The sequence below is a fragment of the Rummeliibacillus pycnus genome (genome assembly GCF_050459865.1).
GTDB lineage: Bacteria > Bacillota > Bacilli > Bacillales_A > Planococcaceae > Rummeliibacillus > Rummeliibacillus pycnus_B.
Genome location: NZ_JBCMNM010000076.1, coordinates 1 through 57,671 on the forward strand (window position 1 = coordinate 1; position 57,671 = coordinate 57,671).

At 34.2% G+C, this 57,671-nt stretch carries 60 protein-coding genes and 1 pseudogene (1 of these 61 running past the window's edge); 48 read left to right on the top strand and 13 right to left on the bottom strand.

All coding sequences use genetic code 11. From position 1 onward, the window contains the following. Window positions 1-240: 240 nt before the first annotated feature. Window positions 241-522: a hypothetical protein gene (locus ABE048_RS14955; protein ID WP_430312064.1), complete on the bottom strand. Its 282-nt coding sequence runs from the start codon at window positions 520-522 to the stop codon at window positions 241-243. Window positions 523-733: 211 nt separating this feature from the next. Between ABE048_RS14955 and ABE048_RS14960 the strand changes: the two genes are divergently transcribed. The 9 genes from ABE048_RS14960 to ABE048_RS15000 all read left to right on the top strand — a co-directional run bounded on the left by ABE048_RS14960 (window position 734) and on the right by ABE048_RS15000 (window position 5,894). Next, window positions 734-964 carry a SpoIIIAC/SpoIIIAD family protein gene (locus tag ABE048_RS14960; protein WP_430312131.1) on the top strand — a complete coding sequence of 77 codons (231 nt, stop codon included), beginning with the start codon at window positions 734-736 and terminating at the stop codon, window positions 962-964. Between the two features lie 54 nt (window positions 965-1,018). Next, window positions 1,019-1,339: a hypothetical protein gene (locus tag ABE048_RS14965; protein ID WP_430312065.1), complete on the top strand. Its 321-nt coding sequence runs from the start codon at window positions 1,019-1,021 to the stop codon at window positions 1,337-1,339. Window positions 1,340-1,348: 9 nt separating this feature from the next. Next, window positions 1,349-2,266 (top strand): stage III sporulation protein AE, encoded by a 918-nt coding sequence (locus ABE048_RS14970; protein WP_430312066.1) that lies wholly within the window; start codon window positions 1,349-1,351, stop codon window positions 2,264-2,266. Beyond that, entirely contained in the window at window positions 2,266-2,412 is a 147-nt protein-coding gene (locus ABE048_RS14975) for a hypothetical protein (protein WP_430312067.1), read from the top strand. The genes ABE048_RS14970 and ABE048_RS14975 overlap by 1 nt, the downstream gene beginning before the upstream one ends. 264 nt (window positions 2,413-2,676) lie before the next feature. Continuing rightward, complete coding sequence (locus tag ABE048_RS14980; RefSeq protein ID WP_430312068.1) at window positions 2,677-2,928, top strand: hypothetical protein; 252 nt, start codon at window positions 2,677-2,679, stop codon at window positions 2,926-2,928. Next, the gene (locus ABE048_RS14985) at window positions 2,925-3,473 is read left to right on the top strand and encodes a SpoIIIAH-like family protein (protein WP_430312069.1); all 549 of its coding nucleotides are present in this window, start codon (window positions 2,925-2,927) and stop codon (window positions 3,471-3,473) included. Before ABE048_RS14980 ends, ABE048_RS14985 begins: the two co-directional genes overlap by 4 nt. 115 nt (window positions 3,474-3,588) lie before the next feature. Further along, a complete protein-coding gene (gene accB, locus ABE048_RS14990) occupies window positions 3,589-4,095 on the top strand; it encodes an acetyl-CoA carboxylase biotin carboxyl carrier protein (protein WP_430312070.1) in 507 nt (168 codons plus the stop codon). A 14-nt stretch (window positions 4,096-4,109) separates the two neighbouring features. Continuing rightward, window positions 4,110-5,465, top strand: a complete 1,356-nt coding sequence (gene accC, locus ABE048_RS14995; RefSeq protein WP_430312071.1) for an acetyl-CoA carboxylase biotin carboxylase subunit — start codon at window positions 4,110-4,112, stop codon at window positions 5,463-5,465. A gap of 21 nt (window positions 5,466-5,486) precedes the next feature. Continuing rightward, entirely contained in the window at window positions 5,487-5,894 is a 408-nt protein-coding gene (locus tag ABE048_RS15000) for an Asp23/Gls24 family envelope stress response protein (protein ID WP_430312072.1), read from the top strand. 127 nt (window positions 5,895-6,021) lie between these two features. On the opposite strand, the gene ABE048_RS15005 is transcribed toward ABE048_RS15000, so the two are convergent. Next, window positions 6,022-6,264, bottom strand: coding sequence for a hypothetical protein (locus ABE048_RS15005; protein WP_430312073.1), 243 nt, complete (start codon window positions 6,262-6,264; stop codon window positions 6,022-6,024). Window positions 6,265-6,432: 168 nt separating this feature from the next. On the opposite strand from ABE048_RS15005, the gene nusB reads away from it, so the two are divergent. From nusB to ABE048_RS15065, 12 genes are all read left to right on the top strand, one after another. Beyond that, entirely contained in the window at window positions 6,433-6,807 is a 375-nt protein-coding gene (gene nusB, locus ABE048_RS15010; RefSeq protein ID WP_430312074.1) for a transcription antitermination factor NusB, read from the top strand. A gap of 38 nt (window positions 6,808-6,845) precedes the next feature. Next, a complete protein-coding gene (gene folD, locus ABE048_RS15015) occupies window positions 6,846-7,697 on the top strand; it encodes a bifunctional methylenetetrahydrofolate dehydrogenase/methenyltetrahydrofolate cyclohydrolase FolD (protein WP_430312075.1) in 852 nt (283 codons plus the stop codon). A gap of 155 nt (window positions 7,698-7,852) precedes the next feature. Further along, on the top strand, window positions 7,853-9,208 hold the full coding sequence (gene xseA, locus ABE048_RS15020; protein ID WP_430312076.1) for an exodeoxyribonuclease VII large subunit: 1,356 nt from the start codon (window positions 7,853-7,855) through the stop codon (window positions 9,206-9,208). Between the two features lie 3 nt (window positions 9,209-9,211). Next, entirely contained in the window at window positions 9,212-9,448 is a 237-nt protein-coding gene (locus ABE048_RS15025; RefSeq protein ID WP_430312077.1) for an exodeoxyribonuclease VII small subunit, read from the top strand. A gap of 4 nt (window positions 9,449-9,452) precedes the next feature. Next, window positions 9,453-10,337: a polyprenyl synthetase family protein gene (locus ABE048_RS15030; protein WP_430312078.1), complete on the top strand. Its 885-nt coding sequence runs from the start codon at window positions 9,453-9,455 to the stop codon at window positions 10,335-10,337. A gap of 93 nt (window positions 10,338-10,430) precedes the next feature. Then, window positions 10,431-12,338 (top strand): 1-deoxy-D-xylulose-5-phosphate synthase, encoded by a 1,908-nt coding sequence (gene dxs / locus ABE048_RS15035; RefSeq protein ID WP_430312079.1) that lies wholly within the window; start codon window positions 10,431-10,433, stop codon window positions 12,336-12,338. After that, the gene (locus tag ABE048_RS15040; protein ID WP_430312080.1) at window positions 12,338-13,159 is read left to right on the top strand and encodes a TlyA family RNA methyltransferase; all 822 of its coding nucleotides are present in this window, start codon (window positions 12,338-12,340) and stop codon (window positions 13,157-13,159) included. The genes dxs and ABE048_RS15040 overlap by 1 nt, the downstream gene beginning before the upstream one ends. 101 nt (window positions 13,160-13,260) lie before the next feature. Beyond that, a complete protein-coding gene (ahrC, locus tag ABE048_RS15045; RefSeq protein WP_430312081.1) occupies window positions 13,261-13,710 on the top strand; it encodes a transcriptional regulator AhrC/ArgR in 450 nt (149 codons plus the stop codon). A 24-nt stretch (window positions 13,711-13,734) separates the two neighbouring features. Next, a complete protein-coding gene (gene recN, locus ABE048_RS15050; RefSeq protein ID WP_430312082.1) occupies window positions 13,735-15,435 on the top strand; it encodes a DNA repair protein RecN in 1,701 nt (566 codons plus the stop codon). A 145-nt stretch (window positions 15,436-15,580) separates the two neighbouring features. After that, on the top strand, window positions 15,581-16,540 hold the full coding sequence (locus tag ABE048_RS15055; protein ID WP_430312083.1) for a SpoIVB peptidase S55 domain-containing protein: 960 nt from the start codon (window positions 15,581-15,583) through the stop codon (window positions 16,538-16,540). A 283-nt stretch (window positions 16,541-16,823) separates the two neighbouring features. Beyond that, complete coding sequence (gene spo0A / locus ABE048_RS15060; RefSeq protein ID WP_430312084.1) at window positions 16,824-17,615, top strand: sporulation transcription factor Spo0A; 792 nt, start codon at window positions 16,824-16,826, stop codon at window positions 17,613-17,615. 561 nt (window positions 17,616-18,176) lie between these two features. Continuing rightward, the gene (locus ABE048_RS15065) at window positions 18,177-18,515 is read left to right on the top strand and encodes a DUF3889 domain-containing protein (RefSeq protein WP_430312085.1); all 339 of its coding nucleotides are present in this window, start codon (window positions 18,177-18,179) and stop codon (window positions 18,513-18,515) included. Between the two features lie 207 nt (window positions 18,516-18,722). Here the strand turns inward: ABE048_RS15065 and ABE048_RS15070 are convergent, their stop codons facing one another. Next, on the bottom strand, window positions 18,723-19,139 hold the full coding sequence (locus tag ABE048_RS15070; RefSeq protein WP_430312086.1) for a helix-turn-helix domain-containing protein: 417 nt from the start codon (window positions 19,137-19,139) through the stop codon (window positions 18,723-18,725). A 385-nt stretch (window positions 19,140-19,524) separates the two neighbouring features. Next, window positions 19,525-19,875 (bottom strand): hypothetical protein, encoded by a 351-nt coding sequence (locus tag ABE048_RS15075; RefSeq protein WP_430312087.1) that lies wholly within the window; start codon window positions 19,873-19,875, stop codon window positions 19,525-19,527. 249 nt (window positions 19,876-20,124) lie between these two features. Here ABE048_RS15075 and ABE048_RS15080 point away from each other — a divergent pair, with 249 nt between their 5' ends. Continuing rightward, entirely contained in the window at window positions 20,125-21,144 is a 1,020-nt protein-coding gene (locus ABE048_RS15080) for a serine hydrolase domain-containing protein (protein ID WP_430312088.1), read from the top strand. Window positions 21,145-21,382: 238 nt separating this feature from the next. On the opposite strand, the gene ABE048_RS15085 is transcribed toward ABE048_RS15080, so the two are convergent. Next, on the bottom strand, window positions 21,383-21,751 hold the full coding sequence (locus ABE048_RS15085; RefSeq protein ID WP_430312089.1) for a VOC family protein: 369 nt from the start codon (window positions 21,749-21,751) through the stop codon (window positions 21,383-21,385). Window positions 21,752-21,969: 218 nt separating this feature from the next. Here ABE048_RS15085 and ABE048_RS15090 point away from each other — a divergent pair, with 218 nt between their 5' ends. The 4 genes from ABE048_RS15090 to ABE048_RS15105 all read left to right on the top strand — a co-directional run bounded on the left by ABE048_RS15090 (window position 21,970) and on the right by ABE048_RS15105 (window position 26,147). Further along, window positions 21,970-22,446 (top strand): GyrI-like domain-containing protein, encoded by a 477-nt coding sequence (locus tag ABE048_RS15090; protein ID WP_430312090.1) that lies wholly within the window; start codon window positions 21,970-21,972, stop codon window positions 22,444-22,446. Between the two features lie 564 nt (window positions 22,447-23,010). Beyond that, window positions 23,011-23,532 (top strand): NADH-quinone oxidoreductase subunit J, encoded by a 522-nt coding sequence (locus ABE048_RS15095; RefSeq protein ID WP_430312091.1) that lies wholly within the window; start codon window positions 23,011-23,013, stop codon window positions 23,530-23,532. A gap of 325 nt (window positions 23,533-23,857) precedes the next feature. Then, complete coding sequence (locus ABE048_RS15100) at window positions 23,858-25,429, top strand: DUF342 domain-containing protein (protein WP_430312092.1); 1,572 nt, start codon at window positions 23,858-23,860, stop codon at window positions 25,427-25,429. After that, complete coding sequence (locus ABE048_RS15105; protein ID WP_430312093.1) at window positions 25,422-26,147, top strand: glycerophosphodiester phosphodiesterase; 726 nt, start codon at window positions 25,422-25,424, stop codon at window positions 26,145-26,147. Before ABE048_RS15100 ends, ABE048_RS15105 begins: the two co-directional genes overlap by 8 nt. Window positions 26,148-26,196: 49 nt before the next feature. On the opposite strand, the gene ABE048_RS15110 is transcribed toward ABE048_RS15105, so the two are convergent. Then, window positions 26,197-26,442 carry a DUF2627 domain-containing protein gene (locus ABE048_RS15110; protein ID WP_430312094.1) on the bottom strand — a complete coding sequence of 82 codons (246 nt, stop codon included), beginning with the start codon at window positions 26,440-26,442 and terminating at the stop codon, window positions 26,197-26,199. A 132-nt stretch (window positions 26,443-26,574) separates the two neighbouring features. On the opposite strand from ABE048_RS15110, the gene ABE048_RS15115 reads away from it, so the two are divergent. The 11 genes from ABE048_RS15115 (at window position 26,575) to dacB (ABE048_RS15165) (ending at window position 42,753) form a co-directional block, all read left to right on the top strand. Continuing rightward, window positions 26,575-28,626: a sigma 54-interacting transcriptional regulator gene (locus tag ABE048_RS15115; protein ID WP_430312095.1), complete on the top strand. Its 2,052-nt coding sequence runs from the start codon at window positions 26,575-26,577 to the stop codon at window positions 28,624-28,626. 187 nt (window positions 28,627-28,813) lie between these two features. Then, complete coding sequence (locus tag ABE048_RS15120) at window positions 28,814-29,908, top strand: Leu/Phe/Val dehydrogenase (protein ID WP_430312096.1); 1,095 nt, start codon at window positions 28,814-28,816, stop codon at window positions 29,906-29,908. A 183-nt stretch (window positions 29,909-30,091) separates the two neighbouring features. Next, entirely contained in the window at window positions 30,092-31,519 is a 1,428-nt protein-coding gene (gene lpdA / locus ABE048_RS15125) for a dihydrolipoyl dehydrogenase (protein WP_430312097.1), read from the top strand. 14 nt (window positions 31,520-31,533) lie between these two features. Beyond that, window positions 31,534-32,538, top strand: coding sequence for a thiamine pyrophosphate-dependent dehydrogenase E1 component subunit alpha (locus ABE048_RS15130; protein WP_430312098.1), 1,005 nt, complete (start codon window positions 31,534-31,536; stop codon window positions 32,536-32,538). 2 nt (window positions 32,539-32,540) lie between these two features. Then, a complete protein-coding gene (locus ABE048_RS15135; protein ID WP_430312099.1) occupies window positions 32,541-33,524 on the top strand; it encodes an alpha-ketoacid dehydrogenase subunit beta in 984 nt (327 codons plus the stop codon). Between the two features lie 63 nt (window positions 33,525-33,587). Beyond that, window positions 33,588-34,865 carry a dihydrolipoamide acetyltransferase family protein gene (locus tag ABE048_RS15140; protein ID WP_430312100.1) on the top strand — a complete coding sequence of 426 codons (1,278 nt, stop codon included), beginning with the start codon at window positions 33,588-33,590 and terminating at the stop codon, window positions 34,863-34,865. Window positions 34,866-34,983: 118 nt separating this feature from the next. Beyond that, a complete protein-coding gene (locus ABE048_RS15145) occupies window positions 34,984-36,645 on the top strand; it encodes a methylmalonyl-CoA mutase family protein (protein ID WP_430312101.1) in 1,662 nt (553 codons plus the stop codon). Then, window positions 36,642-38,789 (top strand): methylmalonyl-CoA mutase, encoded by a 2,148-nt coding sequence (gene scpA, locus ABE048_RS15150; protein ID WP_430312102.1) that lies wholly within the window; start codon window positions 36,642-36,644, stop codon window positions 38,787-38,789. The genes ABE048_RS15145 and scpA overlap by 4 nt, the downstream gene beginning before the upstream one ends. Further along, window positions 38,789-39,868 (top strand): methylmalonyl Co-A mutase-associated GTPase MeaB, encoded by a 1,080-nt coding sequence (gene meaB / locus ABE048_RS15155; protein ID WP_430312103.1) that lies wholly within the window; start codon window positions 38,789-38,791, stop codon window positions 39,866-39,868. Before scpA ends, meaB begins: the two co-directional genes overlap by 1 nt. Window positions 39,869-40,351: 483 nt before the next feature. Beyond that, window positions 40,352-40,849, top strand: a complete 498-nt coding sequence (locus ABE048_RS15160; RefSeq protein WP_430312104.1) for a DinB family protein — start codon at window positions 40,352-40,354, stop codon at window positions 40,847-40,849. Between the two features lie 449 nt (window positions 40,850-41,298). After that, entirely contained in the window at window positions 41,299-42,753 is a 1,455-nt protein-coding gene (dacB, locus tag ABE048_RS15165) for a D-alanyl-D-alanine carboxypeptidase/D-alanyl-D-alanine endopeptidase (RefSeq protein WP_430312105.1), read from the top strand. Window positions 42,754-43,054: 301 nt separating this feature from the next. Here the strand turns inward: dacB (ABE048_RS15165) and pssA are convergent, their stop codons facing one another. Together pssA and ABE048_RS15175 are read right to left on the bottom strand one after the other, a co-directional pair. After that, entirely contained in the window at window positions 43,055-43,546 is a 492-nt protein-coding gene (gene pssA / locus ABE048_RS15170) for a CDP-diacylglycerol--serine O-phosphatidyltransferase (RefSeq protein ID WP_430312106.1), read from the bottom strand. A gap of 680 nt (window positions 43,547-44,226) precedes the next feature. Then, window positions 44,227-44,310, bottom strand: a pseudogene (locus tag ABE048_RS15175) (IS3 family transposase); the annotation flags it as partial. A gap of 176 nt (window positions 44,311-44,486) precedes the next feature. Between ABE048_RS15175 and ABE048_RS15180 the strand changes: the two are divergent. The 4 genes from ABE048_RS15180 (at window position 44,487) to ABE048_RS15195 (ending at window position 47,703) form a co-directional block, all read left to right on the top strand. After that, window positions 44,487-45,461 carry a DUF2268 domain-containing putative Zn-dependent protease gene (locus ABE048_RS15180; protein WP_430312107.1) on the top strand — a complete coding sequence of 325 codons (975 nt, stop codon included), beginning with the start codon at window positions 44,487-44,489 and terminating at the stop codon, window positions 45,459-45,461. Window positions 45,462-45,524: 63 nt separating this feature from the next. Then, window positions 45,525-46,061 carry a hypothetical protein gene (locus tag ABE048_RS15185; RefSeq protein ID WP_430312108.1) on the top strand — a complete coding sequence of 179 codons (537 nt, stop codon included), beginning with the start codon at window positions 45,525-45,527 and terminating at the stop codon, window positions 46,059-46,061. 304 nt (window positions 46,062-46,365) lie between these two features. Further along, a complete protein-coding gene (locus tag ABE048_RS15190; protein ID WP_430312109.1) occupies window positions 46,366-46,812 on the top strand; it encodes a hypothetical protein in 447 nt (148 codons plus the stop codon). Window positions 46,813-47,091: 279 nt separating this feature from the next. Next, the gene (locus ABE048_RS15195; RefSeq protein ID WP_430312110.1) at window positions 47,092-47,703 is read left to right on the top strand and encodes a hypothetical protein; all 612 of its coding nucleotides are present in this window, start codon (window positions 47,092-47,094) and stop codon (window positions 47,701-47,703) included. A gap of 369 nt (window positions 47,704-48,072) precedes the next feature. Here the strand turns inward: ABE048_RS15195 and ABE048_RS15200 are convergent, their stop codons facing one another. Then, window positions 48,073-48,843: an NRDE family protein gene (locus tag ABE048_RS15200; RefSeq protein WP_430312111.1), complete on the bottom strand. Its 771-nt coding sequence runs from the start codon at window positions 48,841-48,843 to the stop codon at window positions 48,073-48,075. Between the two features lie 200 nt (window positions 48,844-49,043). On the opposite strand from ABE048_RS15200, the gene ABE048_RS15205 reads away from it, so the two are divergent. Continuing rightward, window positions 49,044-49,478 carry a DUF1801 domain-containing protein gene (locus tag ABE048_RS15205; protein WP_430312112.1) on the top strand — a complete coding sequence of 145 codons (435 nt, stop codon included), beginning with the start codon at window positions 49,044-49,046 and terminating at the stop codon, window positions 49,476-49,478. A gap of 109 nt (window positions 49,479-49,587) precedes the next feature. After that, on the top strand, window positions 49,588-51,045 hold the full coding sequence (dacB, locus tag ABE048_RS15210) for a D-alanyl-D-alanine carboxypeptidase/D-alanyl-D-alanine endopeptidase (protein ID WP_430312113.1): 1,458 nt from the start codon (window positions 49,588-49,590) through the stop codon (window positions 51,043-51,045). A 63-nt stretch (window positions 51,046-51,108) separates the two neighbouring features. On the opposite strand, the gene ABE048_RS15215 is transcribed toward dacB (ABE048_RS15210), so the two are convergent. Further along, complete coding sequence (locus tag ABE048_RS15215; protein ID WP_430312114.1) at window positions 51,109-51,591, bottom strand: hypothetical protein; 483 nt, start codon at window positions 51,589-51,591, stop codon at window positions 51,109-51,111. Window positions 51,592-51,984: 393 nt separating this feature from the next. On the opposite strand from ABE048_RS15215, the gene ABE048_RS15220 reads away from it, so the two are divergent. The 3 genes from ABE048_RS15220 (at window position 51,985) to ABE048_RS15230 (ending at window position 53,772) form a co-directional block, all read left to right on the top strand. Continuing rightward, window positions 51,985-52,176: a hypothetical protein gene (locus ABE048_RS15220; protein WP_430312115.1), complete on the top strand. Its 192-nt coding sequence runs from the start codon at window positions 51,985-51,987 to the stop codon at window positions 52,174-52,176. 101 nt (window positions 52,177-52,277) lie between these two features. After that, the gene (locus ABE048_RS15225) at window positions 52,278-52,718 is read left to right on the top strand and encodes a BrxA/BrxB family bacilliredoxin (RefSeq protein ID WP_430312116.1); all 441 of its coding nucleotides are present in this window, start codon (window positions 52,278-52,280) and stop codon (window positions 52,716-52,718) included. A gap of 58 nt (window positions 52,719-52,776) precedes the next feature. Further along, window positions 52,777-53,772 (top strand): aromatic acid exporter family protein, encoded by a 996-nt coding sequence (locus ABE048_RS15230; RefSeq protein WP_430312117.1) that lies wholly within the window; start codon window positions 52,777-52,779, stop codon window positions 53,770-53,772. Window positions 53,773-54,441: 669 nt separating this feature from the next. Here the strand turns inward: ABE048_RS15230 and ABE048_RS15235 are convergent. The 3 genes from ABE048_RS15235 to ABE048_RS15245 form a co-directional block, all read right to left on the bottom strand. Next, window positions 54,442-54,756, bottom strand: a complete 315-nt coding sequence (locus tag ABE048_RS15235) for an excalibur calcium-binding domain-containing protein (protein ID WP_430312118.1) — start codon at window positions 54,754-54,756, stop codon at window positions 54,442-54,444. A 307-nt stretch (window positions 54,757-55,063) separates the two neighbouring features. Then, on the bottom strand, window positions 55,064-55,198 hold the full coding sequence (locus ABE048_RS15240) for a tyrosine-type recombinase/integrase (RefSeq protein ID WP_430312119.1): 135 nt from the start codon (window positions 55,196-55,198) through the stop codon (window positions 55,064-55,066). A gap of 84 nt (window positions 55,199-55,282) precedes the next feature. Next, window positions 55,283-55,735, bottom strand: a complete 453-nt coding sequence (locus ABE048_RS15245; RefSeq protein ID WP_430312120.1) for a hypothetical protein — start codon at window positions 55,733-55,735, stop codon at window positions 55,283-55,285. A gap of 1,470 nt (window positions 55,736-57,205) precedes the next feature. Between ABE048_RS15245 and ABE048_RS15250 the strand changes: the two genes are divergently transcribed. Together ABE048_RS15250 and ABE048_RS15255 are read left to right on the top strand one after the other, a co-directional pair. Next, window positions 57,206-57,604: a hypothetical protein gene (locus ABE048_RS15250; protein WP_430312121.1), complete on the top strand. Its 399-nt coding sequence runs from the start codon at window positions 57,206-57,208 to the stop codon at window positions 57,602-57,604. 14 nt (window positions 57,605-57,618) lie between these two features. Next, window positions 57,619-57,671, top strand: partial view of a helix-turn-helix transcriptional regulator gene (locus ABE048_RS15255; RefSeq protein ID WP_430312122.1) — the 5' portion only. Its footprint extends 151 nt past the window's final position; 53 of the gene's 204 nt are visible here — the first part of the coding sequence; the start codon lies at window positions 57,619-57,621; its stop codon lies beyond the right edge, outside the window.

Below are 57,671 nucleotides of genomic sequence, written 5' to 3' on the forward strand. Positions count from 1 at the left end.
GTGACGAGGAGATTGAAGCCAAGCCCGTGGAAAGCGCCGTCTGTAGCGGAACATGCAAATCTGAATATTGAAAAGTTAATGTGTTAAATATTTGTATTTAACAAAAAATGGATATGCAAAATTGGTTCATTTCATTAGTATTTCTTTTAAACCTTTGGCATCTTCTTTATTTAAAGTTCCCATTTTTGGTTCATTATGATCAATAAAGGTTGCAGAATTATCTTCATTAAACCAAATATATTATTCCTTCGATATTTTCTTATTATCAAAATCAATAGTTAAAGTTATAATGATATCTTCTTTTCTAGACATACTCGGCATTGCATTTTCCCATGAAATCTTTTCAAAATAACGTTTTAATGATTCCAATGTTTCCGTATTATTAATAACCACAACTTCTTTATCACTTTCATCTTTTTGAATATCAACCCTGGTAATTTCCCCTTGTAGTTCATGATTCTCTACTGTGCATCCTATTAATTGAGAAAAAAATAGTATGCAAATAAACAGTTTCAATTTCAATTTTCTCACTCCTTTCATTTTTTCTCATTAATTGGCGATCAGAAGCAATATATTCAATAGACTTTTTTATATTTAAACGTCTAAAAGGGGTAATCCTTCATGTTGTTGTCTCTATTGTATTCTAAGAAATAGCCCAAAAAACAAAATACAAAGAAGTCTTTTAAACAATTAGACACTTCTCTTTTTGCATATTTTTTTGTGCCATACATAAATTGAAGAGAAAGGAGGGACGACTTCGGAACTTCAAGATTTGCTTCGTATTGCTGGGATTGGACTTGTCTTAGGATTATTGCATATTTTCTTTGAACAAACAGGAAGAAAAGAGTTCTCCTTTTTCCTGAACTTCATTGCATATCTCTATATAACCATTGAATTGCTGCGATTTATGCGTCTCTTCTTTGATGAGATTATTACATTTTTCCAATGGCTGATGACGTCATAGATGATGTTCCTATTCTTTATATTGTTATCGCTTCTGCTTTTGGTAGGGATACAAATGACGTCTCCAGCGTTACATCGATTATTCACAATTGTGTTTTTTTTCATATTAAGTAGTTATTTAATGATGCGAGTAGTACTACCGTTTTGGCAAAGATTGAGGACGTTCTATTTATTTGATTTGCCTTATTTGCCATTAATATTAGGGAGTTCATTGCTCTACTTATGTTCCATTATTGTTTCAGATTTACTTGAAGAGAATGATTACGGGAGCATTGCTTTTATTAGTCATCTTGCAATCAAAATTTGGATTGTCACTCTTTGGTTGGACAAGTTAGGCGAACTGTTAAAGCAATGGGATAAGCTATTAGTACCATAGGAGGTTGTGATGATCGAACAACTGACTACTTTCTTTTTAGAACCATTCAAAGAACAAATTCTTGCACTACGTTCTTTTTTTCTATATGGATTTTTATTTCTTTGTATCAATTGGCTGATTCCTACGATGAAAGAGTGGACAAGGTTTTTCTTTTTAATTGTCGTAATCATGGTCACCATTCGTCCAGTATTTGATGCATTTGATCAAATGAAAAGTATTACAGATCAATTAATGCATATCTATGTTGTTCTGTCACCGTTATTAACTTCATCATTACTTCTTGGTTCGGGACTATTTTCTGTATTAGCGATTAGTCCCGTTTTTTTATTGTTTTTACAAACCATTTTAGTAGTTGTATCAAAATTTCTTATTCCTATGTTAATAGCTACTTTTGTATTTGATTTTATTACCAGAATGTTGCCTGAGATTTCCTTTGCCAAAATGGCTGATTTTTTGCGTATGTCGGTACTGAGTATTGTTTCAGCATCAGTTGTTATTTATGCGATGTTACTTGCAGCAAATGGGGTAATTATAGGGACTATTTCTGGCGATATATCTGAGCCCGTTAAGAGATTAATACAACAGAATATCCCGATTATTGGCTCGCTAGTTACTGAATCTCTTATGACTTTCAAAAAATATTCTTCAACTGCATTGGTCACTACGAGCACGGGCTTATTGATTAGTGTTTGGAGCGTTACGATCTTACCTACATTAAATATTTTAATATTAGGTTTAAGTTATCGTTTTCTAGCGGCAGTATTAGAACCTTTTACGGATAGTAAAGTGAATGGATTAATTGAAGATATTAGTAAAACTCTCTTTATACTCTGTGCAGTTTCATTTTTAATAGCATTCGCTTATTTCTTTACCATCATGATGGTGGTATTAATGATACAAATGCAGATAGGAAAAGGAGGGGCTTAGTGACAAGCTTTTTATTTGGCTTGTTAGCTTATAGTATTATCGGGAAAATATTACTTTTGATTATTCCAAAAGATTATGAAGAAGAATCTACTCAGCTATTAAAAATGTTTCTAGCACTTTATTGTATTAACTATTTCTTTTTATAGCTTGTTTTGCATATTGAATACAATCGGTTCATAAGATGAACTAGTTGTTAATGTATTGAAGGAGGAGATGTTCTTGGAAAAGCACTACACTTTAAAAAAACGCAGTATCTTATCGCAGGAATCATCATTGTACTACTTTTAGTCAGTGGTTATTGGAGCCTATCAAAAGGACCAAAAGATGATGCAAAAATTTCCACTAACAATACAGAACAGTATCAGGAACTAACATCTATTCTGAGTTCAATTGAAGGCGTAGGAAAAGTGATGATCTATTTCTATTACGATCAGACAACTCCAGAAACGAAGTCTAATGAATCATCACTTAGCCAATATTTTAGCTGGCAACAAAGCGCTGAGAGCAAACAACAAAAAGTGACGGGAGTTTTAGTCGTGGCAGAAGGAGCTGATTCAATAACCGTAAAAAATGATCTCGTTACAGTATTATCAAGTGTGCTAGAAATACCAACCCATCGTATTGTAGTACGACCAATGGAAAAAAAGGAGGATTCACATTGAAAGTAAAAAAGAAAGCAGTATGGTTTTTAACATTACTAAGTTTAGCTGCGGTTATTTCAGTATATTATTTATCTAATCCTGTCACACCATTTAATGGACTAGCAATTTTTAGTGACAATGCACTAAAAGATACGAAAATTAGTGATATTGCTAGTAAAACAGGTAAAACAACACCAGTAACTACAGAAAGTCATCTATTTGAAGAAATGCGTATGGAACTACAAAATCAACGTAGTCAATTAAAAGATACATTAACTAAAAAAATTGCCTCTTCACAATATACTGCAGAAGAAAAAAATGAAGCATTCAACCAAATTGATGCCATTACAAAAAATGAATCAAACGAAGCAATGTTAGAAATGTTAATCAAAACTTTAGGATATCCAGATGCATTTGTACGAGCTGAGGACGAACGAATTCGTGTTACAGTACAGGCGAATGAATTATCAAAAGCAAAGGTAAATGAGATCGTTTATATGGTGAAAAAAGAGCTAGATAACTCTGGACAAATTGTTGTTGATTTTCAATCTGAAACAATTAACTGAATTTTGAGCGAATTTTCTTGAATAATGTTTATTTATAAATAAGTGTTTAAAAAATATATTAAACGAGATAAAATAGAAAATGTATTATACTACACACAAGTAAGGGGAGTAATGTATGTTAAAAATTCAAGAAATTCGCGAAATTATTAAGCTAGTAGATTCATCTTCAATAGATGAATTCGTTTATGAAGTAGATGACACTAAAGTTAAACTTAAAAAGAATGGTGCTACTACAATTGTAACTGATGCACCAGCGCAAGTTGTTAAAGCGGTTACAACACCAGTAGCACCTATTATTGAAGCACCTAAAGCACCAGCAGCACCTGTTGCAGAGAAACCAGCTGCTCCAGCACCAAAAGTAGAAGTTGCAAATGATGCATCTGTACACAAAATTGTTTCTCCTATGGTTGGTACTTTCTATCAAGCACCAAATCCTGAATCTCCAGCATTCGTTCAAGTAGGAGACAAAGTGGGCGAAGAATCAATCGTTTGTATCGTTGAAGCGATGAAATTATTCAATGAAATTGAAGCAGAAGTAAAAGGTGAAATTGTAGAAGTTTTAGTTAAAGACGGCGAATTAGTGGAATACGGTCAACCTTTATTCCTAGTGAAAGAAAACTAAGGGAGGCCGCTTAAATGAAAAAAGTATTAATTGCTAACCGTGGAGAAATCGCGGTACGCATTATTCGTGCATGTAAAGAATTGGATATTCAATCTGTTGCTGTATATTCAGAAGCAGATCGTGAAGCACTTCATGTTCAACTTGCAGACGAAGCATATTGTATCGGTTCTAAATTTTCTAGTGATAGTTATTTGAAAATTGATCGAATACTTACAGTTGCTGAAAAAACAGGTTGTGATGGTATTCACCCTGGATACGGCTTCCTTGCAGAGAACGCTAGCTTTGCAGAGGCTTGTGAAGATGCTGGCATTACTTTTATCGGACCAACTTCTGACGCGATTAAAATTATGGGTATTAAAGATATCGCAAAAGACACAATGATCGAAGCGGGCGTTCCAACAGTTCCAGGTTCTAAAGGCCTTGTAGCAGATGAGCATGAAGCTGTTGAAGTAGCAAAAGGAATCGGATACCCAGTTATTATTAAAGCTACTGCAGGGGGTGGCGGTAAAGGGATCCGTGTTGCTCGTGATGAAGCAGATTTAATCAAAGGCGTTCAAATTACTCAAAAAGAAGCAGCAGCGGCTTTTGGTAACCCAGGCGTATACTTAGAAAAATTCATAGAAGATTTCCGTCACTGTGAAATTCAAGTGTTAGCAGATAGCTATGGTCATACAATTCATTTGGGAGAACGTGACTGTACAGTACAACGTCGTATGCAAAAACTAGTAGAAGAAGCTCCATCTCCTGCACTATCTGAAGAACGACGTACAGAAATGGGTGATGCAGCTGTTAAAGCAGCTATCGCATGTGGCTATCGTGGTGCAGGTACTGTTGAGTTTATCTACGATTATAAAGAAGATAAATTCTACTTCATGGAAATGAATACTCGTATCCAAGTAGAACACCCAGTAACTGAAGAAATCACTGGTATTGACCTAGTTCGCGAACAGTTGAAAATTGCATCTGGTGAGAAATTGATGTATAAACAAGAAGATGTGAAAGTGAATGGTTGGGCGATTGAATGTCGTATCAATGCAGAAAATCCATCTAAAAACTTTATGCCTTCACCAGGGAAAGTTGAGAGCTATCTAGCACCTGGTGGTATTGGTGTGCGTATTGATTCAGCAATGTACCCAGGCTATGCAATTCCTCCATATTATGATTCAATGGTAGCGAAATTAATTGTACATGCCGATACTCGCGAAGAAGCAATCGCTAAAATGAAACGTGCTTTAGGTGAATTTATTGTTGAAGGACCAGGAATCCATACAACAATTCCTTTCCACGAAAAATTAATGGATCATGAGGTATTTAAATCAGGGAAATTCAATACAAAATTCCTTGAAGAAAATGACGTTATGAATTCATAATATGAGAAAGGGGCGAACACTATGGCTGATAAAGTCGTACAATCTCTACCTCAAAACACACCTTCTGGTAAGGCTGAATTAGGTAAGATTGAGGTTGCACCTGAAGTCATTGAAGTTATTGCAGGAATTGCTACAACAGAAGTAGAAGGTGTCTCTAAAACAAGAGGTAACTTTGCTACCGGTGTTGTAGAAAAATTCGGAAAAAAAGTTCATGGTAAAGGGATAAAAACAGAGTGGACCGAAGAAGGCTTAATCGTGGATGTCTATTGTTTCGTACAATATGGGGTATCTGTAGCGAAAGTAGCAAAACAAGTTCAAACTCAGATCCGAGAAGCAATTGCTAATATGACATCTCACATAACAAAAGAAGTGAATGTACATATTACAGGAATTCAATTTGACCAGTCGAACGACGCAAAAACTGAATAATGGATTAAGAAAGATGTCTTAAAAGTGAGAAAGTAACTTTTAAGGCATCTTTTCATTTTTATTGGAGGAAAAAATGTTTTAGACCGAATATCCGCGATAATAGGGCAAAGTTCCGCGGTTTTTCAAATTATACCCGTGGATAAAATAATTTAAGTCCTGCTTGTGAGGAATCACAGCAACGCTTCACGCGGCGAAGCTCAGATTTATGAAATTGACTCTTGCAAGTAGAATTTTCTACGACGATGCTAGTAAAGCGAAGCAGGGCCAAAGTTGATTCCACCTCAGAAAAAAGCGGATTTTTACGATGAAAATTAGTATTAAAATCGTTATTCGTTTCCAGCTTTTGGACAACTCTTTTCTGATTTTTCAAAACATATTACAATCCATGCGGTTCAGGATATTTTGTGATAGAATAAGAATACTTGTAATCAAATGAAACACTTCACATAATGGGCCTTTTGTGATGATTTTTGCTATTTTTCAACATTTAGCATTTCGCCAAGTCCCGATGTAGTAGTATAAAGGAGAACAAATTAAAATGAAGCGACGAGAAGCGCGTGAAAAAGCGTTACAAACACTTTTTCAACTAGAAAATACAGAGTTAACAATTCAAGAAGCAATGGAACATGTGATGGAAGAACAAACGGATGCGTTTTACGAAAAATTAGTATCTGGTACTGTTCAACATCAAACAGAAATTGATGCTGCATTGGCAGAGAAATTAGAAAATTGGTCATTCGATCGCCTTGCTAAAATTGAACGTACAATTTTACGCTTAGCGGCATATGAATTGATGTATACACCAGAAACACCAAAAAGTGTTGTATTAAATGAAGCTATTGAGCTAAGTAAAACATTTGGTGACGAAAAATCAAGTAAATTCGTTAACGGTGTATTATCAAAATTTGCATAATAAATCATAAAAAAGCTGAATTTGGGAGTGTTAACAAGATGTCAGGCAAACTAATTAACGGTAAAGAAATTGGCAATACAATTCGACAATCCATTCAACAAGAAGTGAATGCTTTAAAAGAACAAGGTATTACACCAGGTCTAGCAGTTATTTTAGTAGGTGACGACCCCGCTTCACATACTTATGTTTCCAACAAACAAAAATCATGTGAGCAAATGGGTATTTATTCAGAGCTTATTAAGTTATCTGCAGAAGTCACAGAAGAAACATTGTTACAACATATTGAGCAATTAAATACTAATCCATCAATTGATGGGATTTTAGTTCAATTACCACTTCCAAAACATATCGATGAACAAAAAGTAATCGCAGCGATCTCTCCAGACAAAGATGTCGATGGCTTCCATCCAATAAGTGTGGGGAAAATGTTATTAAAACAACCAACATTCTTACCTTGTACTCCATATGGGGTGATGAAACTTTTAGAATATGCAGATGTTGAGATTTCAGGTAAACACGCTGTTGTTGTTGGTCGAAGCCATATTGTTGGTGTTCCAATGGGGCAACTACTACTACAAAAAGATGCAACTGTTACATATTGCCATTCAAAAACACCTGATTTAAAATCTATTACAACTCGAGCTGATATTTTAGTTGTAGCAACAGGTCGAGCAAAAATGATTGGTGCAGATCATGTAAAAGAAGGAGCTGTTGTAATCGACGTTGGTATGGACCGAGATGAAAACGGCAAACTTTGTGGAGATGTAGATTTCGATGCAGTTTTCGACAAAGTATCAGCAATTACACCTGTTCCAGGCGGCGTTGGTCCAATGACAATTACAATGCTATTATTTAATACATTGCAATCTGCTAAAAAAAAGCTATCATAAGACAAATGAACGCAAAACAGGTAAAATAGTAACGTCAAGGCTGTTTTTCTAGCGAAAGACAGCCTTATTTACATTAAATGCTAATGGCGATGCCAAAGCACCTAATAACCGCTACAAAGCAATCGCTAAAAGGCGTATATAAGGAGTTTGAGGTTTTGACAAGCACACCTTATTTAACAGTCCAAGCTTTGACAAAATATATTAAAAAGAAATTTGATGTCGATCCCCATTTACGTAATGTATATGTAAAAGGAGAACTTTCGAATGTAAAACACCACACAGGATCAGGTCATATCTATTTCACGTTGAAAGACGAGAAAACACAGATTAAAGCCGTTATGTTCGCATCACATGCTAAACAGTTGAAATTCAATCCTGAAAGTGGATTGAAAGTACTTATTAAAGGTGATGTCAATGTGTATGAAGGTGGCGGACAATATCAACTGTATGCACAGGCAATGGAACCAGATGGACTTGGTAGTTTATATTTGGCATATGAACAATTAAAAGAAAAGCTTCAAAAAGAAGGACTTTTTTCTGATTTATATAAAAAGCCAATTCCAACATTCCCACAAAAAATTGCTGTTGTAACAGCCACAACAGGTGCTGCAATTCGTGATATTTGTACAACAATCAAACAACATTATAAATTAACGGATATTATCATATTCCCTGCACTTGTTCAAGGTGAACATGCAGCCAAAAGCATTGTAAAGGCAATAGAACAGGCTAATAATACACCTGAAATCGATACATTGATTGTTGCACGTGGTGGAGGGTCAATTGAAGATTTATGGGCATTCAATGAAGAAATTGTTGCTAGAGCGATATTTGAAAGCAAGCTCCCTGTCATTAGTGGAGTTGGTCATGAAACAGATACAACCATTTCTGATTTAGTTGCAGACGTACGTGCTGCAACGCCAACAGCCGCTGCAAAAAGAGCTGTACCAAGTAGTGAAGAGCTAGCAAAATATTTACTCGCAAGAAAGGCTCAATTATTTCAATTAACGCAAGCTCGAATCAAACATGAAAAAGCAAAATTAGAGCGCTTACAAAAATCCTATCCACTAGCATATCCTGATCGAATATATCGACCATTTATTGAACGTATATCGAGAATAGACGAACGACTTCATCAGAGTATATTGGATTATGTAAAAAATCAAAAGTTTCTTGTTGCTCAGATAGATCATCGTTTGCAACTCCGCTCTCCGCTGCAACAACTTCGTTATGAGAAAACGAGAGTAGAAAACGACGAGAAATTATTGAAAAAAGCAGTGATTCAACAACTCAATCAAAGAAAAGAAGAATTTCGTTCAGTCATAAGAACACTAGAAGCGTTAAATCCATTATCTATTATGACTCGAGGTTATAGTCTTACTTACCATAATGGTAAAGTAATAAAGTCTATCCAAGATATCAAAGAACAGGATGAAGTAGAGTTCCACCTTCATGATGGTAAAGCTGTAGCAACCATTACATCGATTACAATGGAAGGAAAAGGGGAGTAATAGATGACAAATAAAAAGCAATCTTTTGCTACATCTATCAATGATCTTGAGGAAATTGTACAACAACTTGAACAAGGTGATGTACCATTAGAAGATGCAATTGAACTGTACAAAAAAGGGATGAAGCTATCTCAGTTTTGTCATGAACAATTAACAAAAGCTGAAGCACAACTAGTTTCCGTTATGGATGAAAACGGAAATGAACAACCGTTTGAACCAATAGGAGAAGAGGGAAAATAAGTAAATGACGCAACAATTAAAAGCATTTATGAAAGAGAACATTCCTGTCGTCGAAAAGCGTATGAATGATCTTGTAAAAGAAATTACAGCACCAGAAATACTAAAAGAATCAATGCTTTACTCATTAAACGCAGGTGGTAAGAGAGTTCGTCCGCTATTTGTATTAGCTGTTATGGATCATTTCAATGTTAAAGATGATGCAGCGTACACTGTAGGTGCTGTCATTGAAATGATTCATACCTATTCATTAATCCACGATGATTTACCAAGTATGGATAATGATGATTATCGTCGGGGGAAATTGACGAACCATAAAGTATATGGTGATGCATTTGCAACATTAGCAGGTGATGCACTTAATACAATCGCATTTGGTATTTTAGCTCGTATGGAACAAGTAGATGCTAAAAAACGTTTAGAACTTATAGATAAACTAAGTGTTGCAGCAGGTGCTGAAGGCATGGTAGGAGGGCAAATCCTAGATATCGAAGGTGAAACAAAGCAATTGACACTTGAAGAACTTGAAAAAGTCCATGTCAATAAAACAGGAGCAATTTTACGCTTTAGTATTGAATCAGGAGCGATCTTAGCAGGCGTATCAGATGAAGAAAAGGCAATTTTAGTTGAATATGCACATCATATTGGACTATGCTTCCAAATACAAGATGACATCCTTGATATAGTAGGTACATCAGAACAACTAGGTAAAACAGCAGGGAAGGATGTTGCAAGTGATAAAAGCACATACCCTGCATTACTAACATTAGATGGTGCAAAAGAAAAACTTCATGCACATTATCATTTAGCTATTGAAGCATTAGAAAAATTACCATCTGAAAGTAATTTATTGAAAGATTTTGCTGAATATATTGTTCATCGTAACAAATAACAGCCCGTTTAATTTTGTGCAATTGATTATCACTGCTATAATGGTAAAAAAACATTGTGCGATGAATCTATAATGTAAAGGTGTGTGATGGCGATGGATTTAAACAACATATCTAGTCCATCCTTTTTGAAAGAATTAAATACAAAACAACTTCGAGACTTGAGCAATGACGTTCGAAGATTTTTGATCGAAAAATGCTCAAAAACTGGTGGTCATATAGGACCGAATCTAGGGGTTGTAGAGCTAACGATAGCACTTCATCGTGCTTTTAATAGTCCTAAGGATAAACTATTATTCGATGTAGGACACCAAGCTTACGTCCATAAAATTTTAACTGGTCGCGCGAAAGAATTCGATACACTTCGTCAATATAAAGGTTTATGTGGTTTTCCTAAACGCAATGAGAGTGAACATGATGTCTGGGAAACAGGGCATAGTTCTACATCGCTCTCTGCAGCTATGGGTATGGCAGCTGCTCGAGATGTAAAAGGTGAACACAATCATATTGTGCCAATTATCGGTGATGGCGCTTTAACAGGTGGTATGGCCTTAGAAGCGCTAAATCATATTGGTCATGAAAAAACGAATATGATTGTTATTTTAAATGACAACGAAATGTCTATCGCACCTAACGTCGGTGCTATGCATAATATTTTAGGTCGCCTTCGCACAGCGAACCAGTATAACAGAGCAAAAGACGATTTAGAAGGTCTATTGAAGAAGATCCCAGCAGTAGGTGGCAAATTGGCTTCTACAGCTGAACGAGTAAAAGACAGCTTAAAATATTTACTTGTTTCAGGTGTATTCTTTGAGGAATTAGGTTTCACATATCTTGGACCAATTGATGGGCATAATTTTGAAACACTAGAAGAAACGTTACAAAATGCAAAAAAAATACAAGGTCCAGTCATTATTCATGTTGTTACGAAAAAAGGGAAGGGTTATTTGCCTGCTGAAAATGATACAATCGGAAATTGGCATGGCACTGGTCCTTATAAAATTGAAACTGGCGATTTTGTGAAATCTAGTACAACTGCACCAGGATGGTCTAAATTGATTGCCGATACTGTAACACGAGTTGCAAGAGAAGATGACCGAGTTGTTACGATTACACCTGCAATGCCAGTTGGATCCAAATTAGAAGGATTTGCAAAAGAATTCCCTAACCGTTTCTTTGATGTAGGTATTGCAGAACAGCATGCAACAACGATGGCGGCAGGTATGGCAGCTGAAGGAACGAAACCATTCTTAGCGATTTACTCAACATTCCTACAACGTGCGTATGATCAAATGTTACATGATATTTGTCGTCAAAATCTAAATGTCTTCATCGGGATTGATCGTGCAGGGCTAGTTGGTGCTGATGGAGAAACTCACCAAGGTGTATTTGATATTGCATTTTTACGACATATGCCGAATATTGTCATCATGATGCCGAAAGATGAGAATGAAGGGCAACATATGGTGAAAACAGCATTAGATTATAATGATGGCCCAATTGCACTTCGTTATCCACGTGGAAATGGTTTAGGTGTACCAATGGATAAGGAATTACATGCTCTTCCAATTGGCTCATGGGAAGTTTTACGAGAAGGAACTGATGCTTCTATCCTTACATTCGGTACAACGATTCCATTAGCAGAAAACGCAGCAAATATACTTGCAGCTAAAGGGATTAAAGTGGAAATTATCAATGCTCGTTTCATTAAACCAATGGATGAGAATATGCTTCACAGTTTAATGCAAAGCGGTAAACCAATATTGACAATAGAAGAAGCTATGCTTGAAGGCGGATTCGGTAGTGCCGTATTAGAATTTGCGAATGATAACCAGTACTCTACAGATATGATTGAACGCATGGGTATTCCAGATGAATTTGTAGAACATGGTAGTGTTGATTTATTACTGCGAGATCTAAAAATTACTGAAGAAGACGCAGTGAAACGCATCGAAGAACTAACAGCCAAAAATTCTAATAAGCAAGCAGGTTTAAAAGCATAATGACAACAAAAATTCCAAAAGAACGCGTGGATGTATTACTCGTTCAGCGTGGCTTATGTGAAACAAGAGAAAAAGCTAAGCGCACGATTATGGCGGGACTTGTATTCTCGAAGGAAGTTCGCATCGATAAAGCAGGAGAAAAAATCCCTGTCGATAGCGAATTGTCCATAAAAGGACAACAATTACCATATGTTAGTCGTGGCGGTTTAAAACTAGAAAAAGCATTAAAACTTTTTGATGTTGATGTAAAAGATAAACTGATGCTAGATATTGGATCTTCAACTGGAGGTTTTACAGATTGTGCATTACAAAATGGTGCAAAACATTGTTATGCACTAGATGTTGGTTCAAATCAGTTAGCGTGGAAAATACGTTCTGATGAGCGAGTAACTGTGATGGAAAAAACCAACTTTCGATATGTAACTCCTCCTGATCTAGTTGAAGGTTTACCTGATTTTGCAACGATCGACGTGTCATTCATTTCGTTAGAATTGATTTTACCGGTTTTGAAAACTTTACTTTTACCTGGTGGAGATGTGGTTGCACTTGTGAAACCACAATTTGAAGCAGGAAAAGAAAAAGTAGGGAAAAAAGGGGTAGTTCGCGAGGCGAAAACTCACTTAGAAGTATTAGAAAAAATTGCAACATTTTCTGAATCCATCGGTTTTGTTGTAAAAGATGCTTCCTACTCTCCAATTACAGGCGGGGAAGGAAATATCGAATTTCTATATCATCTATATAATCCAAAACCTGGAGAAGAAATTGAATCTTACACTGATTTTGATTCTATTGTGAAAGAAGCACATCAACAATTGAAATAACGCGGTCCTCGCTTTGTCGGACCGTGTTTTTTCTTGTTAAAATAAAGAAAAAATGTTACGTTATAAATGAATGAGCATAATTATGCATAGAGGTGAAAGTAATGAATAAGAGCCAAAGACATATTCGAATACGTGATATGATTGCTAATAATGAAATAGAAACACAAGATGACTTAGTAGATATGTTAAAAGAGGCAGGTTATCAAGTTACGCAAGCAACAATTTCGCGTGATATTAAAGAATTGCATCTTATTAAAGTGCCATTACAAGATGGACGATATAAATATAGCTTACCAGCAGATCAACGCTTCAATCCAGTCCAAAAACTACATCGAGCATTAGCTGATGCTTTTGTATCTATAGATGGTACAAGCCACATGCTTGTTATGAAAACATTACCAGGTAATGCACATGCTATAGGATCATTACTTGATCATCTAGATTGGGATGAAATTCTCGGTACAATTTGTGGTGATGATACCATTCTCATTATTTGTCGTGAAGAATTAGTACGAGATACAGTCAAAAATCGTTTAATTGAAATGCTATAAGTAGGTATATGAGGTGAAATAGTCTTGTTAAAAGAGCTATCAATCAAAAATTTCGCAATTATTGAAGAGTTAACTGTAGATTTTCAAGAAGGTCTGACGGTATTAACAGGGGAAACCGGTGCAGGTAAATCCATTATTATTGATGCAGTTCAATTGTTAGCGGGTGGACGTAGCTCCCAAGAATTTATTAGACATGGTGCAAAGAAGGCCGAGTTAGAAGGTCTATTTACACTGACTTCAAGTAGTCATCTTGCGTATGAAAAATGTGCTGATGCAGGGATAGAAGTCGAAGAAGGAATGATTATCTTACGCAGGGATTTAAACGATAATGGTAAAAGTGTATGCCGCGTAAATGGAAAGCTTGTTCCTTTGTCACTATTACGTGAAATTGGGGCGACGTTAATTGATATTCATGGACAACATGAAAGCCAAGAATTAATGGATGACAAGCATCATATCTCTTTGTTGGATCAATTTGCAGGAGGAGAAATAGAACCTGTAAAAGAGCGATACTTAAAGCAATTTGAAGAGTATAAGTCGTTAAAAAAAGAGCTTGCTGCTATCTCCGTAAATGAACAACAAGTTGCTCAAAAAATCGACCTTTATCAATTCCAGATAAAAGAAATCGATGCTTGTAAGTTTCAACCAAATGAAGAAGAGGATTTGACGGAAGAACGTCGTCGATTAATGAATTTCAACAAAATATTTGAATGCTCTAATTCAGCACATGATGCAATCTTAGGTGAGTCTAAAGGACTTGATTGGATTGGTAGAGCAATGGCTGATTTAGAGGATGTTGCGACAGTAGATGAAAGCTTTAAAGAGTATTCAGATGCCGTATCGAATGCCTTTTATAACTTACAAGAAGCAGCTTTTGGTGTGAAGAATATTTTAGATGATTTAGAGTTCGATCCAGAAAGATTAAATGAAGTAGAGCACCGATTAGCATTGATCCAATCGATGAAGCGCAAATATGGACCTACTTTACAAGAAATTTTAGAGTATCGTGCAAAAATTGGAGAAGAATTGGAATCCTTATTAAATAGGGATGAAAATATTCAAAAAAATGAACAACAATTAATTGAACTACAAAAGAAACTTCAAGTTACAGCAAGTGAACTAACGACAATTCGAAAAAAAGTTGGTAATAGACTATCTGATGCTATTATGCAACAATTACGCGAATTATATATGGAAAAAGCGGAATTTAGCGTTCATTTTGAATCTTTACCAGAAGAACAGTTTGATCATAACGGGATGGATAGAGTCGTATTTTATATTGCGACAAATGTTGGTGAACCACCGAAAGCACTTACAAAAATTGCATCTGGAGGAGAACTTTCACGTGTAATGCTTGCATTGAAAACAATCTTCTCTACAACAAATGGCATTACCTCAATTATTTTTGATGAAGTGGATACAGGCGTTAGCGGGAGAGTTGCCCAAGCAATTGCAGAAAAAATTGCAGCAGTTTCAATACACTCTCAAGTTTTATGTATATCTCATTTGCCACAAGTTGCTGCTATGGCAGACCATCATTATCATATTCAAAAGCAAGAAGATACAAATCGAACATTTACATCTTTAACTGAAATTTTTGGCAATGAACGTATCGATGAAATCAGTCGTATCATGTCAGGAGCAGAAGTTACGGAGTTGACATTCCAACATGCAAAAGAACTGATTGAAATTGCTGACGAACGAAAAAAATTAATGCTTAGTTAAAATTGAAAATAATAGAAATTATAACTGTTTAAAACATCTTACAAAATTCTGTAAGATGTTTTTTTATACGTTTGAGTTTTAGACAAATATTTACCTTTCATAACAATTCAAATTGAAGCCATGATAAATGAAAAGGAGGTGACATATGCGAAATGCGAAGCGCTCTTTTCTGAGCCTAATTATTTTACTTGTCGTTTTTGGATCCTGGACAACAATTGCAAGTGCTGCAAAAAAGGTAATTCCAATGGGTGATTCAATTGGTGTGGAATTACAACTAGCTGACATTACTGTTTCAAATGATGTGTTATTACAAAATGGAAGCTGGTTAAAAAGAGGAGATATTGTTGAAAAAATCAATAATACGTCCGTAAAAAAGCTTGAAAACATTCATGAAATAGTTAAAACATCAACTAAAGACTCCTTAGCTTTAACCATTAATCGAGATGGAAATGATAAAAATTTAGACGTAAAAAAAGAAGAAATGACATCTGTTATGAATTTTCTTCGGGATGAAACAGATGGTATAGGGACACTTACCTTCTTAGACCCTGATACCAAGCAATATGGTGCACTAGGGCATCAAATTATTGATCAAATTTTACAAAAACCACCTCAATTCAATCAAGGAGCTATATTTTATGCGAGAATTGAGCATATTAAGAAAAGTATTCCTGGAGAACCAGGATACAAAATTTCTGCAGTTGAAAATCAGCAAGGTCAAATCGGAAGTATAGTATCAAATAGCGTATATGGCATTTTTGGAAAATGGCAAAAGCCTGTACAACCAGTATTACCAGAAGCAATTGAAATCATGCAACCTTCCGAGATTAAAAAAGGACCTGCAAAAATGTTAACAACCATCTCAGGAAAAAAAGTGGAGTCATTTGATGTGACAATAACGAAAGTGAATGATAAAAGTTTCCAAATTGAAATAACAGACCCAGTACTAAGAGAAAAAACAGGCGGCATTTTGCAAGGAATGAGTGGTAGTCCTATTATACAAAACGGGCACTTCGCAGGGGCAGTAACTCATATGTTTATTGAAAGTCCAGAAAAAGGAGCAGCACTCCCTATTACTGAAATGCTCCAAAATCAACCTGCTTAATATCAAAATCCACCCAAATCGGGTGGATTTTTCTTATTAAAAACAAAAGCATATTTTTTATTAAAGTTATTTGATACAATTAATAGAAGAAATCAACGCGTAAAAAATATACATAAATTTGTCGAAAATAAGAAAATATCTATTCCAACATACTCATTTTTTGAAAAATTGAAGGGCTAACAGTGAAGTTGTCGAATAAACCATTTTGTATCAAAAGCGTGTCTACATTCAGAAGTATACGTAATCTTTGATCTTATTTTGAAAGCACTAAGGAGGAACATTAATGGAGAAAGTAAAAGTTGCAATAGTGGATGATAATAGTGAACTTGTCAAAATGATGGAGGAATATCTTTCAAATCATTCTGAAATTGAAGTGATTTGCACAGCAACAAATGGCAAACAATGTTTGAAAATGTTAGAAGAACAAATTCCAGATGTCTTATTATTAGATATTATTATGCCACATCTTGATGGACTTGCAGTTCTTGAAACAATGCATGAAAATCCACAATATCACAACATTCAAGTAATTATGTTAACGGCTTTCGGCCAAGAAGATGTGATGAAGCAAGCAGTCGAATTAGGTGCATCTTATTTCATGCTTAAACCATTTGAATTTGATCGCTTAGCGACGAAAATTTTACAATGTGCTGGTAAAAGGGTCGAAAAACAAAAACGTGTTAGTATTTTACAAGGTTCTAAACCTCAAAAATTAGATCAACGCCAACTTGATGCCACAATTACAGCTATTATTAAAGAAATCGGCGTTCCTGCTCACATTAAAGGATACGCATACCTTCGTGAGGCGATTCAAATGGTCTATCTGGACGTAGAACTGCTTGGGTCAATTACTAAGGTGTTATATCCAGACATTGCGAAAAAATTCGATACAACGCCTTCACGTGTTGAACGTGCGATTCGTCATGCAATCGAAGTCGCATGGAATCGTGGAAACTATGAATCTATTTCCAAAATGTTTGGCTACACAGTACACCATCTTAAATCAAAACCAACAAATTCTGAATTCATCGCAATGATTGCTGATAAGATTCGAATTGAAATGGTAGCGGTTTAATCCCTTTATTACGCGGTTTTTTACGAATGCTTCACGGACTTATTCCCGATAAACTTATTATATATATCGATAAACTAGCGCTAGTTCAAAGCGCCTGCTTTTACGATTTATTCGATCGTAGGAGGAGGCGCTTTTTTGTTGTGAAAATAACCGAATTTGAACAAGACATTAATCGATATATGCTCAATCGTTCATCTGAAGGCTTATCGGCAAAGACGTTAAAATCGTAAGTACAAGCGCTAAGTCAAAGGCAAACTATTAAAGGACGAGCATTAGAATGCCGGAGAGTATCTTGAAAATAAATAAAAAGCCGTGGAATTAATCCACGACTCATGTAAGTTTATGATGTAGCAAATCAACTTAAATTTATTCATGTTGTATTGTGGCGATGACGAAATAAAAAAGTTAAATTTCTTATTTTGCATATTTTCCCCAACTTATTTTATTAGTTAAGGTAGTTTGTTCAGTTCAAATGGATATTATTTTTAATAAGTGAAGAAGAGGCTTAGTATAACTTAAATCAACACGTAAACACTAAAATAAAGGGGAGGATGAAAGAACATGAAAACAATTTTATCAATTCAATTTGCTCTTCATGTATTGTTTTTCGGTGATTTTTCAACAATAACTTTGAACGATTTGAAAAATATGGAACAAACAATGTCCCCTTATTATAAATGGGGACAAACTGCTATTCAAAAGACAAAAGAAAAGTATCCTCAGGCTACAATTATTGATTATTTTCATATTGGAAGAGTTTCAATAAAAGATTACTCTATAGAAAAGTTCAAGCTTTGGTTAAAGGACAACAACAAAGAATTTGGAGTATATGTTGATGTTAAATTAGACAATAAAACCGAACAAATAATCGACATTAAGTTCAAAGAAACAACTAAGTAACCAAAGCGAAATAAAAAAGCCAACTGATCTACAGTTGACTGTTTTTCTTTTTATTTACTCCAGTTGTTTAAATCACTTTTGCTGTATTTTTTAACTAGTGATAAGAATTTAAGAGTAATAGTTTTAGATTTTGTGGAATTTCTACACCTTTTTTTGCTACTTTAATTTTCAAGCCTACTTTTTTAACGGCAGTTCTTCTCGCTTGATTTAATCTAATCCTCTAGATTTTAATAAATTTTCTCTATACATCTCTTTGACTGTATTAGGCATTTCTTTGGTTGCTATCCATTGTGTCGATTCATATTCATATTCCTCATACTGAGTAGGTTCTAATCTAATCTCATATAATTGAGAGAAATTAGTTAATTTAAGAGCAGACATTATAGAAAGTAATTGAGCTTTATTCCATGAGATACCTTTACCATTAGCTATCTCTGAAATAGTACCCACCCTCATTCCTGTCAAGGATGCTAAATCTTTTTGAGTGATACCCCTCTCTTTTAATAAATCTTCTAATTTAATAATTACATAAGCATTCTCTAATTGACTTGCTGTATTAATTACCGTATCGTTCATTGAACTGTGGGAATGCTCTAATATTTGTTTAACTTTAATCTTTTTCACTAAAATTGCTCCTTCTAAACGCTATAGAAATTATATATGTATAATTTCTTATGTTACAGTATACTGTTATATAAAACAATAGTTCACCTAGTACAAATGTATACCTATAATATGTGGAAATGTATACGTTAGTAAGATTAATAGGGAAAAATACCCTTTCATACAAAAATACAAGTAAAGGCTAGGTGAATTTATTTTGTTATTCCCAAAAGCAAAGACTAAAAAAGGGGAGGATTAAAAAACATGAAAACAATTTTATTCAATTTAATATGCTCTTCATGCATTGTTTTTTGGTCTACAGCGAAATAAAAAAGCCAACTGATCTACAGTTGACTGTTAGGCATTTTATTAAACTAAAACGTCCGTTAGAAAAATAGGGGGAAATTCAATGATTTTTCAAGGCGTTATATAATTGTGCTGATTTGGATGGAACAAATACAATCGGATATTTTTCTCCTAATTGTTTCTTCACCTCTTGGAATAATCGTAACCCTTTCTTATTGTGATCTTCTTCTAATAATAATCCATTTCCTTTTAATGAATCTGTTTCTAAATCAATCCATTTACCATATTCTGATCCCCATTCCCATAGTTCTTCTTGTAGTTTATCTGATAATGGGAAATCATCTATATCAAGATTTACACCACAATCTTTACACCAAATTGGGTCAGCCACAAAATCAGCTTCGAATTTATATGAAGTATGTTTACAGTTTTCTTTTAGATTCCAAATCATTAGTTAATCTCCATTTCAAATTTATTACTGTGCAATTGCTTATGTACCTAATCACAATTATAACTCAACACCTAAAATTTATTCCGACTTAAACTTCAGTTTGCCCAATAAAGTATTATAATTCAGAGTGATTTTTTGGGGTTATACATGAAAGTAAATGAGGCAGGTTAGTTTGATAAAAGACAAGGAGTTATCGTTTATTATGTTGAATATATAGTGTACATAATTTAAGGGGAAAGTTGTGAAAAGATGTTAATTAATAAAAAGATAAGCGCACAGTTTAATTCGGTTATATCAAATGTCAGGAAGACCTCTGAATTAGTAGACTGTTCTGGTGCATCTGTTTTTATTATTTATAACGATAATATTGTTACCGAGGAATATTGGGGCAAACATTCTAAAGACCCTAATTCGAGATGTATTCAAGCAGATACCCAATTTCATGTTGCATCAGTTAGAAAAAGTTACATAGGATTTGCTGTTGCTTATGCGGTTAATAAAGGGTACATAGGCTCAATTGATGATTCAATAATAAACTATATTTCACCAAGGGCTTTGCAGATATTAAATGGGACTACAATAAAACACTTACTTACACATACTCATGGCTTAAAGATGGTTAATGGGGAGATTTTTCGAGAATTTCCTCCCGGTGAGAGTTGGGCTTATCGAGGTATTGGAATTGATTTATTGACGCAAATCATTAAAAACACAACTGGTAAAACGGTGGCTGAAATAGTTGCTGAAAACGTATTTAAACCTCTTAATTTTAGTGAGACTGGATGGTACGGAGAAATAAATGAAAAACTAGTTGATGTAGTTAGGAAACCTAATGACCCAAGTTGGACTACAAGTAAAAGTACAGACGGTGATAAAATGAATATGTATGTATCTTCAAGAGAGTTAGCTGAATGGGGATACTTTCATCTGAAACAAGGATTTGTAAATGGAAAACAAATTGTAGAAAAAGAAATTATTGATATTGCTACATCACTTCAAAGCCCAAGTACAATAGATGCTAATTTTCCGCAAAACGGGTTTTTATGGTTTGTAAAAGACTTGCCTGCAAGAAAATCAGAAATTGGTGAACTTGTACCTAAAGGCTCTTTTCAAATTTTAGGCTATACAGGAGTAACTCTCTTGGTTATACCTCAGCAAAATCTTGTGGCAGTCCGTGCGTTTAATAGTTTTGGTTCTCCTAATGGATTTGATTATTTAGCCGATGTTAAAAAGTTTGGAGATACTATAATAGAGTGCTTATTGTACTAACGGAGTGTTATTTTAATAAAAAGGATAAAAGTCAGCTGATCAGTTGGCTTTTTATATATTCTCTGTGGTGTAGAGCTGGCTTTGCGCTACATGGATGGCTAACGGTAAAGGGGAGTGCAAATAGAATTTCATTTTGTAAAGTTTGATTTTAAACGCTAATGATATTATGAAAGAAATGGTATCCCATCTAAAAGATTGTTGCTTTCCCATGAAAAAGACTTCGCTTAGAAGTCCTTTTTTATAATGTTAAATTTTTAATCAATTCAATTCTATTACCAAATGGGTCTCTAAATTCAAAACGGTCAAAGTTAGGAATTGGGACAGCATCTAATATCTTTATATTCTCTTGTGATAATCTTGTTTTCCAATACGAGATATCTTCGACTTCGTAAGCGATGTGTGCTTTAGTCTTCATTCTGTCAAAACCATCTTCTGTTCCTATATGAACGTCTCTATCTCCAACTTTTAACCAAAAACCTCCACGACCTTTAAGAGATTCAGGTTTTTCAATTTCTTGTAAGCCTAATACACCACAATAAAATTTCTTACCTTCTTCTTCAGTTCCCTTTGGAATAGTTATCTGAACGTGATGCAATCCTCTAATCATATGACCACCCCTTAAATTCCGTAATTTTACAAAAAAATTCTCTCTTCTAAGAATAACATACATTTTTAATAAGTTAATTTTATTCTTTTTATAAAATTACATAAGAATTACTTATCAAATATCAGTTATGAATAAGGGTTTATTTAAATAAATAAATTATATAATTTCTTCTTAACTAACGAGGCAAGAGGAATTCAATTAGTAGGAAGAGAATATAAGTGGTTATTAAAGTATTTGGGGGGAAGATGGTGGAATGCAAAAAAGTTAAGGAAATCTTTAGAGTTACAGGCATAAAAGGCAAAGGAGCTTTTGCTAGCTTTGGTACTGAGGTTCCAAAACTTGCCCAGCAATTTTTAGCACGTTTAGACGAAATTGATAATCATTTGGATACAGAAATAGCTCTTTTCGAACCTAAAAGGGATGACATCCATTTGGAAGGTCACTTTTATGTAGGAGTAATTGTTAAAGAGACTAAGAAAGAAGTTCCAGTTGGAATGGATTATATCGAAACCGCATTAGACTATGTCACGACTAGGGGGAAAATAAGTGATCTCAATAAACTGCACAACAATTTATTGAAATGGGCGAATGAACAGGGTTATAAAAGAAATCTAGATTCCCATATTGTTGAGACTTATCATCCTATGGTAAATAGTGAGGAAGAGGTTGAGATTTATTTACCAATCTATATTTAAAATCCATTGCTTAAAACCAGGCTACGATTTATATTGTTTTTCTAACGGTTATAACAATAAAGTCGCGAACTGAAATATTCGACCAAAAATTTAATGATTATGAGCACGATTCAATTTTTATTGGAACGTGCTTTTTTATTCGTTTAAGAAGATGGATAATAGTCAGATATTGATAAGTTGACTTTTCGAAGTCGGAACAAATAGTTCAATAATAAAACTATCGATTTTTCAACTAAGCAGCAAGATCGGTTAAGGATGGGTAATTAATTTATTCGTGGTACTATATTTACAAAAAATATAAATTTTGTTAAAAATAATACAGTGTGTAATACAACAAATGATTATAAAAAGAAGATTGTTGTTGAAATATAGAAAAAAATCTGGTGCAATAACGCTGATATGGCGAAAGTTAATGCATTCTGAGCTCCTGATACAATTGCAACTTGGTCTTGTTTAATATTAATTCCCAAAGTAAGTCCAGACACATGGTGTGACAATTCATTAGAAATGAAAGCTGATTTGAGAAATGAATAGCTTAAAATTTTTGATAAATAGGAGGTAACTATGAAGAAAAACTACTCAATCTTGTCATTACTATTTACTTTTTTAGGTGTTGCAATTATTTATCTTGGTATCAAGTCACCACAATCTTTAATTATAGTGTTTTTAGGAATCGTTCTATTAATAACTGCATTAATAATAAGTACAATAGCAGTTTTTAAACGTGAACGTATTAGTCTCATTTTCTTAGCACTTTTTATTTTATTTCTTTTAATATTACCATTGACAAAACCGTCTAATGATTCTTTTAATGAATGGTTATCTGACAAACATCAACTCGATTGCCAAGAAAAAGAATGTGTGTCTAATTCAGAGAGTTTAAAAATGCCTGACGGAAAAACAGAGAAAGTTGTTAATAAAGAAGTTGAAAGAGTGGTAAATAGAGAGTCAGAGGATTATTTTTTCTTCAATAAGAAGAGTATAAAATTAGAAGATGAAGATGAAAAAGGAAGCTTTTTTCTCATTGAAGGGATTGGAATCCTTGGTGGGTTTACAACATTTACATATAAACCTGTATTTGAATGATGATGCACTGAAAAAGTGATCACATATTTTGGGACGTTTAAATCTAATAAATCCTTTGCATTTACTATATTGCCATAGTGAAATCGCTTGAAACCATTATTGTGTTCAACAAATTTTTTGATAAGATCAGTAATATATTTTACAAAACCTAACTTATTATATAGACTTATATGTAAAAATATGCCGATAATGGAATTTGTAAATAGAAATAATTGGTTTTTGAACGGTTTAAATTAACGAAATCTTTACATAATAAAAAGCTTAAAAATTTTATAAATATTACGATAATATAATACAAAGAAAAAAATTGGGAGGATTGGGGATTTTGCTGATTTTTGAGAACGATTACATATTATTAACTGAGGATCAATCAATTGTGTATATAGAGGTGAAAAAAAAGGGGCTTTCACTTAAAGACTTCGAAACAATTTTACAAAAAATTAAAAGAGTAAAATTATCTAGCTTTGCAGCTTTAAGAAATGCTTTAAATTTAGGAACAGATGAACGTGTAGAAATTGGAACTTGGTTACCACCGGTTGAAATTGTTATTTCAAGAGATAGAATGCAGGCGACAATGTACATTAATGATGACCCTGTAAGTGTATTTCAGGATGAAGAAAAAATGAACAAGCAAATAAAAGAAGTTGCTGAAAATGCGGGGATTCGATCTGGAATCAATACGATATCAATGGATACAGTTTTGTCAGGAAAGCCAATAATAATTGCAGCAGGAAAAACACCTATAAAAGGGCATGATGCGAAATTTACTTATATAAAAATTCCAGAAAGAAAACCTCAAATTTTAGAAGATGGTCGTGCAGATTATTTTGATATGAACTTTATATATGAAATTGAAAAGGATGCTTGGATTGGCGAAAAAGTCCCTGCGCAACTTGGGGTACATGGAACAAATGTACTAGGTGAAGACATACCAGCAGGAAACGGTGATGATATTCCACTAAATTTTGATCCTACTTCTATTTACGTGCAAGAAGAAGATGGGAAGACTGTGCTTAGAGCGATGGATGGTGGGGTATTAGATTTTACGAATGGAACATTTTCGATAAAGAATCATTTAATCATTCAAAATGATGTAGGTATCGAAACAGGTAATCTAAAATTTGATGGATCCATTACGATAAGAGGAACTATTTTGGCTGGATATTCAGTTGTAGCTACAGGAGATATCCAGGTAGAAGGTGCTGAAGGTGTTACTGGTCCCAAACTAATTGAATCAACAAATGGAGATGTCTATATTCGTGGAGGTATTTTTGGCAATGGAGAAACAGTAGTCCGAGCTTACGGAAACATCTTTGTCAAACATGCAAATGACAGCACTTTACATGCGAAAAAGGATGTAGTAATTGGTTCATATTCAATGGGATCAGAAATTAAAGCACAAAATGTATATGTCAACGAACAACATGGCAAAATAATAGGCGGTCAGGTAGAAGCAACTAATTCGATTAATTCAGCTATGTCTGGAAATCGTTTAGAAAGAAAGACTGAACTTATGATTATGCTGCCAGATCGACAAGAAAGTGCAAAATTACTCAAAGAAAAAAGGGGAAAAGTGATTAAACTTGAATTAGAAATTGCTGATTTAGATGAAAAAGTAGTTTCACTTAGACCTTTACTAGACCATATGAACGAAACACAACGTAAATCATATGATAATACTATAGAAAAAATTACTGAAAAAGAATCAGAATTAAGAAGTATTGAATCTGAGGTGAATGAAATAGGTAATCAACTAAGAACAATAGGTGATGAAATGATCAATATTACAAAAGAAGCGTTTCCTGGAACCTATATTCAGATTGGGAAAAAGTCAATTACCCTGAATCACACTACTTGTGGAAAATTTAAACTGGAGAATGGGGAATTAAATGTCTAGGCCACTTGTTTTTGCCCATCGTGGTGCATCTGCATACGCGATTGAAAATTCTCTTGAAGCTTTTGATCGTGCATTAGATATGCAAGCCGATGGAATCGAACTGGATATCCAAACAACAAAGGATGATGTTCCAGTAGTCATTCATGATATCAATCTCAGGCGTCTTACCGGAAAAAATGGTTTGGTTTCCAGTTTTACTTTAGAAGAAATCAAAAAGTTAAGAGTGGGCAAACTATTTGTGAGAAAATTTAAAGGCCCAAAAATACTCACATTCGATGAATTTTTGGCTTGGCATAAGAATCACCTGGTACCTTTAAATGTAGAGCTAAAGGAATCATTTTTAGAAAATGAAAAAGCTTTAAAAATTGCAGTAGAAAAATGTAGAGATATTGAAGGTTTACATATTTCTTCATTTCATCCTGTTTTACTTGAAAAGGCAAAAAAAATTGCGCCTGAAATTGAAAGTGCAATAATTGCTACAAAATTTCTGAATTGGGATGAATTAGATAAAATTCCGTTTATTGATACAGTTCACGCCAATAAAACTCGCTATTATAAAGAAAGATATTTAGAAGCATGTTTGCGTCAAAAGAAAAAATGTCGCTTCTACAATATTAATGGTAGCGAAAAATATATTGCTACTCCACATAAAGCAGTAATTGGATGGATTACAGACTATCCGCAAATTGTAAGAGATGCACAGCAACACCAATACTAAAAAACGCAAGGATTAAATGACTCCTTGCGTTTTTTCATACATTATTATTCTAGTTTTCTTTTTTCTTTGAATATTTTGGTGTAACACGTCCGTTTTTACGATCTCGATTCAATAAAAAACCAGCAAAGAAGCTAAATCCAAAAAGAAATAATACAATACCAATAACGAATTGCAACCATAGATATGGGATTGGATCAAATAGTTTCGCAAAAAACGTATCACGCATTAACTTTATCCCGGCAGCAGCCATAATTGCGGGAATTGCCAAAATGACAAAAGCTATAAAACGGCCCATTCATCGTTCACTCCTCTAATCTATTTTTATTCTCACTTGTATTGCTTGGATTGTCAAGGGCTGAAACATTGGTTAAGATATTATAAATACTCCTTGAAGAAATTTGTATTTAGATGATAGGAAGTGAAAAAATTGCATAGAATTATGATCGTTGGTGCAGGAGTCGGTGGGACTGCAATCTTAAAATTGTTGTCCCATTCGACAAATTGGCAAACAATTGCTGTAGTAGATATAAGAGATGATGCTCCAGGTATTGTAGAAGCAAAGAAGGCTGGTATTGAAACAGGTGGCAATTGGCGTGATTTTCAGCACTATCCGCTAGATATGGTTATTGATGTCACGGGAGAGAACTTAGTTTTTGATGAACTTTTAGCAACATTACCAAAGGAGACTATATTAATACCTGGTGAAATAGCAGAGATAATTGTTCAGCTTCTACAAGAAAAAGATTACTATATTCAAAAACTCCAAACCTTTTCACAACGTCAGCAAATAATTTTTAATTCAATTGAAGAAGGTATGATTAGTGTGAATCCTGAAGGCATGATTACCTTTTTCAACCAAAGTGCTGCAAGAATGATTGAAGTACCTATTGAAGAAGCAATCGGCAAGCATTTTACTTCTGTTATTCATGATCGTGGTTTAGAACGTGTACTTGAAACAGGAATCGCAGAAACTAACCAAGAGCTACTATTAGAAACAGGAAAGAAATTAGTTACATCTCGTATTCCTATGATAGATGAAAACTCTCAACAAATTGGAGTATTAGCCATTTTTAAGGATATTTCAGAAGTAGTTGCATTAGCTGAAGAAATAACTGATTTAAAAGAGATTAAAACGATGCTAGAAGCCATTATACAATCTAGTGATGATGCAATTTCGGTAGTAGATGAACAAGGTAGAGGTATTGTGGTAAACCGCGCATATACGAGAATCACAGGGCTCCAACCAGAAGAAATTATTGGAAAACCTGCCACAACAGATATCTCTGAAGGGGAAAGTATGCATCTAAAAGTAATCGAAACGAAAAAACCAATACGTGGTGTTAATATGCGAATTGGACCTCATAAAAGAGAAGTCATTGTGAACGTAGCGCCTGTTATCGTTGAAGATGAGCTAAGAGGCAGCGTTGGTGTTATACATGATGTGACAGAAATTCGTTCATTAGCAAGTGAATTAAACCAAGCTAAAACGATTATCCGAACATTAGAATCAAAATATGTTTTTGATGATATTATCGGAGATTCAGAAGAGATGACTTTAGCTATCGAACAAGCAAAACTAGCCGCCAAAACCCCCGTAACCGTATTCTTAAGAGGTGAATCTGGCACAGGGAAGGAACTTTTTGCACATGCAATTCATAGTGAAAGCAATCGTCATTTCGAAAAATTTATCCGTGTCAATTGTGCGGCAATAGCTGAAAATTTATTAGAAAGTGAGTTATTTGGCTATGAAGAGGGGGCATTTACAGGGGCTAAAAAAGGTGGGAAACGAGGATTATTTGAAGAAGCGAATGGAGGAAGTATTTTTTTAGATGAGATTGGTGAGTTGTCATTGAGTACTCAAGCAAAGCTCCTTCGCGTTCTCCAAGAACACGAAATTGTCCGAGTTGGTGGTTCAAAACCAATTCCAATTGATGTTCGCATTATCGCAGCTACAAATGTCAATATGGAAAAAGCTTTACATGATCATACTTTCCGTGAAGATCTCTATTATCGACTTAATCGAATGCCGATTTATATTCCACCATTAAGAAATCGATTAGAGGATATACCACAACTTGTTGAACGATTACTAACAAAGCTGAATCGTGAATATGGTAGAAATGTTACAACTATCACATCAACTGTTTTACAAAAATTAAAATCATATGATTGGCCTGGAAATGTACGTGAATTAGAAAATGCGATTGGACGTGCAATGATTTTCATGCCTATTACTGAGTCAGAACTTCATGATCGCTATTTGAATCTCTCAACAAATCCACAACAAATGGATGCAAAAAAAGAAATCGAACTATCAAATATTGAAGGATCATTAGAAGAGCAAATTCACCATTTTGAGAAACAAATTATAGAACAAGCGTTAGAAAATTGTCAGCATAATAAAACGAAAACAGCCAAAATGCTCAATATTTCTATACGGAATTTATATTATAAATTAGAAAAATACGAACTTGCATAAAATAGCGTGCAAAAAAATGCATAATACGCAAAATGTTGCACAGAATAAAAAGTCTATCGTTAATGGAAATCACTTAATGATGGACTTTTTATATTTGGCATGCTTCTTGCAATTAATTTTAGTGACTGGGGTATGAAAGCAACCAGAAAAAGTGATTTATTTCACAACTTCAAAGGGGGATTTACAAATGGAGATTTTTAAATATATGGAAAAGTATGATTATGAACAAGTGGTGATTTGCCAAGACAAAACTTCTGGTTTGAAAGCAATAATTGCCATACACGACACGACATTAGGGCCAGCATTAGGTGGTACTCGAATGTGGACATATGCATCAGAAGAAGCAGCAATTGAGGATGCATTGCGATTAGCACGAGGTATGACATATAAAAACGCAGCGGCAGGCTTAAATCTTGGTGGCGGAAAAACGGTTATCATAGGGGATCCATTCAAAGATAAAAATGAAGAGATGTTCCGTGCGTTAGGAAGATTTATTCAAGGGTTAAACGGGCGATATATTACGGCTGAAGATGTTGGTACAACTGTTGCGGATATGGATTTAATTCATGAGGAAACTAATTATGTAACCGGGATTTCTCCAGCGTTTGGATCATCAGGCAATCCTTCTCCTGTTACAGCATATGGTGTATATGTTGGGATGAAAGCTGCAGCAAAAGAAGCGTTTGGTAGTGATAGCTTAGAGGGGAAAAAAGTTGCGGTTCAAGGTCTTGGAAATGTTGCCTACACAATGTGCAAATATTTGCATGAAGAAGGAGCAGAGTTAATTGTTACAGATATTAATGAAGCTGCAGTTAAACGCGTTGTGGAAGAATTTGGCGCAATAGCTGTAGATCCTTCTGAAATTTACGCTCAGGATGTAGATATCTTTGCACCGTGTGCTTTAGGAGCGATTATCAATGATCAAACCATTCCACAATTAAAAGCAAAAGTCATCGCAGGCTCTGCGAATAATCAACTACAAGAATCACATCATGGCCAAATATTGCATGAATTAGGAATTGTCTATGCACCAGACTATGTTATTAATGCAGGCGGTGTGATTAATGTTGCAGATGAATTATATGGTTACAATCGTGAACGTGCTATGAAAAGAGTGGACGGAATTTATGATAGCATTGCAAAAATCATTGATATTTCAAAAGAAGAAGGAATTCCAACTTATCTAGCTGCTAATCGTCTTGCGGAAGAAAGAATTTCCAGAATATCAAAATCAAGAAGTACATTTTTACAAAATGGAAAGCATATTCTATCAAATCGTTAAAATAGAAAAAGATAAATAGGATGAATTTTTTCGAGAGTATGGTATAATTTAGTACCAGGTAATAAAATGACGGCTGTCACTTTTATCTAAATGTAATTTTTGGGGATGTGACAGCTATCACGTGAATTGGTTTATTTAAAGTGGTATAACTAGTATAGAAATATAAAATTGGAGTGAGTTCTTATGGCTAAGAATTATGACCTTGTCATAATAGGTGGCGGTCCTGGAGGATATGTCGCTGCTATTCGTGCTGCACAACTAGGCCTCTCTACTGCCATTGTAGAAAAAAGTAGACTAGGGGGAACTTGTTTACATAAAGGCTGTATACCAAGTAAAGCGTTACTACGCAGTGCAGAAGTTTACCGAACTACTAAAGAACAAGGACAAGAATTCGGAGTTGAAGTTCAAAATATCAAGTTCAACTTTGAAAAAGCTCAAAATCGTAAAAATGGAATTGTTGATCAACTGCATAAAGGGATTCAAGCATTGATGAAAAAAGGGAAAATTGATGTTTATGAAGGATATGGAAGAATTTTAGGGCCATCCATATTTTCACCTATACCTGGTACCATTTCGGTTGAATTTGAAGATAATAGAGAGAATGAAATGCTCATTCCTCAAAATGTTATTATAGCGACTGGTTCAAGACCAAGATTTTTAGAAGGTTTGAAACCAGATGGAGACAAAATTTTAACTTCTGATGATTTGATGACACTTGAAGAATTGCCAAAATCGCTGATTATTGTTGGCGGTGGTGTAATCGGTATAGAATGGGCATCTATGTTACATGATTTCGGTGTAGAAGTGACAGTTGTTGAATATTCAAATGCGATATTACCAACTGAGGATGAGGATATTCAAAAAGCAATGACTAAATCCTTTAAAAAGCGTGGTATTAAAATTGTTACAAATGCCAATCTTGTTCCTTCTTCACTACAAAAAAGTGAGAATAGCTTAGAAATAAGTGCCGAAATAAACGGTGAAAAACAAACTTTCACTGCAGAAAAATTATTATTATCTGTTGGAAGACAAGCAAATACAGAGAATATTGGTATTGAAAATACAGACATTCAAGTGGTTCGTGGCTTCATCGAAGTCAATGAGCACTATCAAACAAAAGAATCACATATATATGCAATTGGGGATGTCATTGGTGGTTTGCAATTAGCACATGTTGCATCTCACGAAGGTATTCATGCAGTAGAACATATAGCTGGTCAAAAACCTGAAACATTAGAACTCCATAATATTGCTCGCTGTATCTATGGAAGTCCAGAAGTCGCTAGTATCGGGTTAACCGAAAAACAAGCAAAAGAACAAGAGATTGAAATAGCGGTAGGGAAATTCCCGTTTGCAGGAGTCGGCAAAGCCCTTGTCTTTGGTGAGACAGAAGGTTTTGTCAAAATGATAGCAGATAAAAAAACGGAAGACCTTATTGGTGTGCATATAATTGGTGCGCATGCTACAGAACTCATTTCTGAAGCTAGTCTTGCAATGCTAGTAGATGCGACACCGTGGGAAATGGCTTCGCATATTCATCCACATCCGTCGTTATCAGAAGCAATTGGAGAAGCAGCTCTAGCTGTTGAGGGAAAAGCTATCCATCAATAAAGGAGAGATGAAATATGACTGAAAATAGACATGCTGTATTAGGTTTATCAGATGAAGAAGTACTTGAAATGTACAGAACGATGCTATTAGCACGTCGATTAGATGAAAGAATGTGGCTTCTTAACCGTGCAGGTAAAATTCCATTTGTAATTTCTTGCCAAGGCCAAGAAGCTGCTCAAGTAGGTGCATCTTTTGCACTAAATCGTGATGAAGATTATGTTGCACCTTATTACAGAGATATGGGTGTAGTATTACACTTCGGGATGACAGCAAAAGAACTAATGTTATCTGCTTTTGCAAAAGCTGAAGATCCAAACTCTGGTGGTAGACAAATGCCAGGACATTTTGGTCAAAAGAAAAACCGTATTATAACAGGTTCTTCACCTGTTACTACACAAGTACCACATGCAGTAGGTGTAGCACTTGCTGGTAAAATGCAAAAGAAAGATTTTGTCACTTTTGTTACTCTAGGCGAAGGTTCATCCAATCAAGGAGATTTCCATGAGGGAGCAAACTTTGCTGGAGTTCATAAATTACCAGTTATCATTATGGTCGAAAATAACCGCTATGCTATCTCCGTTCCATTAAATAAACAAATAGCGTGTGAAAATATTTCTGATCGCGCAATTGGCTACGGAATGCCTGGTGTAACTGTAGATGGTAATGATCCAATAGAAGTTTATAAAGTTGTAAAAGAAGCTGCAGATCGTGCTAGAGAAGGAAAAGGACCTAGCTTGATTGAAACAGTTTGCTATCGATTAACTGCGCATTCTTCTGATGATGATCAACGTCAATATCGAACAGAAGAGGATTTGGCAGAAGGTAGAGCTCATGATCCAATCTTGAGATTTTCAACTTATTTAAAAGAATTAAACATTTTAACAGCTGAGCTTGAAGAAAAACTACAAGAAGAAATTATGGCTGAAATTGATGAAGCAACAGATTATGCAGAGCAAGCTCCATATGCAGAACCAGAGCATGCATTAAAGTATGTCTATGCTGAAAAAGAGGAGGTGTAACAATGGCTATTTTATCTTATATTGACGCGATAACTTTAGCGATGAAAGAAGAAATGGAAAGAGATGAACGTGTCTTCGTTCTAGGTGAAGATGTTGGTCGAAAAGGTGGCGTATTTAAAGCGACTCAAGGATTATATGAACAATTCGGAGAAGAAAGAGTCATTGACACACCACTAGCTGAATCTGCTATTGCAGGAGTTGGTATTGGTGCAGCTATGTATGGTTTGAGACCAATTGCTGAAATGCAGTTTGCTGATTTTATCATGCCTGCAGTTAACCAAATTATTTCTGAAGCTTCAAGAATTCGTTATCGTTCAAATAATGATTGGAATTGTCCTATGGTTATTCGAGCACCATTTGGTGGAGGAATACATGGAGCACTTTACCACTCACAATCAGTTGAAGCAGTATTTGCTAATCAACCTGGTTTGAAAATTGTCATTCCTTCTACACCATATGATGCAAAAGGATTGTTAAAAGCAGCCATTCGTGATGATGATCCAGTGCTATTTTTTGAACATAAAAGAGCTTATCGTTTGATTAAAGGTGAAGTTCCTGATGATGATTATACAATTGAAATCGGAAAAGCAGATGTTAAACGTGAAGGCGAAGATATTACAGTTATTACTTATGGATTAGCTGTACATTTTGCATTACAAGCTGCAGAACGCCTTGAAAAGGATGGCATTTCTGCTCATATTCTAGATTTACGTACCATTTATCCACTAGACAAAGATGCAATTATTGAAGCAGCGAAAAAAACAGGCAAAGTATTACTCGTAACAGAAGACAACAAAGAAGGTAGTGTCATAAGTGAAGTATCTGCAATTATTGCGGAGCATGCACTATTTGATCTCGACGCACCGATTAAACGTCTAGCAGGTCCTGATGTACCAGCGATGCCTTATGCACCGACAATGGAAAAATTCTTTATGATTAATCCAGAAAAAGTAGAACAGGCAATGCGTGAATTAGCAGAATTTTAGTCTGACCTAGTAAGGCTTGAGCGTGAAGACTGAATTTTTCTTAAGGTAAAGGAGGTTTTATAGATGGCGATTCAAAACATTACAATGCCACAATTAGGAGAAAGCGTTACAGAAGGTACAATTGAAAACTGGTTGATAAAGCCAGGAGATCAAGTGAAAAAGTATGATTCTTTAGCTGAAGTACAAACAGATAAAGTCACAGCTGAACTTCCTTCATCCTTCACAGGTACAATTAAAGAGATTATTGCAAATGTTGGAGATACACTTGCTGTAGGCGAAGTTGTGTGTACAATTGAGATTGAAGAAGCAGTATCTAGTAAAAAAACGACTGAAAATATTTCACAAGAAACGATTGAATCAAAACCAACCACTTCAACAGATCAAGCGATGAAAACGAGATATTCTCCTGCAGTTGTTCGCTTAGCTGCTGAACATCAAATCGATTTAACACTAGTAAACGGTAGCGGTGCTTCTGGTCGTATCACGAGAAAAGATATCCAAAAACTAATCGATTCTGGAATCGTACCACAAGCAACTACAAAACAAGAACCAAAGCAAGAGACTGTAGCAATTCCACAACCACAAGTTGCTTCAGTTGCAAATGTAACTGAACAGAAAGCTTCAACGATGTTAAGCTCAGGTGATATTGAAATCCCTGTTTCTGGAGTTCGGAAAGCAATCGCTAAAAATATGGTGACAAGTACTCAAGAAGTTCCACATGCATGGATGATGATGGAAGTCGATGTGACGGATTTAGTAAGCTATCGTGATTCAATTAAGGCTGAATTTAAAAAGAAAGAAGGATATAATCTTACGTATTTCGCTTTCTTTGTAAAAGCTGTTTCTCAAGCTTTAAAAGAATTCCCAATGATGAATTCACAATGGCAAGGGGATAAAATCATTCAGAAAAAAGATATTAATTTATCAATTGCTGTTGCAACAGAAGATGCGTTGTTTGTACCAGTCATTCACAATGCAGATGATAAATCGATTAAAGGCATTGCGAAGGATATCAATGAACTTGCGAACAAAGTACGAAGTGGCAAGCTAAAATCTGAAGATATGCAAGGTGGCACATTCACTGTCAATAACACTGGTTCTTTCGGTTCTGTTCAATCTATGGGTATCATTAATTACCCTCAAGCAGCTATTTTACAAATCGAATCCATTGTAAAACGTCCGGTCATTATGAACGGAGGAATGTTCGCTGCGAGAGATATGGTGAATCTTTGTTTATCAATTGATCATAGAATTTTAGATGGATTTATTAGTGGGAAATTTCTCGCTCGAGTTAAAGAAATTCTCGAAAACATCTCAAAAGACAACGCTTCAATATATTAATAGACGTCTGAGGGCCGTAATATTACGGTTTTCAGACTTTTTTTTCTTTTATGAATTCCCATTGTTGTGTAAAATAGTGATTAGAATCACTAAAGGGGGGAAGCGTCATCGCGTCCGTATGACAAAAATGAAAGAAGTAGAATTTACTAAGCCTTCTTATGATGAATGGAAGGAATCAGCAATTCAAGCTTTAAAAGGGAAGCCTTTTGAATCATTATTTACAAAAACAATCGAAGGGATTACTCTTGAACCTTTATATACTGCTGAGGGCCTAATGGCAAAGGTTGATGGCAAATTAGAGGAACAGGTATCAACTATTCGAGCAATGCAAACTGAAGGTGAGTTTGGCATAGCACAAGAAGCATTTGGAGATTCCATTGAAGAATTTATAGCACAAACAGAAGATTCCTTAGAACGTGGCAACCAATATGTTACAGTTGGTAAAGTCAATTTTGAATGGAGTGATAGGGAGTTAAAACAATTAGCATCATTACTTGAAAAACACCCATTCGTTATCAATGTCGTTGATCCAGATGTTATAAATGTTTTTAATTATATTGAAAATAAAGAAGTAAAAGGCTTTATCCTTTCAAACGGGACACAGACTATTCATGATTTTCCGAATGTTCGAAAGTTAAACGCTTACATTCAGGACGCGCATTATCAAGGGGCAAATGCGGTTCAAGAATTGACTATCGCACTTGCAAAAGCGAGTGAACTAGCAGGCGATATGAACTTTACAGAATTTGAAAAGCAATTCTTTGTATCATTCTCTATCGATACAAAATTCTTTATGGAAATTGCAAAAATTCGTGCATTTAGATTGTTATGGAAAGCATTTGCGAATGCATATGGAGTTGAAAAACCTCAGCCTGTGAAAATCCTTGCAGAAACATCTTTACGTAGTTTTTCAAAATTAGATGTTTATGTAAATCTTTTGCGTGCTGGTAATGAAGCTTTCTCTGCTGTTTTAGGTGGAGCGGACGTGGTGACAGTACATCCTCATGATGTATTAACAAAACCAACAAACCAATCAATTCGTATCGCTCGAAATGTTTCATTAGTGATTAAAGAAGAATCTCATGTCACAAAAGTACTGGATCCAACTGGTGGTTCATATTACATCGAATCATTAACACATGATCTTGTGAAGGAAGCATGGGCGAAATTTGTCGAAATCGAAGAAGCTGGTGGCTATAGTGCATATGTTGCTTCAGGCAATCTTCAAAAAGAACTTGAGGAAGTAATGGCGAAACGTATCCAAGATGTAGAACGTCGTAAAACAGTTTTAGTTGGTACAAATGATTTTGCAAACGCGCAAGAAGAAGTACCTACTGAATCATTCTATGATGTAAACCGAATTGCAAAACCATTCGAAGACCTTCGACAAGAATTCAAAAAATCACCGATAAATGTTACCATTCTAACATTTGGTCATTTTAAAAATATTAAACCACGTACAGACTTTGTAAAAGGTGTATTCGCTACTGCAGGTATTACGGCTGAAGTAACAGATCCATTTACAGATGTTGAAAAAGCAAAAGAGTGGTTATCCAATACTACTGCAAACTATGTTGTATTTAGTGCTATAGATGAAGATACGAAAGGAATCATCCCAGCATTACTTTCTGCAAAACCTGGACATGTTTTATTAGATGTAGCAGGTAAATTTGACGAAGATTGGGAAAGCCAAGGCTTAAATGGTTTTGTCTATGCTGGTCAAAATATTATCGAGAAATTACAAGGCATCCAAGAAAACTTGAAGGAGGTTCAACGATGAGCAAGCCAAACTTTTCAAAGATTTCAATAGAAGATGTTTTACAAAAAGAGCAAGTACCTTCTTCAGATAAAACATTCCTTACAAATGAAAATATTGAAGTGAAAAATGTATATACAAAAGAAGATAATAAAGATCTAAAACATCTAAATGATGTAGCTGGTATTGCACCAAATACACGTGGACCATATCCAACAATGTATGTAGGACGTCCTTGGACAATTCGCCAATATGCTGGTTTCTCTACTGCTGAAGAATCCAATGCATTTTATCGTCGTAACCTTGCAATGGGTCAAAAAGGTTTATCTGTTGCATTTGACCTTGCAACACACCGTGGATATGACTCCGACCACCCACGTGTAACAGGGGATGTTGGTAAAGCTGGTGTGGCAATCGACTCAGTAGAAGATACTAAAATTCTATTTGATGGTATCCCACTTGATCAAATGTCGGTATCTATGACGATGAATGGTGCAGTTCTTCCAGTTCTTGCATTCTATATCGTGACTGCTGAAGAACAAGGTGTAACACCTGATAAACTATCGGGTACTATTCAAAACGATATTTTAAAAGAATATATGGTACGTAACACATATATTTATCCTCCAGAAATGTCGATGAAAATTATAGCTGATATTTTTGAATATACTTCAAAATTCATGCCTAAATTCAACTCGATTTCAATTTCTGGTTACCACATTCAAGAAGCAGGGGCAACAAACGATATTGAACTTGCTTATACATTAGCAGATGGTCTTGAATATGTTCGAACTGGACTTAAAGCTGGGATTGATATTGATAAGTTTGCACCACGTTTATCATTCTTCTGGGCTATCGGTATGAACTACTATATGGAAGTTGCCAAAATGCGTGCAGCACGTCGAATTTGGGCACAAATGATGTCAACATTTAATCCGAAAAATCCAAAAACTTTAGCATTACGTACACACTCACAAACTTCTGGATGGTCGTTAACAGAACAAGATCCTTTTAATAACGTGACACGTACATTAGTAGAAGCAAACGCAGCTACAATGGGACATACACAATCACTTCATACCAATGCATTGGATGAAGCAATCGCACTTCCTACAGATTTCTCTGCTCGTATTGCACGAAATACACAATTATTCTTGCAAAACGAAACAACTATGACCAAAGCAATCGATCCATGGGGCGGTTCACATTATGTTGAAAAACTGACAGAGGAACTAACTGAATCAGCATGGAAACTAATCGAAGAAATTGAGGAACTTGGTGGAATGGCAAAAGCCATTGAAACAGGTCTTCCAAAAATGAAAGTCGAAGAAGCAGCAGCAAAACGCCAAGCAAAAATCGACTCAAAAGCGGAAACAATTATCGGTGTCAATAAATACCGTTTAACTGTTGAGGAACCAATTGAAATTCTCGATATCGATAACACATTAGTACGCCAATCTCAAATTGACCGTATTAACAAAATGAAAGCTGAGCGAGACGATACAGAAGTGAAACGTCAATTAGCACGCCTTACTAAAGCAGCTGAAACAGGTGAAGAAAACTTACTTGCTGTTGCAGTTGACGCAGCTCGTGCACGTGCAACACTTGGTGAAATTTCAGATGCTATCGAAGAAGTTTCTGGACGTCACAAAGCTGTTATTCGCTCAATTAGTGGGGTGTACGCTACGAACTATTCAGATGAAGATGCTATTAAAGAAATTAAACAAATGACAGATGAGTTCTTAGAAAATGAAGGTCGTCGTCCACGTATTCTTGTTGCCAAAATGGGTCAAGATGGTCATGACCGAGGTGCGAAAGTAGTAGCAACTGCATACGCTGACTTTGGCTTTGACGTTGATATCTCTCCATTATTTATGACACCAGAAGAAACAGCACAAATAGCAGTAGAAAATGACGTTCATGTAGTTGGTGTATCTTCACTTGCAGCAGGCCACAAAACATTAGTTCCTGAACTTGTTGCAGAATTAAAAAAATTAGGCCGTGAAGATATTATCGTTATTGTTGGTGGGGTAATTCCAGCGCAAGATTACGATTTCTTATATGAACATGGTGCAGCCGCAATCTTTGGACCTGGTACTGTATTGCCGATCGCATCACAAAAAATGATTGAAATCATTTACAAAAACTTAGGTTACGAGGAAGCTTAATGACTGATAAAGAATCAGCGCTTTTTGTACAACCAGGTGTTAAAGCGATTCACGATGGTATGGAAAAGGCAGAGCGAAAAAAGTTTGTCAAGAAAAAGAAAGAAAAGCAGGACTTAGATACATTAGCAAAAGAACTAAGAGAAGGCTCTCGGTTACATCTTGCAAAAGCCATTACTCTTCTTGAAAGCTCAAATGTTGATGATAAAGTGGAGGGGCAGGAGTTATTAAAAAAACTCCTCCCCTATACAGGTAATTCCATTCGAATTGGGATTACTGGTGTACCTGGAGCAGGGAAGAGTACATTTATCGAATCCTTTGGGAAAATGCTCTGTAGTCAAGGTCACAAAGTAGCGGTATTAGCTATCGATCCAAGTTCAACAGTTACGGGTGGCAGTATTTTAGGAGATAAAACAAGAATGGAAGAACTATCTCGTGAGAAGAATGCTTTCATCCGTCCATCTCCTTCTGCCGGTACACTTGGAGGCGTACACAAAAAAACTCGTGAAACTATGCTCTTATGCGAAGCGGCTGGCTACGATATCATTTTGATTGAAACAGTCGGCGTAGGACAAAGCGAAACAATCGTACGTGGTATGGTTGATTTCTTCCTATTACTTGTTCTAACAGGTGCTGGCGACGAGCTACAAGGCATGAAAAAAGGAATCATGGAACTTGCTGATACGATAGTGGTGCATAAAGCAGATGGCGATAATGTCCGCAATGCAAAAAAAACAGTTGCAGAATACAAACAAATTCTGCACTTTTTACAACCAGCAACAACAGGCTGGACAACACGTTCCATGCCTGTCTCATCGTATGAAAATAAAGGATTGGACAAAGTTCTCGAAACCATTTTAGAATTCCAAAAACAAGGACTCGAAAATGGGGTATGGGACAGTCGTCGAAGCAAACAAACAACCGACTGGTTCCAATCCATGATTCACGATCATCTAATCGATTCCTTCTACGGAAATCCCGAAAGAAAGAATCAGGTAATTACTTTAGAACAACAAATATTAGAAGGACAAATAACTGTTTCACAAGGTGTGGAGCAGCTGTTTCCGAAAGAGGCTGAGTGATTTTCACTCAGCTTTTTTGTTGTGTAGGATACTAAACCTTGTATCAGTGAAGATATCAATGAAAATGACTAAATAATCGCCGCGAACAAGGTGAGCAATCAAGTAGTACTTATTATAAAGATGTAAATTGCAAAGAAAGCGGAAACAATTCAAAATATCGGGGAACGGAGACTTAAAATCGCGGGAAAGACCACAAAAACCGCGGAACTAGATCAAGATTTCGCGGTAGTAGCCAAACCTCAAGTAACTCAAAATCATTATCCGCGGAAGAGTCAGAACGAAAATGACTAAATTAGTTATAAGGACTGTTGATTATACATCGACATTTTGACTACTATCAATCAATGGGTTTCTTTAGCTTGAGTTTGAAACATGAACAACACCATTTAGAAAAAATAGAAGAGATAAAAGAAACAGTGGGAAAATAGAAGGGATTGAGGAAAATTGTAGAGAAAAACTATTAACATAGGGGAGGGAACATGTATGAACAATAATATAAAAGCTAGAGAAGCTCTTTTGAAAAGCGTAAGTGGTTTATCTGATGAACAATTAAATAAAGAAGTGGAAGAAGGAAAGTGGACGATTGCACAAGTATTAGAGCATCTTTATTTATTAGAAGTGGACGCTACTCGTGTAATACAGGAAACTCTTTTAAACAACGAAAATAATCCAACAAAATCAAAACCAGTTCATTTAGCAGTTGATCGTTCTCATAAGGTAAAAGCTATAGAGGAATGGGTTCCATCGAACGCATATCAAACATTAGAAAACCTGAAACAAAAATTAACAAATTCAAGAGATGCTTTGGTCAAGAGTATTCAAGAAGTCAGTGAAGAAGATTTAGATCAAAAATCGTTACCCCATCCAGCATTCGGTTCGCTATCCATCAATCAATGGGTGTCTTTCATAGGCTATCATGAACAACGTCATATAGGGCAAATTGAGGAAATTAAAGAAGCATTAGAAAGCTATAATTTTTAATGATTTTACAAATATCTATTATGGAAAAGGAATCTCTTACCTCGAGTAAGGGACTCTTTTTTATTTGGTAATCAGCATGCCAATCTTGTATAAGCAGTGAGACAAGAGACTATGATGCATTAACAGAAGTTATCATTCGTAACATCTAGCCCGCCCTGTAGGAAAACCAGATGATATTGCGCGAACATATCTATACATAACACTTTACAAAATATTAAAATTAATAATGGAATAACAAAGAAAATAATATATGAAGAGTAAAAGTCCTAATTTGAATTCGATTGTGGGCTTAATAAATAATAATCTTTATTACAAGTAATTAGAAATACCCTAAGAAATGCGAAAAACTCTATCGATAGAACTGATTTTCTTATATTAATAGGAAATGGAAAATAGAATATTGAATTCTTATGAATAGCTAGAATAATCTATTGCAAAGGGGAAATCGTATGAAGAAAAAAGTAAGTATGTTTCTAACGTCTTGTATTATTGCTTTCGGATTAGTTGGTGTACATACATCAGCAGAAGCTAGTACATCGCAGATCCAAACGCTTGATCAATCCGTCCAAAAAATTGTTAGCGAAAAAATGGCTGGTGCTGATGTCAGTATCGCGATTAGAGATGAAAAAGGCAATGTCATCTATGATTTAAATGGAAATCAGAAGCAAAAACCTGCATCTAATATGAAGTTGCTAACAAGTGCTGCAGCTTTAGAGATTTTAGGAGAAAACTATCGTTTTAAAACAAATGCTTTTTATACTGGGAAGATAAAAAATGGTGTCTTAAAGGGGGACATATATCTTCAAGGTACTGGAGATCCTACTTTAAATAAAGAAGATCTTGAACAGTTTGTTGGAAGTGTTTCAGCTCTAGGAATTAAACAAATCGATGGTCGTATTGTGGCAGATGACTTTTGGTTTGACCAAGATTTGTTAACACCGGGTATTGATGAAGACGATGAATCTTACTATTATGCAGCTCCGATAACGGCATTGACTACTTCGCCAAATAGTGATTATGATTCTGGGACGATTATAGTAGAAGCAAAAGGTGAAAAGCTTGGTGATAAGCCTACTCTCACAATTACTCCTGAATTAGGAGATTTGGTTATTGAAAACAATGCAAAAACGGTTGAATCTAATCAGCCAAATACAATAACAATTGAACGTCAATTTAGAACAAATAAAATTGTAGTAAATGGAAATGTGCCAATCAATAAAAGTTTAAAAGAATGGGTAACGGTACAAAATCCAACAACTCACACGTTAACAATGTTTAAACATTTACTAGAGCAAAAAAATATTCAAATTTCAAAGGACAAGCTGTATCGTGCAAAAACGCCTAATAATGCAAAACTGATTGCCCAAAAACAATCAATGCCACTCTCTCAATTGATGATTCCGTATATGAAATTAAGCAATAATGGAATTGCCGATATTTTAGTAAAGACAATGGGAAAAGTAAAAATGCATAAAGGTAGTACAGAAGCAGGCTTAAAAATATTGAGAAAATATGCAAAATCTCGTCATTTGAATATTGAAGAATGGACTTTTGAAGATGGCTCAGGTATGTCACATAGTAATCGAGTTTCAAGTATCAATTTAACTCATCTTTTGTTTACTGTTCAAAAGGAAAAATGGTTTAACACATATTTCAACAGTCTGCCAGTTGCTGCAAATTCAGAAAGAATGGTGGGTGGTACACTACGAAATCGTCTAAAATCACCACTTACAGCTGGCAAAGTTATTGCTAAAACAGGATCATTGAGTGGTGTAAATACACTAAGTGGTTACCTAATAGGAAGTAGTGGAAAACCTTATACATTCAGTATTTTAGTACAAAATAAATCGGGCACAATTCCAGCTATTGATGAAATTGTAGAAGTCATGGCTAAGCAATTATAACTTGTATAATGAAGATGAATTTTTGAAAGTCAAGATTTTAAGTAATGCACTTAATGTATCAGTATTCTTTATATAATGTGTAACATTATAATAAGTTATTTTAAAGCTGAACTAATTTTTGTATTAGTTCAGCTTTTTTGTGTTTAAAGATATATTAATGAGTAATCCATTTTCATACTTTAATTCCTCTATAATAGTTGTTAATCCATCAGCATAAGTTGTTTTAATGTAGTAGCGTTAGAATAAAAAAGCTATTCCTTTTTCAAAAGGTTTCTAGCTTTTTGAATGTTAGATAGTAAACTTAAAGTTTTTTAAACCTAATCGGACTTACCATTAAGAGAGCGAGAATTAAGGTAATCCATGCATTGCTATATGAAAACATTCCCATTCCAGCCAATGTTAGTCCAGCAGCTGGAATAGGTAATCCTTTAAAATACCCAATCGTTGGTTTAACACTAAACTTAGCTAATCTTAATGCCCCCATAGTGGGGAAAAGTATAAATGCCAAAGAAGTTAAAATTGATGGTGCTGCTATCGAATGAAATATAAGGGCAGGAGCAACTCCGAAACTAACAATATCAGCTAAGGAATCCAATTCTACGCCAAATTCACTGTTCACTTTTAATTTTCTTGCAATCCTTCCGTCAAGAAGATCTAAAATAGCCGAAAGGAAAATAAAAATGGAGGCTACTTCTAAAAAGCCACTCATATTAAAGGTAATTGAAATAACACCGCATAATAAATTTCCAATCGTAAATAAGTTGGGTAAAGCTTTTTTTATTTGATTGAACAAGTTAGCCCTCCTGAAGATTACAAATTGTCTCCATTTAAGTAGTATTATCTATATATTCTTCCGTTATTCTTAAAAAGGCATGATATAGAATGAATAAATTTTTGTTTTCCCTGCAATTAATAGGTATTGAGCGAAACCGAAAAGAAGGAATGTCTGTTAGAGAAGCTGTGTTGAAGACCCACTAAAAACACTTTTAAAAAAAGGCTGAGCCTCTGAGACTAACGGATGGGCTCGATGGCACCATATAAAGTGTATCGACCTTCTTCGCTAGCCGTAGAAACAGTATAGACAGGGGTATCCATTTTCATTCTCTGTGGTGAAGTGCTGATTTTTTCGCTTCATGGATGGCTAACGGGGTGCTTAATAAATAATTGATGAGTCTATTTTCAGTCTTTCGCATTTTTCAATACTCAACAATCTGGCGCTTTTCTGAAATAAGGAAAGCGTCTTTATTCAATTAAAGGGCAAGATTGTGGAATAAGCAATTAATAATAAAAAGGAATAATGACAAAGGAAATAAATTTTATAACTAGAAATATATATAAGACGAATGGAATTTTCTAATATTTAAGTCATTAAGTAAAACCTGTAATAAATTGGTAGTAATTAATCTTGATATTCTACAATCTGGCGCTTTCCTGAAATTGATGTGATTCCAAAAAGTTAGACATTTTATTAAGTTAAACAGCTACGGAGGATTGAATTCGGTATTGTACCGGACTCAATCCCTTTAATTTCCCTTTAATACGTTTGTGATTGTAGTATTAGATATACAGTTCAAACTCACGTTGAAGTTAACAATACCCTCTAATTCTTGCATATATAGTAGTTCAGATTTTAATAAACCAAAAAAATTTTCAATATTTTATAAAGTTTTAAATTACTATTTTTATATTAAGTAATTAAAATTAAAAAAGTTTCTTTATTTAGGGGGATAAAATTGAAATACACTCTAAAAACAAGCGCAACTTTAATTCTATTTCTAATACTTTTAATGCTCACTTCCTGTACGCGAACTGAAACAAGTGAGGAACTACCTCATAAAAAAGAACAGAATACTGATTACAAAGAAATTATGTATAAATTCGAAGACCCTCAAACCAAACAAAAGTTTAAAATTATTCAAGTCAGTCAACTATTTGACCGGTATTTTGAAAAAGTTAAGAGGAATCCAAGCAAATCAACCTTGGAACTGTACAAAGAGGAAGTCATTCAGCCTGTTTACAAGGATTGTTTCGAAAATGGAGAATTACTTTATATGGCAGAAGAGATTCTTAACTCGGCCCCTGATAGTTTAGCAGAATTAGAAAAAATAAACGAAGAACTAGAAACTCATAATCAAGAAATGAATGAACTCATTCAAGAATCACTTTTGAAATCCGCAGCACTGCTACCCTCTCAAAAGGATACAGCGGTGTGTGTATTTCCTTCTAGCCGTGTAAATATGCCGATGCTTACGGTTGGGGCTGGGAAAATTATTATCTCATATACTGGATATTATAAGGATGATTTTATCAAGGTCAGTGTTGCCCATGAATATCTTCACAGTGTTTGGACAGGAAAGTATTTAAGTAATTATTCTGGTACTGTTTTAGATAATCTTATATTTGAAGGAAAAGCGGTCATGTTCGAGAAAACCGTTTATCCTAATATTGAAAGTACCCCAGTGGATTTAACTTACGACAAAGAATTATGGTCTAAAATTGAACCTGATTTAAACAAAAAGGACTTTAATCGGCAGTTAGAAATTTTAGTTGGCGGAAAAGATTTACCGAGGTCATATGGTTACAGTGAAGGATATAAAATGATTAAATCCTATCTTGATTTAAATCCCGGCAAAACACCAGAAGAGTGGATTGGTCTAAGTACACAAGAAATCATCGAAAAAGGAAAATACTTTGAGAACTATAAATAGAAACAAACTAGAGCGTTAAAGGAACAATGATGTGTAATGAGTTGGAATAAAGGAGTGATTTATTTGAGTAGTAATTTAGTTGAAGTGTTAGAAATTAACAATCCGATTATAGATAGAATAAAGCAGACAATTACCTTGACTCATGTTAATGGTGGGATAATAATTAAATGTTTTAAAATAAACGATACTGACCTACTCAATTACCCTAATATGATTGAAGAACACGAAAGGTATTTCAATAAATTCTTTACTTCGGAAGATATTAAGAAAACAGTTCCTGAGTTAAAAATAGAAGAAGAATTACTTTGTGAAACAGATTTTAGAAGAACAAGTTCATTTGTATTAGATGGAGAATTAGGAGAAGTAATTTATAATGGCGGGGCTTATAAATATTTTTACGGAACACCGAAGGAAGCGAAGAAATTAGGGGAACAATTTTGTGAATTTATGTTTGATGATAGATTTCTTGATATAATTCCTTTTCACACAAGTAATCCTTATAGTGCTTGGTTTTATGATGTTGCATGGGATGATACTTGGTTTATATTAGATACAGCATTAAGTCGAATTTGGCTAATTTGTATAACTGATACTGATTAGAAAAGTATTATTCAAGTAATGTGAGCGTAGCAAAATAGTTGAGGAACTATTTTGCAAATTTTGTGTTATTCAATATTCCGCAATCGGGCGCAATTATATAAAAATTGCGCTCATTCTTTATGTATAGGGCCATATAGTTGAACAATTGAACAACACCTCTAAAAAAATCTGGATATTTATGTTAAAATTCAGGTTAGATTGTAAAAAATGTACTTCAACTATCGTGCTGGCTAGTTGAATATACAGTTGAAATTCCTAAATTGTAATGTTGATGGAGAATAAGTAACAGGAGTTGTGTAGCCCTATGGAATGGTTAGAAATTAAAGATAATAAAGATATTGAAAAACTTTTGTACATATTTGGTGGCTTTCATGATAGTTGTTTAAAAGAATTGTATATGTGGACTGAGAGTTATGTTGATGATAATTTATCGATGTCTCCTGTACCTGATACTAATGTACGAATCCTCTTTCAAAGACAGTATAGTAACCCTTCTGCAATCGAATTATTATTTAAGGGGGTAGCTCAATTTCATATTGTTCCTAGTCCAGAAAATTATGATTCAATCATTTATGATGCAACACTGATTTTACACAAAGGTTTATTTTATTGGGCCAATGACTATAATTGGGAACCCGAAAACTCAATGCTTACTGAAACTAGCTGGCTTTCTGCTAAGAGTTTAAAATGGCGTGATGTCAGTTCTTGGATGGGTAAAGAAAATCGATACGGCATAATTAGTGACCTCTAAATTTTCTTCTTAACTAACGAATGCTCTAGTAAACTTTGGAAGTATTTGGCAACTTTTGCGATCTTCATTATTCAACAAACGGGTGCTATCCTTGAAAAAGGATAAGCGCTCCTTTTTCATTTAAGGGCCAGATTGTTGAGGAACGGTTGTAATACAATTAGAAATTAATATTAAAATATCATCGAAATTTTGGTTAATTTAAGAACTAATAGAAGTGTAAAACTATTTTGTGTAAAATTAAACACAAGAGGTAAATTCATAAAAGGAAGGAAATTCATAATGTATCCCACACTTTTATTTCGATCTGTCGGAGGATTCGCAAGTGTTATATCTGGTTTATTCTTAGGAATCGGACATTTGATTAACCTATTAGGGGAGGCAGATGATGGAACTGTTTTTGGTCAAAGCTTAGTTTTATTTGGTCACCTAGGTCTTAGCTTTGCTTTTATAGGATTATTTGAGGCGCAGGGTAAAAAAAATGGGCTGTTGGGTAATCTAGGAATGTTGTTGGGTCTGATTGGTACGACTTGTGTAACGGCAGTTGTATTTGTAGAAATAGCAGGTGTTTCTGGGGTGAATGTAAAACCTATTTTTGATGAAGGTGTTTCAGGCATTATATATACAGTTGGACCATTGTTTTTTGTTTTAGGTATGATTCTAGTTGGAATTTCGGTGATGAAAGAAGGCATACTTCCTCGTATGGGTGGATTATGCTTAATAGTAGGAACGCTTGTTTTTGCTTTGGCTACTTTTATACCAAATGCTGAAGGAATCATCACTGTCATTGGAGGAGCCATTACAGGTATAGGATTTGTATGGCTGGGAGGATATTTACTTTCTGCTAATGGCAAAAGAGAACTAACCAATCAAACAAAAATGAAAGCTTTATAAGCCATAAGAGATAGAAATATATATAACATTAAGTAAGAGTATACTTAGTGAAACAATAAAATATCAACAATGATATTCAACAATCGGGCGCTATTGTGGAAGAAGCGTCTCTTTTCTTGTTCATCTAAAGCACCCGATAGTTTAAGTGTATACCTTCACAAATATTGAGCTTAATTTTTAGTAAGGTAAAGCAGGGGGCTCTATTATCGCAAAAGCTGTTAAAAGCTTAGTATAAATGAAAGAAAAACGTTGAATTCTGAGATAGAGTTCAACGTTTTTCTTTATTCATAAATGTTTACAAATATGAATTAGTTTCATAAATCTGTGTATATTGTAATTTCAGGATCTTACTATTCTTGCAATCTTGAATCATCTATTGATAGCAAACTCAAATCTTTTATCAAATTGAAATTCACCTTCATGGAAAGTTCTCTCTACAAATGTTACATGATTATTCTTGTCAATTAACAAAACGGAAGATGAACGAGTACCGTAATTAGGAATTTTGATAAATATGGGTGATAATAATCTTTCCATTTCTAACCCAACTCCTGTATGAGGTAATTCATCATCATGAGCCATTGAACGGTCTGAAACAAGGTTAAAAAGGTCATTTATATTAACCTCAAGTGGATTAGTTTGAACATATTCATTTAATCTTGTTTTAGCTTTTGCAACTTTTGGCCAAGGAGTATCTAGTGAATGATTACTTAAGCTATGAGTACCTGGCTTTATATCCTTCGATTCGTCTAAAACATTATTGTAGTGATACAAACCATTACTATCACCTAATATGACATTATAACCTCCATAACTTTGTCTTTCTTTTATTAGTCCATTAATAAAGAGGTCTGGTTGAATATCATTTGTTAAAAAATTACGAATGATCTCTCCTCTTGAGTATCGACCTGTCACTGGTAAACTAGGATCACGGAAATTTGTTATAGCTGCAAATTTTCCTTCCTTCGTGATCCCTAACCAAGTTCCCATTTGTCGTAAATCACGTCCGGCTAATATATTTGGTTCATCTTCCCAATAATGTGCTGGTTTTGTTGGTCGTTCATAAAACTCATCACGATTTGCAACAAGAATTAATTTATATTTTGAATGATTATGAAAATGAAAATTAACAATACACATACGTAATACCCCTTTGAGTAAATTTCGAAATTTTTTCCATCTTATCATAATAATGCACCTTGGAAAATGAAATTTCTAAAACCGTTCGAATTCATTGATTGAGTTCGAGCGTTTTTGTTATGTTATAGGAAGTGAAACCTATAATTTCAAATTAATTTCATTAAAACAATCTATTTGAAAAATAAAAAGGGGGATTAATTATGTTTGATGAGTATATGAATTCAATGGATGAAAAATGGAAAGATGCATTTATTCGACTTATGAACGTGGTTGATGAGAATATTCCAGAGGGATTTGAAAAGACAATGCAATATAATATGATTTCTTATGTTGTCCCTTTATCTACTTATCCCAATGGCTATCATGTGACACCAAATACACCATTACCATTTATTAGTTTGGGAGCACAGAAAAAACATATTGCTCTTTATCATATGGGAATATACGGCAATCCAAAATTACTAAAGTGGTTCGAAGACGAATATAGTAAAAGAGTACCGACAAAATTAAATATGGGTAAAAGCTGTATTCGATTTACCAATACAAAAAATATTCCTTACGAATTGATAGGGGAGTTAGTGGAGCAAATGTCTATGGAAAAATGGATTGAATGTTATGAGGCACATAAACAATGATAATTTTTCTTCCAACGTAATTTTGATCTATATCATGGGCAAAATAGTAGTGTTCAATAAGAAATAGCACCTAAAAAGTTAGCGTATTCTACTATCAAGGAGAGATCAAATGCAAAAGAAGATAAGCATTCTTCTAACTTTGTGTATGCTCGTTTTTTGTTTAATAGGTGTACATACATCAGCTGAAGCAAATACCTCTACAATTCAAAAACTTGATCAATCTGTTAAGAAAATTGTACAAGAGAAAATGCCGAGTGCTGAGGTAAGTATAGCAATTCGAGATGAGTACGGAAAAATTATTTATGATTTCAATGGAAATAGGCAACAAAAGCCTGCTTCTAATATGAAGTTATTAACGAGTGCTGCTGCATTAACTGAATTAGGTGAAAATTATCGATTTCGGACAAATATATATACTACTGGACGTGTGAAAGATGGAATATTGCATGGTGATCTATATTTACAAGGTACTGGCGATCCTACATTGACCGTTGAAGATTTGGATCAATTTGCTTCATTTTTTGCAGATCTTGGCATCAAGAAAATAGATGGTCGCATTATTGGTGATGATTTTTGGTTTGATCAAGATTTACTAACACCAGATATAAAAAAAGATGATGAGTCCTATTATTATGCCGCGCCTATTACAGCATTAACCCTTTCTCCTGATAGTGATTACGATACTGGTACTGTCATTATTGAAGCACTAGGCGAGACTATTGGAGAGAAACCCAAATTGAAGATTACGCCTGAATTGGGCGAATTAGTCATTGAAAATCATGCAAAAACAGTTGCTGCAAATCAATATACTATGTTAAAAATTGAACGTGAATATAGGAAAAATAAAGTGGTGGTTAGCGGAAATTTACCTATCAATAAGAGTTGGAAAGAATGGATCACTGTTCCCAATCCTACAATGCATACACTATTGTTATTTAAACATGCACTTGAAAAACATAACATTCAATATTCTCAGGATAAATTTTATCATGGTAAAACACCAACCAACGCAACACTAATTGTACAAAAACAATCCATTCCACTCGCTCAATTAATGGTACCTTATATGAAATTAAGCAATAACGGTATCGCAGATATTTTAGTAAAGACAATGGGGAAAGTAAGGATGGATCAGGGGAGTACAAAAGCAGGGTTAAGGGTTTTGAAACAATATGCGACATCCAGACAGCTAAACATTGATGATTGGTTTTTTGTAGATGGCTCAGGTATGTCGCATAATAATAGCGTTTCAAGTATCGATTTAACACAGCTATTATTCATTGTTCAAGGAGAAAAACAGTGGTACGGAACTTTTTTCAATAGTTTACCGGTTGCTGCAAACTCAGACAGAATGATTGGTGGCTCGCTTCGAAATCGATTGAAAACGCCATTTACTGAAGGTAGAATCTTTGCGAAAACAGGCGCAATTGAGGGTGTTAATACGTTAAGTGGTTATTTAATTGGAAACAGTGGAATGTCATATTCATTTAGTATTTTAGTGCAAAATCAAAAAGGTACGATTCCTGCTATTGATGAAATTGTAGAAGTAGTTGCGGAGGAATTGTAGTTTTCTTAAAACAAGGATATTCTTTTCATTTCATCCCCTGAAACTGGGGATGAAATGAAAAATTTACTTTTGCTTTTGTTCATTTTCTGTAAGCATTTGTATTTTCTTTAACAAATCTTTATGCTTTTCTATTGATATTCGAGGCTTTTGAACCGAGTGAACATCTTTATGGGTGAAGAATATTGTACCATCCTCTAGAATGTCAAAAGCATAGGCTACATTTTCTCCAGATTTAATGCCTTGATCTTCTTCAAAGTTAAACATATAGGTTGTGTGTTTCTTCATTTCATCCATCATGTATTTACTTGTTGTTTCTTCTACCTTAATTCCATCTACCATCGCTAATATTTGTTCTATCTTTTTCTTGTCTTTAACTATAATATTGTCTTCAGTAGCTTTACTATTACCTTCGACTTTTTGAATGATTAATAATTCAGAAGAATCTACGTTTTCTAATTTAGTTACTTCTTTTTTCTTTTCAGAACAAGCACTTAAAAGAATTAATAAAAAAGCTAAACTGATCAATAATTTTTTTATGCTAATCATCCTCTCATTTAAGTTTAAATTAAGTTTTTCCAGGAAAATATTACAATGAAAATTCACTGAATGAAGCCGTTAATAATAAAGAAATGTAAAAATTATACTAAATACAATGAATTTCAAGTTCTGCTGTCGAATATAAATTCATAAGATTCTATTATTTCCTGAGGTCACTTAGAAAGTAATAGTAAATGAATTTTTTAATAAAATCCTGTTTAGCTAGCTTAATTGAAGTGGAATTAGCGGAGACTCCTGTGGGAAAACGAGCTCGACGAGACCCCGGAGCGCAGCGAGGAGGCTTGTCAGTTCGCCCACGGAAAGCGGAGCTAATTCCACTTCATACAATAGTAGATATACACTATTAATATTTGTATTAAATTAATTTATGGAGGTAATTCTTTGAATCAAAGAATGCTATATTTTGTCATTGTTCTTATGCAAATCGTAGTTTTAACAAATGTAACATTATTTGACAGTAAATGGAATGGTTTTATGATGTTTATTTGTACAGGTCTTTTTATTCTTGGTACCTTTTTTTATTTAAAAGGAACTGGAAAGTTAGATCAACACAATAATCGCGATTCACATTAATGATATATTCCGATTAATTGGATGTGTTTTAAAACAACTATTTTGAAAACCTTCGAAACACCTGTTATAGTATTAATTGAAGCTGAAAGGAGCGATTTACTATGAATATGGATTATGATTTATTTATGCAAGATATGCTACGTCAAGCACGTGGTGAAATGACTGCGAATGGCTATGAAGAATTAAAAACAGCAGAAGAAGTTGACGAAGCAATCAAACGTAAAGGTGTTACTTTTGTTATGGTTAACTCTGTATGTGGTTGTGCAGGTGGTATTGCACGTCCAGCAGCTGCTCATGCGATAAACTACGACAAACGTCCAGATCATTTAGTAACTGTATTTGCTGGTCAAGATAAAGAAGCTACTGCGCAAGCACGTATGTACTTTGGTGAAGATCACATTCCTTCATCACCATCATTCGTATTATTAAAAGATGGCCAACCTGTTGCAGAAATTGGTCGTCATGAAATTGAAGGACATGATCCAATGTCTGTTATTACTTCAATTCAAGCTTACTTCGAAGAATATTGCGAAGAAGTTTAATCATTTATCTAGAAGAGCGCTATTTTACTATAGTGCTCTTTTTTTAGGGGTGATAATAGTGAAGAGGTATCATATTGGCTCTCGAATTTTAAAAACTGCGCTAGGTGCAGCGATATCTATTGGAATTGCTCAATACTTTCAATTGGAGTTCTTTTCATCTGCAGGGATCTTAACGATACTTTGCGTACAATCTACGAAACGAAAATCTGTTCATGCAGTATATACAAGGGTTATGGCAACTTTAATCGGTATAATCATGTCTGTTTCCTTCTTTGAATTATTTGGGTATCATTCATGGGTATTAGGGTTAATGATCTTATTCTTCTTACCGATTCTCGTTATGATTAAAGTGACACCTGGTTTCGTATCTTCTGTCGTTATTATTTTACATATATTTTCTACTGCAAATTTCACCTGGAGTTTAGTATCTAACGAATTATCTTTAATGCTAATTGGTTTTGGTACAGCTTTAGCAGTGAATATGTATATGCCGGATATACGACATAAATTAGATGAATATCGTTTGAAAATAGAGGGACAATATAGTTCAATTTTTAAAGAAATTGCTAAATATTTGCGTAATGGGGATACGAGCTGGGATGGGAAAGAACTTGTTGAAGCGAATAGTGTGATTAATAAGGCAAAGGCACTTGCTTATCAAGATGTAGAAAATCACCTTACGCGTCATGAAAATCTGTACTATCAATATTTTGATATACGAGAACGACAATTAGACATTATCGAAAGGGTTTTACCGAAAATCACAAACCTACCCGTAATTGTTGAACAAGCTGAACTTGTAGCAGATTTTATGGAGGAATTATCGGAAAACGTTCATTCAGGGAATACTGCAAAAAAATACCGCAGTAAATTAGAAGACGTAAAGATTGACTTTGCGAAATTACCACTACCATCAACACATGAGAAATTTTTAGCAATGGCATCACTTTATCAATTCATTGAAGAAATGGATCGATATCTTGCGATTAAGCAGGATTTTAAGGGGATAACCCCGTCATATAGACGTTTGGCTAAAAAATCAAAGAGTGAATAATAGGCTGGTACCCCCAAATTGAATTGAAAATTAAAATGTATCACATTTGAAGTGTATTTTTGAATACTTTAAGTGGTACATTTTTATTTTCTTCTGAAGAATGAGCATATACTTTTAATACCATTTCAGTTGAGTCCCCCAAACAATCTGTAAATATCACTATATCAATTCCATTTGCAACCAGTATAGAAGCGTAAGTGTAACGTATTACGTACTATGAGCGGATTGTATAATATTGCAAACAATTGAATATGTTGAGAAGGTAAAATATAATAATCATTTTTGAATTAAATGGCTAATCTAAAACAAGTTATATCTAAATGTAGTAAATAAGAATATAACATTAATAATCTGCTTGTTATTTATTCTTTTTTCTCCATTCATTTTGCAACATGTCAAATAAATTATTATCTAAAATAGGTGACAATCTTTAAGCATCATTATAGCATTGCATAAGCTAACATTAAGGTAAGGGATAAGCTAAATAACAAAATACTTTTCATGTTTTAATTCTTATTCTTTACCTTTCCTCCTTTTTTATCATAAAAGATTGCCCTCTCATCCACAGTGATGATAGGGCTTTTTTTATTTAATTAGGTGTTTGAGGGGGTGGCGTGACAAGAAATAAAAAGAGATACATCGCTAAAAGATGCATCTCGTAAATAATAATTATTTTTCACATGCAATATTATCTTTATCTCTGTCTAAATCAGAATTGTATTTAACAGCTTTTTTGTAGATTTCTTTGGAAACTGTTGCACGGGAAGTTTTATATACATTACTGCCATTACGTTTGTGAACAGTATCTTTAGTTTTGGATGATACTCTTACGCCATGAGGATATTTAGAGTTAAATGCTTTACAACTTGAATAGATGCTTGCTGCATGTGCATTTTCATCATTGTTATTTGAAGCTAATGAAGCACCAAAAAATGTAGTAAAGGTTAATGCAATAGCTATGCCATATTTCACTAGTTTATTCAAAATCATTCCTCCTAAATATTTTATATCTTAATAATATACTGTTTTATAAAGTATATATATTATAAATACCATTTTAATGGTATTTATGTGATTTTATTCGAAAATATTTTAGGATGATTTAAGATAACTAATGAATATAACCAATTTGCATTAGGGAATATAACATGAGTATATTTTCAATTTCCACAACACAAAATCAAAACTAAATAAGATAGTCCACAAAAATGAAAATGTATCACACGGAAAGTAATCTAGCATACTTCCTGTGATACATATTTATTTTCTTAGGTAGCGTATGTATAAACCTTTAAAACCCTTTCAAAAGAGACCCCAAAAGATTAGCTACTGTTACTACATCAACTCCATTTGAGATTAATATAGAAGCATAGGTATGTCGCAAAGTATGAGGATGAATATCAAATCCTAATATGTACTTATCCATGATAAAGGATTATTTATAAAAATAATCCTTTTAAATCATTTGAATTACTGCCGTATTAGTAAATTACCTTATATTAAAATAGTTTTAAATTCCTGAATGATAAATATAAAACTTGTTAGTTAATAATTTTTTCGAACAATCAATTGCTTTTTCGAGATTATCCATTATTTCTTTTTTATTAAACTCATCGAAACCGTCTTCAGAAGTGAATTCATCTGGTTTATCTTGTAAAAATTCTCTCCATGATTTAAATGTTTTTATTAACTTTTCAGCAGATTCCTCGATAAAAAGACTATTACCAGCTCTACTATATCCATCCATTTTTCGGCAATTCATATTTGGATTTAAACAAGGTACATCATTTAACTCATTCTCACCTAAACTATCAATTATATAATCCATAAAATCATCATCAATAATAAAACTTTCAATTACATATTGATTATCACCAGCCTTATCATCTTCACTTGGGTAAAAACCATCTAGTAATTTCTTATCTATAGTATTTGGAATCAAGAAAAATTTATGGGGTATCAAATAATCACTCCTAGATAAAATAGTTAAATTATAGAATTAATGATAACATATTCATCTCAAAAAACTTATATCCTTACCTTTAAAATTATTATCTTTTTAAAACTTCTGAGTATACTTAATCTCACTATGCGTAGGGATCCCTTTATGCCAACTAATCTCTTGATTACCGTATGCTGGTGACAGTGGGTCCAATGGCTGAATTTTACCGTCGCATTTCTTCGGTAGCGTATGCATAAACCTTTAAAACCCTTTCAAAAGAGTCCCCAAAACGATCAGCTACTGTTACTACATCAACTCCACTTGAGATTTATATAGTAGTATAGGTATGTCGTAAAGTATGAGGATGAACATCAAATCCTAATATTTTACCCGCTGAATTTAAATTAGTTCTTGTCGAAGAAGTACCGAGGGCGTTAATTGGTAGTTCAGGCTCGCAAGATTGAAGAGAAAACAAATAGATAACCACCAAATAGTGAACATCCCGTAGAAAATACAAATTGAAATTATCGAAGAGTTACTGCTATACAAACAAAGCCCCTAGGTCTTACTTAGATAAACCAAAAAAGTATGTTAATCATCATTAAAACAAATAATAAACTACCGGAAGATATTAATGATAAATAAAAAAGGATGAAGAGTAATGATTAATATACTTATTGAAAATTGGTATGTATGGACTATATTGCTTGTGATTTTTATTATTTTAGGGATTTTTTATTACAAAGATAATGCATAGAAAGCGATTTTTTGTTCCTAATCTTAGTAAAAGGAGGCTACCAAATGAATGTTAGAAGTAACGGTATACCAATAGATGACGGAACATTCAGAAAAATAAAGTCGTCGAAAGTGAATGTTCAAGAGAATCGCAATAACAAACATCTGCAAACACTAAAGTGCTAATAGAAACTCAATCAATGGGATCTTTACCAGGATTATTAGTTATTCCAAAAGTAAGCCCTATGGGAGTTACAATAACTTTTAGAAATCTTAAAAGCACGTTCAATCTTTGCACTAAAAACAGATATTCCAGCTGGTGCCAGTACATATATCTATGATATTTAACACGCTCCGGTGCAGCTATTTTAGGGGTGGATATAGCCGGCCATAGCCTTATTATATAACTTAAAGGTCCTTCAATTAATACTAGTCCCCCAAAAAGTCCCCAAAACTGACCAAAAATGAAAATGTATCACATGGAAGGAGCTAGAATACTTCATGTGATACATTTTTATTTTCTTCGGTAACGTATGTATTTTCTTTTAAACAAGGCCATTCTTCTTCAACTAGAAGGTTAATTGAATACAGTTAAACTAGAATGATTTAAATAATGAAATATCCAGTTACTTTAAATGAAAATAAAAAAATCACTTGATTTTTGTTTTAAAATACTTTAAAGTGAAGTTAACTTCACGTGAAGTTTTCTTCACGTGAAATAAACTTCATAGAGTATTTTGGTTAGGAGAGGGATTTTTGAAAAATCTATTCATACAGCGGTTTTTAGTAACAACCTTGCTAATAATATTGGGAAGCATTCAAATAATTCTTGATACATCAGTAGGAATTAATTACGGTTATCTCATGTTATTATCAGGTGGCATACTTTTGTTGTATTCAACGTTTTCTTACATTAAATCACGAAAGAACAAATCACTTGAAAAGGAATTATCGAAGGAGTATGACGAAAGAGATGCTTTAATTGATGGAAAAGTTGCCTACTTTTCTTTGCAAATTATGGTATTTGAAATTTTAATTATTTTGTTTCTATTAAATTTTGTGGTAATTCCAGCAAATACTTCTTTATTTATTATTTTAATATCTTTAATAATATGTGAAATCTTATCGAGAAAATATTATAATCATATTCTTTAATTGGGTGTGGATTAATGAAAAATAGAGTAAAAGAATTGCGAATAGAACATGGAATAACACAACAAGA

What these genes read in the sequence shown, in the direction of transcription:
- ABE048_RS14965 (WP_430312065.1), top strand. Translation starts at nt 1,019, where the DNA reads ATGACGTCTCCAGCGTTACATCGATTATTCACAATTGTGTTTTTTTTC.
- ABE048_RS14970 (WP_430312066.1), top strand. Translation starts at nt 1,349, where the DNA reads ATGATCGAACAACTGACTACTTTCTTTTTAGAACCATTCAAAGAACAA.
- ABE048_RS14980 (WP_430312068.1), top strand. Translation starts at nt 2,677, where the DNA reads ATGATCTATTTCTATTACGATCAGACAACTCCAGAAACGAAGTCTAAT.
- accB (WP_430312070.1), top strand. Translation starts at nt 3,589, where the DNA reads ATGTTAAAAATTCAAGAAATTCGCGAAATTATTAAGCTAGTAGATTCA.
- accC (WP_430312071.1), top strand. Translation starts at nt 4,110, where the DNA reads ATGAAAAAAGTATTAATTGCTAACCGTGGAGAAATCGCGGTACGCATT.
- ABE048_RS15000 (WP_430312072.1), top strand. Translation starts at nt 5,487, where the DNA reads ATGGCTGATAAAGTCGTACAATCTCTACCTCAAAACACACCTTCTGGT.
- nusB (WP_430312074.1), top strand. Translation starts at nt 6,433, where the DNA reads ATGAAGCGACGAGAAGCGCGTGAAAAAGCGTTACAAACACTTTTTCAA.
- folD (WP_430312075.1), top strand. Translation starts at nt 6,846, where the DNA reads ATGTCAGGCAAACTAATTAACGGTAAAGAAATTGGCAATACAATTCGA.
- ABE048_RS15025 (WP_430312077.1), top strand. Translation starts at nt 9,212, where the DNA reads ATGACAAATAAAAAGCAATCTTTTGCTACATCTATCAATGATCTTGAG.
- ABE048_RS15030 (WP_430312078.1), top strand. Translation starts at nt 9,453, where the DNA reads ATGACGCAACAATTAAAAGCATTTATGAAAGAGAACATTCCTGTCGTC.
- dxs (WP_430312079.1), top strand. Translation starts at nt 10,431, where the DNA reads ATGGATTTAAACAACATATCTAGTCCATCCTTTTTGAAAGAATTAAAT.
- ABE048_RS15040 (WP_430312080.1), top strand. Translation starts at nt 12,338, where the DNA reads ATGACAACAAAAATTCCAAAAGAACGCGTGGATGTATTACTCGTTCAG.
- ahrC (WP_430312081.1), top strand. Translation starts at nt 13,261, where the DNA reads ATGAATAAGAGCCAAAGACATATTCGAATACGTGATATGATTGCTAAT.
- ABE048_RS15055 (WP_430312083.1), top strand. Translation starts at nt 15,581, where the DNA reads ATGCGAAATGCGAAGCGCTCTTTTCTGAGCCTAATTATTTTACTTGTC.
- spo0A (WP_430312084.1), top strand. Translation starts at nt 16,824, where the DNA reads ATGGAGAAAGTAAAAGTTGCAATAGTGGATGATAATAGTGAACTTGTC.
- ABE048_RS15065 (WP_430312085.1), top strand. Translation starts at nt 18,177, where the DNA reads ATGAAAACAATTTTATCAATTCAATTTGCTCTTCATGTATTGTTTTTC.
- ABE048_RS15075 (WP_430312087.1), bottom strand. Translation starts at nt 19,875, where the DNA reads ATGATTTGGAATCTAAAAGAAAACTGTAAACATACTTCATATAAATTC.
- ABE048_RS15080 (WP_430312088.1), top strand. Translation starts at nt 20,125, where the DNA reads ATGTTAATTAATAAAAAGATAAGCGCACAGTTTAATTCGGTTATATCA.
- ABE048_RS15085 (WP_430312089.1), bottom strand. Translation starts at nt 21,751, where the DNA reads ATGATTAGAGGATTGCATCACGTTCAGATAACTATTCCAAAGGGAACT.
- ABE048_RS15095 (WP_430312091.1), top strand. Translation starts at nt 23,011, where the DNA reads ATGAAGAAAAACTACTCAATCTTGTCATTACTATTTACTTTTTTAGGT.
- ABE048_RS15105 (WP_430312093.1), top strand. Translation starts at nt 25,422, where the DNA reads ATGTCTAGGCCACTTGTTTTTGCCCATCGTGGTGCATCTGCATACGCG.
- ABE048_RS15110 (WP_430312094.1), bottom strand. Translation starts at nt 26,442, where the DNA reads ATGGGCCGTTTTATAGCTTTTGTCATTTTGGCAATTCCCGCAATTATG.
- ABE048_RS15120 (WP_430312096.1), top strand. Translation starts at nt 28,814, where the DNA reads ATGGAGATTTTTAAATATATGGAAAAGTATGATTATGAACAAGTGGTG.
- lpdA (WP_430312097.1), top strand. Translation starts at nt 30,092, where the DNA reads ATGGCTAAGAATTATGACCTTGTCATAATAGGTGGCGGTCCTGGAGGA.
- ABE048_RS15130 (WP_430312098.1), top strand. Translation starts at nt 31,534, where the DNA reads ATGACTGAAAATAGACATGCTGTATTAGGTTTATCAGATGAAGAAGTA.
- ABE048_RS15135 (WP_430312099.1), top strand. Translation starts at nt 32,541, where the DNA reads ATGGCTATTTTATCTTATATTGACGCGATAACTTTAGCGATGAAAGAA.
- ABE048_RS15140 (WP_430312100.1), top strand. Translation starts at nt 33,588, where the DNA reads ATGGCGATTCAAAACATTACAATGCCACAATTAGGAGAAAGCGTTACA.
- ABE048_RS15145 (WP_430312101.1), top strand. Translation starts at nt 34,984, where the DNA reads ATGACAAAAATGAAAGAAGTAGAATTTACTAAGCCTTCTTATGATGAA.
- scpA (WP_430312102.1), top strand. Translation starts at nt 36,642, where the DNA reads ATGAGCAAGCCAAACTTTTCAAAGATTTCAATAGAAGATGTTTTACAA.
- meaB (WP_430312103.1), top strand. Translation starts at nt 38,789, where the DNA reads ATGACTGATAAAGAATCAGCGCTTTTTGTACAACCAGGTGTTAAAGCG.
- ABE048_RS15160 (WP_430312104.1), top strand. Translation starts at nt 40,352, where the DNA reads ATGAACAATAATATAAAAGCTAGAGAAGCTCTTTTGAAAAGCGTAAGT.
- dacB (WP_430312105.1), top strand. Translation starts at nt 41,299, where the DNA reads ATGAAGAAAAAAGTAAGTATGTTTCTAACGTCTTGTATTATTGCTTTC.
- ABE048_RS15190 (WP_430312109.1), top strand. Translation starts at nt 46,366, where the DNA reads ATGGAATGGTTAGAAATTAAAGATAATAAAGATATTGAAAAACTTTTG.
- ABE048_RS15195 (WP_430312110.1), top strand. Translation starts at nt 47,092, where the DNA reads ATGTATCCCACACTTTTATTTCGATCTGTCGGAGGATTCGCAAGTGTT.
- ABE048_RS15200 (WP_430312111.1), bottom strand. Translation starts at nt 48,843, where the DNA reads ATGTGTATTGTTAATTTTCATTTTCATAATCATTCAAAATATAAATTA.
- ABE048_RS15205 (WP_430312112.1), top strand. Translation starts at nt 49,044, where the DNA reads ATGTTTGATGAGTATATGAATTCAATGGATGAAAAATGGAAAGATGCA.
- dacB (WP_430312113.1), top strand. Translation starts at nt 49,588, where the DNA reads ATGCAAAAGAAGATAAGCATTCTTCTAACTTTGTGTATGCTCGTTTTT.
- ABE048_RS15215 (WP_430312114.1), bottom strand. Translation starts at nt 51,591, where the DNA reads ATGATTAGCATAAAAAAATTATTGATCAGTTTAGCTTTTTTATTAATT.
- ABE048_RS15225 (WP_430312116.1), top strand. Translation starts at nt 52,278, where the DNA reads ATGAATATGGATTATGATTTATTTATGCAAGATATGCTACGTCAAGCA.
- ABE048_RS15240 (WP_430312119.1), bottom strand. Translation starts at nt 55,198, where the DNA reads ATGGATAAGTACATATTAGGATTTGATATTCATCCTCATACTTTGCGA.